The 56,118-nt window shown below is 67.4% G+C and carries 49 protein-coding genes and 1 pseudogene; 28 read left to right on the top strand and 22 right to left on the bottom strand.

From position 1 onward, the window contains the following. The first annotated feature begins 82 nt into the window (after window positions 1–82). Genes C5O79_RS29625 through C5O79_RS29615 form a run of 3 tightly spaced genes read left to right on the top strand, consistent with a single transcriptional unit; the run spans window position 83 to window position 1,281 of the window. Complete coding sequence (locus tag C5O79_RS29625) at window positions 83–433, top strand: metalloregulator ArsR/SmtB family transcription factor (RefSeq protein ID WP_046547588.1); 351 nt, start codon at window positions 83–85, stop codon at window positions 431–433. Next, window positions 423–857 (top strand): YeeE/YedE family protein, encoded by a 435-nt coding sequence (locus C5O79_RS29620; RefSeq protein WP_047850140.1) that lies wholly within the window; start codon window positions 423–425, stop codon window positions 855–857. The genes C5O79_RS29625 and C5O79_RS29620 overlap by 11 nt, the downstream gene beginning before the upstream one ends. Before the next feature lies 1 nt (window position 858). Then, window positions 859–1,281, top strand: coding sequence for a DUF6691 family protein (locus tag C5O79_RS29615; protein WP_046547590.1), 423 nt, complete (start codon window positions 859–861; stop codon window positions 1,279–1,281). A 152-nt stretch (window positions 1,282–1,433) separates the two neighbouring features. On the opposite strand, the gene C5O79_RS29610 is transcribed toward C5O79_RS29615, so the two are convergent. Next, window positions 1,434–1,787 carry a hypothetical protein gene (locus tag C5O79_RS29610; protein WP_047850138.1) on the bottom strand — a complete coding sequence of 118 codons (354 nt, stop codon included), beginning with the start codon at window positions 1,785–1,787 and terminating at the stop codon, window positions 1,434–1,436. A gap of 203 nt (window positions 1,788–1,990) precedes the next feature. Between C5O79_RS29610 and C5O79_RS29605 the strand changes: the two genes are divergently transcribed. Next, window positions 1,991–3,475 (top strand): PLP-dependent aminotransferase family protein, encoded by a 1,485-nt coding sequence (locus tag C5O79_RS29605; RefSeq protein WP_131931987.1) that lies wholly within the window; start codon window positions 1,991–1,993, stop codon window positions 3,473–3,475. Window positions 3,476–3,556: 81 nt separating this feature from the next. Here C5O79_RS29605 and C5O79_RS29600 read toward each other — a convergent pair whose 3' ends face one another. The 3 genes from C5O79_RS29600 to C5O79_RS29590 all read right to left on the bottom strand — a co-directional run bounded on the left by C5O79_RS29600 (window position 3,557) and on the right by C5O79_RS29590 (window position 6,785). Further along, entirely contained in the window at window positions 3,557–3,832 is a 276-nt protein-coding gene (locus C5O79_RS29600) for a hypothetical protein (RefSeq protein ID WP_011355479.1), read from the bottom strand. Between the two features lie 95 nt (window positions 3,833–3,927). Next, window positions 3,928–5,277 carry a cytochrome c peroxidase gene (locus tag C5O79_RS29595; protein WP_131931985.1) on the bottom strand — a complete coding sequence of 450 codons (1,350 nt, stop codon included), beginning with the start codon at window positions 5,275–5,277 and terminating at the stop codon, window positions 3,928–3,930. A 44-nt stretch (window positions 5,278–5,321) separates the two neighbouring features. Continuing rightward, window positions 5,322–6,785, bottom strand: a complete 1,464-nt coding sequence (locus tag C5O79_RS29590) for a metallophosphoesterase (RefSeq protein WP_124494546.1) — start codon at window positions 6,783–6,785, stop codon at window positions 5,322–5,324. Between the two features lie 191 nt (window positions 6,786–6,976). On the opposite strand from C5O79_RS29590, the gene C5O79_RS29585 reads away from it, so the two are divergent. Further along, window positions 6,977–7,825, top strand: coding sequence for a class I SAM-dependent methyltransferase (locus C5O79_RS29585; RefSeq protein WP_131931983.1), 849 nt, complete (start codon window positions 6,977–6,979; stop codon window positions 7,823–7,825). Between the two features lie 99 nt (window positions 7,826–7,924). Here the strand turns inward: C5O79_RS29585 and C5O79_RS29580 are convergent, their stop codons facing one another. The 5 genes from C5O79_RS29580 to C5O79_RS29560 all read right to left on the bottom strand — a co-directional run bounded on the left by C5O79_RS29580 (window position 7,925) and on the right by C5O79_RS29560 (window position 15,644). Beyond that, window positions 7,925–8,236 carry a hypothetical protein gene (locus C5O79_RS29580; RefSeq protein WP_122475593.1) on the bottom strand — a complete coding sequence of 104 codons (312 nt, stop codon included), beginning with the start codon at window positions 8,234–8,236 and terminating at the stop codon, window positions 7,925–7,927. Between the two features lie 52 nt (window positions 8,237–8,288). Beyond that, a complete protein-coding gene (locus tag C5O79_RS29575) occupies window positions 8,289–10,310 on the bottom strand; it encodes a BCCT family transporter (RefSeq protein ID WP_122475595.1) in 2,022 nt (673 codons plus the stop codon). Between the two features lie 317 nt (window positions 10,311–10,627). Beyond that, a complete protein-coding gene (locus C5O79_RS29570) occupies window positions 10,628–11,815 on the bottom strand; it encodes a porin (protein WP_122475597.1) in 1,188 nt (395 codons plus the stop codon). Window positions 11,816–11,924: 109 nt separating this feature from the next. Further along, entirely contained in the window at window positions 11,925–14,345 is a 2,421-nt protein-coding gene (locus C5O79_RS29565; RefSeq protein WP_122475599.1) for a glycoside hydrolase family 31 protein, read from the bottom strand. A gap of 27 nt (window positions 14,346–14,372) precedes the next feature. Continuing rightward, window positions 14,373–15,644, bottom strand: coding sequence for an MFS transporter (locus C5O79_RS29560; RefSeq protein WP_131931981.1), 1,272 nt, complete (start codon window positions 15,642–15,644; stop codon window positions 14,373–14,375). A 467-nt stretch (window positions 15,645–16,111) separates the two neighbouring features. Between C5O79_RS29560 and C5O79_RS29555 the strand changes: the two genes are divergently transcribed. The 8 genes from C5O79_RS29555 to C5O79_RS29520 all read left to right on the top strand — a co-directional run bounded on the left by C5O79_RS29555 (window position 16,112) and on the right by C5O79_RS29520 (window position 25,447). Continuing rightward, window positions 16,112–17,056, top strand: coding sequence for a MurR/RpiR family transcriptional regulator (locus C5O79_RS29555; RefSeq protein ID WP_039357021.1), 945 nt, complete (start codon window positions 16,112–16,114; stop codon window positions 17,054–17,056). Beyond that, window positions 17,053–18,051, top strand: coding sequence for an isoaspartyl peptidase/L-asparaginase (locus tag C5O79_RS29550; RefSeq protein ID WP_131931979.1), 999 nt, complete (start codon window positions 17,053–17,055; stop codon window positions 18,049–18,051). The genes C5O79_RS29555 and C5O79_RS29550 overlap by 4 nt, the downstream gene beginning before the upstream one ends. Window positions 18,052–18,080: 29 nt before the next feature. Next, window positions 18,081–19,982, top strand: a complete 1,902-nt coding sequence (locus C5O79_RS29545; protein WP_122475605.1) for a dipeptide ABC transporter ATP-binding protein — start codon at window positions 18,081–18,083, stop codon at window positions 19,980–19,982. A gap of 95 nt (window positions 19,983–20,077) precedes the next feature. Further along, window positions 20,078–21,640, top strand: coding sequence for a glutathione ABC transporter substrate-binding protein GsiB (gene gsiB / locus C5O79_RS29540; RefSeq protein WP_046547602.1), 1,563 nt, complete (start codon window positions 20,078–20,080; stop codon window positions 21,638–21,640). Between the two features lie 79 nt (window positions 21,641–21,719). Then, window positions 21,720–22,640, top strand: coding sequence for a glutathione ABC transporter permease GsiC (gsiC, locus tag C5O79_RS29535; protein WP_039357012.1), 921 nt, complete (start codon window positions 21,720–21,722; stop codon window positions 22,638–22,640). 7 nt (window positions 22,641–22,647) lie between these two features. Continuing rightward, window positions 22,648–23,541, top strand: a complete 894-nt coding sequence (gene gsiD, locus C5O79_RS29530; RefSeq protein WP_046547604.1) for a glutathione ABC transporter permease GsiD — start codon at window positions 22,648–22,650, stop codon at window positions 23,539–23,541. After that, window positions 23,541–24,623, top strand: coding sequence for a P1 family peptidase (locus tag C5O79_RS29525; protein ID WP_122475607.1), 1,083 nt, complete (start codon window positions 23,541–23,543; stop codon window positions 24,621–24,623). Before gsiD ends, C5O79_RS29525 begins: the two co-directional genes overlap by 1 nt. Continuing rightward, a complete protein-coding gene (locus C5O79_RS29520; protein ID WP_047850127.1) occupies window positions 24,620–25,447 on the top strand; it encodes a M55 family metallopeptidase in 828 nt (275 codons plus the stop codon). The genes C5O79_RS29525 and C5O79_RS29520 overlap by 4 nt, the downstream gene beginning before the upstream one ends. Window positions 25,448–25,485: 38 nt before the next feature. Here C5O79_RS29520 and C5O79_RS29515 read toward each other — a convergent pair whose 3' ends face one another. Then, window positions 25,486–26,265: an alpha/beta hydrolase gene (locus tag C5O79_RS29515; RefSeq protein ID WP_047850126.1), complete on the bottom strand. Its 780-nt coding sequence runs from the start codon at window positions 26,263–26,265 to the stop codon at window positions 25,486–25,488. 142 nt (window positions 26,266–26,407) lie between these two features. On the opposite strand from C5O79_RS29515, the gene C5O79_RS29510 reads away from it, so the two are divergent. Further along, the gene (locus C5O79_RS29510) at window positions 26,408–27,187 is read left to right on the top strand and encodes a helix-turn-helix transcriptional regulator (RefSeq protein WP_046547608.1); all 780 of its coding nucleotides are present in this window, start codon (window positions 26,408–26,410) and stop codon (window positions 27,185–27,187) included. Between the two features lie 459 nt (window positions 27,188–27,646). On the opposite strand, the gene pcaG is transcribed toward C5O79_RS29510, so the two are convergent. From pcaG to C5O79_RS29495, 3 genes are all read right to left on the bottom strand, one after another. Continuing rightward, a complete protein-coding gene (pcaG, locus tag C5O79_RS29505) occupies window positions 27,647–28,240 on the bottom strand; it encodes a protocatechuate 3,4-dioxygenase subunit alpha (protein ID WP_046547609.1) in 594 nt (197 codons plus the stop codon). A gap of 3 nt (window positions 28,241–28,243) precedes the next feature. Then, complete coding sequence (gene pcaH / locus C5O79_RS29500) at window positions 28,244–28,951, bottom strand: protocatechuate 3,4-dioxygenase subunit beta (RefSeq protein ID WP_006489685.1); 708 nt, start codon at window positions 28,949–28,951, stop codon at window positions 28,244–28,246. 274 nt (window positions 28,952–29,225) lie between these two features. After that, window positions 29,226–29,801 carry a YiiX/YebB-like N1pC/P60 family cysteine hydrolase gene (locus C5O79_RS29495; protein WP_122477400.1) on the bottom strand — a complete coding sequence of 192 codons (576 nt, stop codon included), beginning with the start codon at window positions 29,799–29,801 and terminating at the stop codon, window positions 29,226–29,228. A 120-nt stretch (window positions 29,802–29,921) separates the two neighbouring features. Between C5O79_RS29495 and C5O79_RS29490 the strand changes: the two genes are divergently transcribed. The 4 genes from C5O79_RS29490 to C5O79_RS29475 all read left to right on the top strand — a co-directional run bounded on the left by C5O79_RS29490 (window position 29,922) and on the right by C5O79_RS29475 (window position 32,562). Continuing rightward, window positions 29,922–30,659: a helix-turn-helix transcriptional regulator gene (locus tag C5O79_RS29490; RefSeq protein WP_046547611.1), complete on the top strand. Its 738-nt coding sequence runs from the start codon at window positions 29,922–29,924 to the stop codon at window positions 30,657–30,659. A 77-nt stretch (window positions 30,660–30,736) separates the two neighbouring features. Next, complete coding sequence (pcaQ, locus tag C5O79_RS29485; RefSeq protein WP_131931977.1) at window positions 30,737–31,723, top strand: pca operon transcription factor PcaQ; 987 nt, start codon at window positions 30,737–30,739, stop codon at window positions 31,721–31,723. Between the two features lie 110 nt (window positions 31,724–31,833). Then, entirely contained in the window at window positions 31,834–32,193 is a 360-nt protein-coding gene (locus tag C5O79_RS29480) for a type II toxin-antitoxin system RelE/ParE family toxin (protein WP_046547613.1), read from the top strand. 72 nt (window positions 32,194–32,265) lie between these two features. Next, window positions 32,266–32,562, top strand: a complete 297-nt coding sequence (locus C5O79_RS29475) for an XRE family transcriptional regulator (protein ID WP_011658604.1) — start codon at window positions 32,266–32,268, stop codon at window positions 32,560–32,562. A gap of 162 nt (window positions 32,563–32,724) precedes the next feature. On the opposite strand, the gene C5O79_RS29470 is transcribed toward C5O79_RS29475, so the two are convergent. The 3 genes from C5O79_RS29470 to C5O79_RS29460 form a co-directional block, all read right to left on the bottom strand. Beyond that, window positions 32,725–33,999, bottom strand: a complete 1,275-nt coding sequence (locus C5O79_RS29470; protein WP_131931975.1) for an amino acid permease — start codon at window positions 33,997–33,999, stop codon at window positions 32,725–32,727. Window positions 34,000–34,134: 135 nt separating this feature from the next. Further along, the gene (locus C5O79_RS29465) at window positions 34,135–38,655 is read right to left on the bottom strand and encodes a DEAD/DEAH box helicase (RefSeq protein WP_131931973.1); all 4,521 of its coding nucleotides are present in this window, start codon (window positions 38,653–38,655) and stop codon (window positions 34,135–34,137) included. A 199-nt stretch (window positions 38,656–38,854) separates the two neighbouring features. Continuing rightward, entirely contained in the window at window positions 38,855–39,379 is a 525-nt protein-coding gene (locus tag C5O79_RS29460) for a metal-dependent hydrolase (RefSeq protein ID WP_047850121.1), read from the bottom strand. A 399-nt stretch (window positions 39,380–39,778) separates the two neighbouring features. Here C5O79_RS29460 and ggt point away from each other — a divergent pair, with 399 nt between their 5' ends. Continuing rightward, a complete protein-coding gene (ggt, locus tag C5O79_RS29455) occupies window positions 39,779–41,500 on the top strand; it encodes a gamma-glutamyltransferase (protein WP_122475612.1) in 1,722 nt (573 codons plus the stop codon). 87 nt (window positions 41,501–41,587) lie between these two features. Here ggt and C5O79_RS29450 read toward each other — a convergent pair whose 3' ends face one another. After that, a complete protein-coding gene (locus C5O79_RS29450) occupies window positions 41,588–42,511 on the bottom strand; it encodes an alpha/beta fold hydrolase (RefSeq protein ID WP_131931971.1) in 924 nt (307 codons plus the stop codon). 354 nt (window positions 42,512–42,865) lie between these two features. Between C5O79_RS29450 and C5O79_RS29445 the strand changes: the two genes are divergently transcribed. Further along, a complete protein-coding gene (locus C5O79_RS29445) occupies window positions 42,866–43,315 on the top strand; it encodes a helix-turn-helix domain-containing protein (protein WP_131931969.1) in 450 nt (149 codons plus the stop codon). A 27-nt stretch (window positions 43,316–43,342) separates the two neighbouring features. On the opposite strand, the gene C5O79_RS29440 is transcribed toward C5O79_RS29445, so the two are convergent. Further along, window positions 43,343–44,758, bottom strand: coding sequence for a TolC family protein (locus C5O79_RS29440; protein WP_131931967.1), 1,416 nt, complete (start codon window positions 44,756–44,758; stop codon window positions 43,343–43,345). Between the two features lie 281 nt (window positions 44,759–45,039). On the opposite strand from C5O79_RS29440, the gene C5O79_RS38260 reads away from it, so the two are divergent. The 7 genes from C5O79_RS38260 (at window position 45,040) to ppk2 (ending at window position 52,636) form a co-directional block, all read left to right on the top strand. Continuing rightward, the gene (locus C5O79_RS38260) at window positions 45,040–45,213 is read left to right on the top strand and encodes a hypothetical protein (RefSeq protein ID WP_006495012.1); all 174 of its coding nucleotides are present in this window, start codon (window positions 45,040–45,042) and stop codon (window positions 45,211–45,213) included. A gap of 225 nt (window positions 45,214–45,438) precedes the next feature. Next, entirely contained in the window at window positions 45,439–45,624 is a 186-nt protein-coding gene (locus tag C5O79_RS29435) for a hypothetical protein (RefSeq protein ID WP_027791386.1), read from the top strand. A 146-nt stretch (window positions 45,625–45,770) separates the two neighbouring features. Continuing rightward, window positions 45,771–47,891 carry a peptidase domain-containing ABC transporter gene (locus C5O79_RS29430; RefSeq protein WP_122475618.1) on the top strand — a complete coding sequence of 707 codons (2,121 nt, stop codon included), beginning with the start codon at window positions 45,771–45,773 and terminating at the stop codon, window positions 47,889–47,891. Continuing rightward, a complete protein-coding gene (locus tag C5O79_RS29425; protein WP_174242139.1) occupies window positions 47,888–48,892 on the top strand; it encodes a hypothetical protein in 1,005 nt (334 codons plus the stop codon). Before C5O79_RS29430 ends, C5O79_RS29425 begins: the two co-directional genes overlap by 4 nt. Window positions 48,893–48,904: 12 nt before the next feature. Next, window positions 48,905–50,200, top strand: coding sequence for an HlyD family efflux transporter periplasmic adaptor subunit (locus tag C5O79_RS29420; protein ID WP_122475622.1), 1,296 nt, complete (start codon window positions 48,905–48,907; stop codon window positions 50,198–50,200). Window positions 50,201–50,204: 4 nt separating this feature from the next. Further along, window positions 50,205–51,596 (top strand): OmpW family outer membrane protein, encoded by a 1,392-nt coding sequence (locus tag C5O79_RS29415; protein WP_122475624.1) that lies wholly within the window; start codon window positions 50,205–50,207, stop codon window positions 51,594–51,596. Window positions 51,597–51,685: 89 nt separating this feature from the next. Further along, window positions 51,686–52,636, top strand: a complete 951-nt coding sequence (gene ppk2, locus C5O79_RS29410) for a polyphosphate kinase 2 (protein WP_046547623.1) — start codon at window positions 51,686–51,688, stop codon at window positions 52,634–52,636. 55 nt (window positions 52,637–52,691) lie between these two features. On the opposite strand, the gene C5O79_RS29405 is transcribed toward ppk2, so the two are convergent. The 3 genes from C5O79_RS29405 to C5O79_RS29395 form a co-directional block, all read right to left on the bottom strand. Next, window positions 52,692–52,982 carry an H-NS histone family protein gene (locus C5O79_RS29405; RefSeq protein WP_122475626.1) on the bottom strand — a complete coding sequence of 97 codons (291 nt, stop codon included), beginning with the start codon at window positions 52,980–52,982 and terminating at the stop codon, window positions 52,692–52,694. Between the two features lie 266 nt (window positions 52,983–53,248). After that, the gene (locus C5O79_RS29400) at window positions 53,249–53,836 is read right to left on the bottom strand and encodes a YigZ family protein (protein WP_039356960.1); all 588 of its coding nucleotides are present in this window, start codon (window positions 53,834–53,836) and stop codon (window positions 53,249–53,251) included. Window positions 53,837–54,090: 254 nt separating this feature from the next. Continuing rightward, on the bottom strand, window positions 54,091–54,948 hold the full coding sequence (locus C5O79_RS29395) for a LysR family transcriptional regulator (protein ID WP_122477401.1): 858 nt from the start codon (window positions 54,946–54,948) through the stop codon (window positions 54,091–54,093). 127 nt (window positions 54,949–55,075) lie between these two features. On the opposite strand from C5O79_RS29395, the gene C5O79_RS29390 reads away from it, so the two are divergent. Further along, window positions 55,076–55,654, top strand: coding sequence for a DUF4865 family protein (locus C5O79_RS29390; protein WP_046547626.1), 579 nt, complete (start codon window positions 55,076–55,078; stop codon window positions 55,652–55,654). Window positions 55,655–55,998: 344 nt separating this feature from the next. Here C5O79_RS29390 and C5O79_RS38955 read toward each other — a convergent pair. Next, a pseudogene (locus C5O79_RS38955) lies at window positions 55,999–56,118 on the bottom strand (LysR family transcriptional regulator); the annotation flags it as partial.

Genomic DNA, 56,118 nt, shown 5'->3' with positions numbered 1-56,118 from the left:
AAGGCCGCCTGTCGGCAAGCGGCATGGGATTTCATTACACTGAGTGATATAATATTGACTCTTTAATTGTCTTCCCGCGCCGATGAACGACGATCTTTCCACCGGGTTGCCGGAACCCGACCAGATGCGCGCGGCCGCCGAATCGGCCTGCGCGCTGCTCAAGGTGCTGTCGAATCCCGACCGGCTGCTGCTGCTTTGCGAACTGTCTCAGGGCGAGCGATGCGTCAGCGATCTCGAGACAGCGCTGGATATCCGCCAGCCGACCCTGTCGCAACAGCTCGGCGTGTTGCGGGACAACGCGCTCGTTCGCACGCGCCGCGACGGCAAGAACATCCACTATTCGCTCGACAGCCCGGCCGCGATCGCGGTGATGGGCGTGTTGTACGAACAATTCTGCGGCCCGGCCGCGAAGGGGCGGCGCGATGCAGCTTGATGCGCTTCATTTCACGCCGTGGCTGTCGCTGGCCGGCGGCGTGCTGATCGGGCTCGCGGCCGCGTGGCTCGTCGCATTCAACGGCCGGATTGCCGGCATCAGCGGCATCGTCGGCGGTCTGCTCACGGCACGCGCGGGCGAGCGCAACTGGCGCGCCGCATTCGTCGCCGGGCTGATCGCCGCACCGCTCGTGATGCAGGTCGCCGGGAGCCGCCTGACGCCGCAGGTCGACGCAGGGTGGTTCGAATTGATGGCGGCCGGGCTGCTGGTCGGCGTCGGCACGCGCTATGCAGGCGGCTGCACGAGCGGCCACGGCGTGTGCGGGATGTCGCGCGGGGCGCTGCGCTCGGTGGTCGCGACGGTGGTCTTCATGGTCGCAGGGTTCGTGACCGTCTTCGTGCGACGGCACGTGCTGGGAGGCTGACATGCAGGCAGGATTCGCGTTTCTGGCTGGGCTGCTGTTCGGCATCGGCCTCATCGTGTCGGGCATGGCCAATCCGCAGAAGGTGCTCGGCTTTCTCGACCTGGCGGGCCGCTGGGATCCGTCGCTCGCATTCGTGATGGCCGGCGCGATCGGCGTGGCCGTGTTCGCGTTCGCATGGGCGAAGCGCCGGACGCGGACGTGGCTCGGCTTGCCGATGCAGTTGCCGGCCGTGCGGGCGATCACGGTGCGCCTGGTTGCCGGAAGTGCCGTGTTCGGCATCGGCTGGGGGATCGCCGGGTTCTGCCCGGGGCCCGCGATCGTGTCGATCGGTTTCGGATCGGCGAAGGGGATCGTGTTCGTCGTCGCGATGCTGGCAGGGATGGCGGTGTTCGAGTGGCTCGAGCGTCGCGGGAGCGGGCGATGATGTCGTGATCGTCGCGTGGCAGGGGGAGAGACGGTTGAACCGGTCAAAGTCGGTTGATTCGTATGAGCGCGGTCGAACCGGATCGCGTCAGATCTTCGCCGAATGATGCGGTGGCAGCCTGACGCTCCTCGGTGACGTGGCATATCGCCGTTTCAGGAATGCTCGCGTACTTGATGGCCTCCGCGTATCCGTCCGGACAGCCGGCGCAGGATCGCGCGCCACCATGCCGCGAGCACGCCGGGCTGTTCGTCTGGTTCCACGACCGCCGTACTGACCGCGCCGGTGCCGCCGGCCGACAGCGCCACATGACCGGCCGTCTCGAGCGTCAGGCATTCGCCTTCGTCGAGCAGGCGGCGAATGTGCTGCGGCGCGTCGGGCAGCCAGTCGAGCCCGCCATGGCGCAGCGTGACCGCCAGCGCGCCGTCCAGCACGATGACCTGGCTGCCCTTGTCGAACCACGCAAAGTGGCTTTGCCCGGCGTCGAGGCGGATGTGATGCGTCTGCATGGCGATTCCCTTTCCCGGTTGCGCGGCCTCGCGACGGCGAGGCGACTGCGTGCAATCAGGTTAGGGAAACGGGCACCGGCACGACAGATTCAGGGGCCGGGAATCTGTTGCGGTGCAGGCGACGATTTTGTGTCGCTGTATCGGTGCGTTTCCCCGGAATCTGTATCTGGCGTGAGATCGGCCGTGCGGGCACGATCGCCTGCATGACGCTTTTCGCCGATTCATCCCGCCTGCCTTTGCCCATGGACGGCGAGCCGCTTTACGAACGGCTCGCCGAGCATTACCGCCGCATCATCGCGGCCGGCACGCTGTCGCCGGGCGACCGGATGCCGTCGGTGCGCGCGTTCATGGCACAGCACGGCGTGAGCCTGTCGACCGCGATCCAGGCGTTCCGGCGGCTCGAGGATACCGGCTGGTGCGAAGCGAAGCCGCGCTCCGGCTACTTCGTGCGGCGCCGCGCGTCGGCCGCGCTCGAAACGCTGCCGGAAAGCGACGGGCCGCCGCTGAGCGTCGAGCCGCCGTTCGCGGGGCTGCACGAACGCGTGTCGCGCGTGATCGACCGCGCGAACGCGGCACCCGATGCGCTGAACCTCGGCGGCGCGTCCGCGCTGGCCACGCTGTATCCGGCCGAGCGCCTGCAGGCGCTCGCCATCCGGTTGTTGCGGCGCAAGCCCACGTTGCTGACCGATGCCGGGCCCGTTGGCGGTTCGCCCGAATTCCGGCAGACGATGGCCAAGCGCGCGCTGTCGTACGGCGTGACGGTGACGCCGGACGACGTGATGTCGACGAGCGGCGGCGTCGATGCCATGAATCTTGCGTTGCGCGCGGTGTCGCGCCCGGGCGACACGATCGCGATCGAATCGCCGGCCTTCTTCGGCTTGATCCAGTTGCTCGAAAGCCTCGGCCTGCGTGCGCTCGAAATCCCGGCCAGCCCGACAGCCGGCCTGTCGATCGAGGCGCTCGAAGTGGCGCTGACCGCGTACCCGGACATCCGGGCGGTGGTCGTCGTGCCGAACCTGCAGAACCCGCTCGGCTGCGTGATGCCCGACGAGCGCAAGGCTGCGCTCGTCTCGCTTTGCTCGCGCCATGGCGTGGCCGTGATCGAGGACGAGCCTTATCGCGAGCTCGTCGAGGCGCCGCAGCCGGTCAAGCCGGTGAAGGCATGGGACCGCGACGGCACGGTGATTTACTGCCCGTCGTTCAACAAGGTGCTGGCCCCGGGGATGCGGTTGGGCTGGATAAGCGCGGGGCGCTGGCACGCGCGCGTGAAGATGCTGAAGTTCGCGCACAGCCGGCACAACGCCGCGTTGCTGCAGGCCGTTGCCGCCGAATTCGTGGGCTCGGGCGCGTTCGATCGCCATCTGCACCGGTTTCGCGAACAGTTGCGCGTGCAGCGCGACGTGACGATCGATGCGATTGCGCGGCATTTCCCGGCCGGAACCCGGATGAACCAGCCGCCGGGCGGGATGCTGCTGTGGATCGCGCTGCCGGACGGCGTGCGCTCCGAGGCGCTGTTCGACGCCGCGCTGGCGAACGGAGTCAGGATCGCGCCCGGTTCGATCTTCTCGAACTCCGACCGCTTCGACGGCTATATCCGGCTCGCATGCACGCGCGTGTTCGATGCGGCGCACGAAGCGGCATTCCAAACGCTCGGGCGCCTCGTACGGGAAGCCACCGCGGCCACGTAAGCGCGGTGTCGGACGGCCGGGCTGGCGAATTCGCGAGCCCCGCAGCTTTCCGGGCCATCGACACGGCCAGCCGCCGCCATTTCATCGGCTGGCCGAGTGCGTAGCGAGGTGCTGGCGGATCAGCGACAGGTAACGATCACCGACCGAGAAATCGCGTGCGGCGCGCGGCCGTTCGGCCTGGCGCAGCGTGGCCGGTGCGCTCATGCCCAGATACCGGCATACGGCGGACGGGAAGGGCTTGCGCGTATGCCCGAGCTGGCGAGCCGCGCGCTCGACGCGGGCATCACCGACTTGAGCGCGGAGCCACGCCAGCACTTGGCGATCGGCTTCGTTGACGATACGAACCAGATGTTCCATCGCGCACCTCACTGTTCATAAATACAGTACTGTAAATATAACCAGTGTTTGCGGTGACCGCAAGCGGGTACGTCCAGGCTGGCCGTTCGGCCAGGTCAGCGAGCCGGCACGGCAGTTCGGATGATCGGGACAGAAGCGGCAGCGGGCGCCACAGGGGCGGCAACCTTCGTATAGCGCGCGTCGGTCAGCGTGCCGAGGAACGCGACGATGTCGTCGATTTCCGCGTCGCTCAACGCGGGCGGCGTGCCGGGCCGGCGGTTCATCGGCGTCGAGTTGACGTTGATGTTGCCGCGATAGGCGGCCGGCACGTCGTCGAATGTTCTGGCCCCGTGATACCAGAAGCTCGGGTCGGTTGAGCGCGTGTTGTAGAACGCGACCGCGTCGCGCAGCGTCGTGAACACGCCGTTGTGCATGAACGTCTGCTTGACCGCGACATTGCGCAGCCCCGGCGTGCGCAGATAGCCACACCATTGCGTCGGCTCGGGCCAGCGCAGCCGCCGTGCGGTGTCGCACAGCCCGTTGTCGAAATGGCGCGGATCGCGGTTCGCCGGCAGCGCGCGGTTGCGCGGCACCGCGATCGCGTCGTAGCCGAAATCGGTGAAGAGCGAACGCTCCGGGCGGCTCGATGTTTCCGACAGCGTGTGGCAGCTCATGCAGTTGCCCTTGTCGGGATTCCGGAACAGTGCGAGGCCGCGCATCTCGGCCGGCGCCAGCGGCTTGCGCGTACGCAGGAACGCATCGAAACGCGACGCGAACGGCGCCATCTCGTCGCTCTGCAGATAGGCTTCGACGGCCAGGCCCATCGCGCGCACCAGTTGCTCGGGATCGCGCCGCACCGGCGCGCCGAAGCGCGCGGCGAGATCGGCCGCGAGTTCGGTCGCGTCGACCTTGCGCAGCAGCGCGGCCGGCGACCGGTTGTTCATCTCGTTCGGATCGAAGAGCGGCCCGCGGATCTGCTCGGCGAGCGTATCCGCGCGGCCGTCGCTGAACAGGCCGCCGAACGGCGACGGCGCGGGTGCGTCGTCATCCTGGTAGAAGTGGCGGCGCGGCACGTAGCGCACATAAAGCAGCGACGGTGCGTTGCGCTGGCTGAAGCGCCCGGGCCGGCTGCCTTCCGGCACGCCGGGCCCCGCGAGCGAGGCGGCCGACAGCGTCGGCGCGAACGCGCGGCCCGGATCGTGGCAGCCTGCGCACGACATGCCGCGCGGCTCGGACAACCGCGGATCGAAGAAGATCCGGCGGCCGAGCGCGACGAGCGTCGGGTCGGGCGCGAAGCGCGCGGTCGCCGCATCGATCTTGCCGGCCACCTGCGGCGTGCCGTTGCCGATCGTGTCGACGATGCGCGAAGGCGGCGCACCAGGAAGCAGGACCGTTTCGGCCGGCGCGGCATGAGCGGCGAGCGTCAGGCCGGCAAGCACGGCCGCCGTGGCCAGCGCGCGCAGCATTTGCAGGCCGCCTGCAGCGCGGCCGTCACATCGAGCGCCTTCGCTCACGGCGCAATGAATCCCGTCTTGTCGCAGGCGAGCGTCGTGCCCGACTGGTTGCACGACGCGAGCAGCTTGCCGGCCGCCGAATACGCGTGGAACACCCAGCCGGTCGCCGGCGCGGCGCGGCGTTCCATGATCAGGAAACCGAAGCTGTTGTGGTGCGACAGCCGCTCGATCACGGCGCCCGGTGCGGGCGTCAGGCCGGCCGGGAACGGGTCGGGCAGCGCGACGTCGAGATTGTCGCCGCCGTTGCCGGACACGATCGTCGCCGGATGCCCGGACGAGAAGTTGATCGCCTGGAAGTCGTGCACGTGCCCGTGCAGCGCGACGTGCACGCCGGGCGGGTAGTACGCCTGCGCGTTGAGGCTCGACATCACCGACTGCAGCGCGAGGTTGCCCGGTGCGGGCGTGCTGCCGGCGATCGGTGCGAACGCGAGGATCGGATGGTGGTTCGTGAAGATCGTCGTCGTCATGCCGGCCTTCGACGCGAGCGCGGCGACCGTCTGGAACTGCTTCTGGTAGATGCCGAATTGCGCGTCGGTCGTCTTGAGCGGCGTGCGGCCGACCTTCGCCGTGTCGAACACGATCACCTGCGAGCCGCCGCCGAGCGCCACAGCATAGGGTTCCGAATAGTTCGCGTTGTTGTCGTTGGCCGGATCGTCGCACGAGCGCGCGGCCGAATACGGGCGCGGATCGAGGAAGCGGAACCAGCCCTGGCCCGCCCGCGCGCATTCCTCGTGGTTGCCGCGCACGACGACCCACGGCGCCTTCGCAAGCAGCGGGGCGGCCGGACGGAACAGGTCGGCCTGCCACGTATCCCAGCCGTAGCCCCACGGGCTGTCCTTGCAGCCGGCGATGTCCGGCGGGCACGCGTTCTCGCGATAGTGGTAGTCGCCGATGTGCATCACGAGATCGGGCGACAGCTTCGCGACGCTGGCCGCGATCGTGTCGAGCGGCCAGACCGATGCGTCGTTGCACGCCTGCCACGCGTTGTCGGCTTTCTTCATGCGGCAGCCGGTGTCGGCGATGATCGCGATGCGTTGCGGCTGCGCTTTCGGCAGCGGCAGCGTGCGGCCGGCGACGCTCGCCGCCTGCGCGCCGGCCGGCAGCGTCATCTCGCAGACGGACACCGGGAAGCTCGACGGCTTCGAATCGGACGGATCGCTGGCGGTGGGCCGCTGGGCGAGGGTCGCGGCGCCTGCGCGCAGGGACATGCGCGACAGCTTGCCGTCGACGGTCAGTTGCGGGCACAGCGGATCGCCGGCCGACGCGGGCGCATAGTTCGTGATGACGCGTGCGATCGCCTGGTTCGCATCGCCGATCTCGACCCATGCGGCCTGGACGTTGACCGACGCACTCGCCGGATCGGCCGGCGAATCGATGTGGTTCGAGCACGCGGACAGCGCGGCGAGCGCAACAAGAGGGGCGCAGCGCACGAGCAGCGCGCGCGTGAGGAATCGTCGCATGGGAGGCACCGTAGGAAAGTCGTCAACGATACGCAGCGCGAATGTAAGAAATGTGAAAAGGAGGACGGCGGGTCGTACACGGGTTGGGCGCCGACATTGCGACGGCAGGTCGCGGCCGGGGCCTTGACCTCAAGCCGGCTTGAAGCAGCAAAGTGCGAGGCACGATCAACGAACCAGAAGGGGAATCGACGATGGAAACCAGCCGGCCCAATGATGAACAATCCGCGCTATGGAACGGCCCGTCGGGGCGCGCCTGGGTCGACACGCAGGCGCCGATCGACCGGATGTTCGAACCGCTGGAGAAGTTGCTTGCGGATGCGGCGGCCAAGTCATCCGCGTGCAGCGTGCTCGACGTCGGCTGCGGCACGGGCGCGGTCACGCTCGCGATCGCGCGGCGGCTCGGGGCGGATGTGCAATGCACGGGCATCGATATCTCGGCCCGGATGATCGACGCCGCACGGGCGCGCGCCGAACGCAGCGGCGTTCATGCCCGCTTCGTGCGCGCCGATGTGCAGACCCACGCGTTCGAGCCCGCGAGCGTCGACCTGATCGTGTCGCGCCTCGGCGTGATGTTCTTCGACGATCCGGAGCGTGCTTTTGCGAATCTGCGGCATGCGGCGCGGCCGAATGCGCAGATGCGGTTCATCGCATGGCGCAGCGCGGCCGACAATCCATTCATGACGATCGCCGAGCAAGCCGCCGCGCCGTTGCTGCCGAACCTGCCCGCCCGGCGGCCCGGCGCGCCGGGGCAATTCGCGTTCGGCGAACGGCAGCGGATCGCGTCGGTGCTGTCGGACAGTGGCTGGGCGGACATCGTGATCGAGCCGGTCGATTTGCCATGCGTGCTGCCCGAGCCCGCGCTGGACGACTACATCTCGCGGCTGGGCCCGGTCGGGCTGGCGTTGCTGGAGGTGGACGAGGCGACTCGGCGGCGCGTGGTCGACACGATGCGTGCGGCGTTCTCGCCTTACGTGAATGGTGCCGATGTGCGCTTCGACGCGGCAATCTGGCTCGTGACGGCGCGCGCACCGTCCGCGTAACGCGTTGCGGTAAACAGGTAGGCCCAGGAAGGGCCGGCCGGTTCGCCCCGCGCGTGGCCGTTCGCACGAGGCGAAGCCGGGCCGCGTGACAGTCGCGCGTCAGCGTCGCCGCGCGCGCAGCATCAACCACGCGCAACCGCCGGCGACCAGGGCGAGACCGAGCAGGACCGCTTCGACGCCGAGTGCAAACCCGGGCGGCATGTCCCCGGTGTCCGGCATCGGCGACAGGTTGATGCCCATCGCGATGGCGCCGCCGGCGAGCAGCGCCGCGCAGACGATCCAGTAGATCTTGCCCCGCGGCGCCGCGGCCCGGATTCGCCACAGTGCGATGCCGACACCGCCGAGGTAGAGCGCGGCGAGCGTGCCGAGCGCGATGACGTCGGAGGCGCGGCTTTGCAGGAGTCCGGTCATCGTGCCGCTCCATCGTGGGTGGCAGACCGCCACGGCACGGCAAGGGCGAAGTTCATTCGGCCTCCGTCGCATGCCCCGGCGCGCGGCTCAGCAGATGCGTGCGCTTGTCGGCCGCGAGCGACACGTAGCGTTCGTACTGGCGCAACACGTCGGCAATCACTTCGTCGCCGCGCAGGTATTCGACGTCGTAGCCGAGCCGCCCGTCCTCGAAGAACGTGACGATCCCGTACACGTGCGCCCGTTCCGCTTCCGGCTCGGCCGCCTCGCGCACCAGGAACGCGGCCGCGGATTTCACCGTCACGCGCACGCCGTACACGAAATCGCGGTGGTCGGCGGTCGGCACGGTGAGCCGCACGGCATCGTCGCTGTCGCGCTGCACGTTCGCATCGACACCGCTCGCGCGCAGCTCGTCGGCGACTTTGCGCAACGCGGGCTCGACCGTCTCGGCGACGAACTGGCGCGCTTCGGCTTCGGTCGTCTGCCGCAGGATGTGGGTCAGGCGGTGGCGCCAGTGCTGGCCGGTCCAGAAACTCGTCGCGGGTGCGACGTCCTGCGAATAGTGCACGCGGTCGGCCGCGAGCCCGCGCCACAGCCCGTAGCAGAGCGCGATCATGATGATCGCGACCGGGAGCGCGGCGATCAGCGTCATCGCCTGCAATGCGCCGAGCCCGCCTGCGACGAGCAGTACCGCGGCCGTCACGCCGAGCAGTGCGGCCCAGAACAGCCGTTGCCACACCGGTGAATGAGCGTTGCCGCGCGTGGCGATCTGGTCGATCACGAACGCGCCCGAATCGGCGGAGGTGATGAAGAACACCGCGATCAGCACGATCGCGGCGATCGACAGCAGTTGCGGCATCGGCAGGAAATCGAAGAAGCGGAACAGCAGCGCGTCGACGTTGGTTGCCGTTTGCGCGAGCGCGCCGGCCGCGCCGTGCGTATCGAGCCAGATCGCGCTGTTGCCGAACACGGTCATCCATACGAGGTTGAACGCGGTCGGCACGAGCAGCACGCCGATCACGAACTGGCGGATCGTGCGGCCGCGCGAGATGCGCGCGATGAACATGCCGACGAACGGCGACCACGACACCCACCACGCCCAGTAGAGGATCGTCCAGCCGCCGAACCAGCCTTCTTCTCGCGGCGGCGCATACGCATAGGTGCGGAACGACAGGTCGACGAGGCTCGACAGGTACTGGCCGATGTTGTCGCCGAGCGCGCGCAGCAGGAATGCGGTCGGGCCCGCGACGACCACGAACGCGAGCAGCAGGAACGCAAGCAGCAGGTTCAGCTCCGACAGCCGCCGCACACCCTTGTCGAGGCCGGTCGCGGCCGATACGCCCGCGAGGATCACGACGACCGCAACGAGCCCGATGCGAAACACGTTGCTGCCGGTGTCCCAGCCGGCGACGGTATGCAGGCCCGCGCTCAGCTGCATCACGCCGTAGCCGAGCGTCGTCGCGATGCCGGCGACCGTGCCGACCAGCGCGAACGCGTCGACCGTGTGGCCGATCCAGCCGTTGATGCGCTCGCGCAGCACCGGATACAGCCCCGAGCGCAACGTCAGCGGCAGGTTGTAGCGGAAGCCGAAGTACGCGAGCACGAGCCCCATCAGCCCGTAGATCGCCCACGCGTGGAAGCCCCAATGGAAGAAGGTCATCAGCATCGCCTCGCGCGCGGCGGTGGGCGTGCCGGGGTCGACGGTCGGCGGCTTCAGGAAATGCTGCATCGGCTCGCCGACGCCGAAATACATGAGGCCGATGCCCATGCCGGCCGCGAACAGCATCGCTGTCCACGACACGAAGCTGAATTCGGGTTCGGCATCGTCGGGGCCGAGCCGGATGTTGCCGAAGTCGCTGGCTGCGATCAGCACGAGGAACACGAGGAAGCCGGTGACGGCGAGCACGTAGAACCAGTCGAAGCGCGCGATGACCCATTGCTGGCCGGCGGAGAACAGCGCGCCGGCTTCGCTCGGGCGCAGTGCGCACACGACGAGCAGCGCGCCGATGACCGCGAGCGCGGGCAGCACGACCTGGGGCTTGAATGTCGTGCGGGGCGAGGGACGGGAATCTGGCATGGCTGGCATCCAGTTGTGGGCGCAACGAGGCGCGACGCCGCCCGGCGCGTACGTCACGCGTCGGACCCTGATACGGCGTGCGTCGAGTGTACCGCGGTGTCAGGACTGCAAGAAGGGGGCATGCAGAAGGGGAAACCTGACGAATTGTAAGGTATTGAGGAGATCGAGAAAACCCGCACGGTTCGCACGGCGGGCGGACAGTCCGCCGAAAACGCTGCGGCAGCCATGTATCGGGCGCCCGGGCAGCACGCGTGGAATCTGCGCAATGCGTGTCTCCCGGGGCAGGGGCAGCGCGCCGAAGGCGCTGCCGCGGGGGTTCAGAACGTGACGGCGATCCCGGCCATCCCGACGAACTGGCCGTGCGTCGTCGATGGCGTGAGCTGCTGCGAATCGCCGACGATCGGCGCCGCGTCGATCACGTGGCCGGCGCCTTGCGCACCGAGCGTTTGCCCGCTCGAATGCGTGTACGCCTGCAGCGCATAGAGCGTCGTGCGCTTCGACAGGCTGTACGACTCCTTCAGCGAATACTGCTGGTAGCGGGCCGCACTGTTGACGCCGTTTGCCTTCGACGCAAGGGTGTACGCGAACGCGCCGGCTACCGAGAATGTCGGCGTGAAGCGGTACGCGGCGAGCGCGCCGTAGGTGTTGAACACGGCCGTGTCCGTGAACGCGGAGCCGTTACCGGGCAGGTATTTCACGTTCGAGTAGTTGAGACCCATCGTCAGGTCGCCGAGCGTGTAGTTGCCGGCTGCCGCGACCTGCTCGACGGCCTTTGCGGTCAGGTAGCCCTGGTTCAGCACGGACACCGCGAAGCTGCCCGACGCGGCGGTCGCCGGATTCAGGAAACCGGCCGACGAGCCCGAGCTGTTGATGCGCAGGTAGCCGGCCGCGACGCCGATCGGCCCGTTCGCATAACGCAGCGCGGCGCTGAACGTGTTGCCCTTGCCGGTCGCGCCGGCAATGCCGCCGAATGCATACATCGCGCTCGCGGTCAGCCCGCCGAAGGTCGGCGACGTATAGGTGGCCGAGTTGTTCACGCGGATCGTCGTGTCGAGGCCGTCGATGTCGCCCGGATGCGCGCCAGTCGCGCCGGTCAGCCAGCTGCTCGACGCGTACGGGCCGACGAACAGGAAGTAGGGGGTGTACTGGCGGCCGGCCGTCATCGTGCCGTAGTGATCGTTGCGCAGGCCGACGAACGCCTGGCGATTGAAGATCAGGCCGGCGGCGGATTGCGCGCCGCTGTTCAGGTTGAAGCCGGACTGCAGGTCGAAGATCGCATGCGTGCCGCCGCCGAGATCCTCGTCGCCGCGCAGCCCGAATTTCGACGCATACAGGTTGCCGTCGCGCATGTAGACGTTCGAATGGCCCTGCTGATTGTTCACGTACGCGAGCGAATCGTCGACGACACCGTACAGCGTCACGCTGCTCTGTGCGTGGGCGGCGGTCGTGCCGAGCGATGCGGCCGATAAAATCAGGATTGCATAGCGGTTGACGGGTGCGTTCATTGACGATCTCCAGATCTCTTCATCTTTTCAAGGTGGGCGAGGCTCGGTCGCCTCCTCTGTGGCGGGCGGCGGGCCGCGTGAACGGCCCGTCTTGCGTGGGTGACGCGGTTCAGTTGTCGAATGCGACGACGAGGCGGCGCCATGCGCCATCCTGCGCATCCTGCTCGACGCGCGCGCCGCGCACGGCGAGCGGGCCTTGCAGCGAAGCGGGCAGCAGGATCTCGACGCGGTCGGCCGGGCGGGCCGGGCGGCCGTCCCAGCGCACCGATACGCCGAGCGCGCCCGACGCTTCGCGGCCGGTCTCGATGCGCCACAGCCCGTATTCGCCGTCGCGCCATGCTTCCGTTTCGCCGTCGTCCTCGACGCATTCGCCGTAGGCGATGCCGTCCTCGATGCGCGGCGCAACGAGGAAGCCGCGCGTGTCGGCACGCGCGCCGAAATGCTGTTCCGCCACGTTCAGCGGCAGCACGCGGCCCTCGCGCAGCAGCATCACCGGCGTGTCGAGCGGCGCGGGCAGCGTCACGCTCGCGCCACCGTCGAATGCCTGCGCGCTCGCGCAGCACATCCAGCGCGCGCCCGACGGCAGGTACACGGTGCGCGCCGTCAGGCCGGGATCGACGACCGGCGCGACGAGCAGCGCGTCGCCGAGCATCATGTCGTCGCATTCGTCGTAGCAGCGTGCATCGCCGGGGAAATCGGCGAAGGTCGGCCGCAGCACGGGCTCGTAGCGCGTCGTCGACAGCCACAGCAGGTGATAGAGGTAGGGCAGCAGCCGGTAACGCTGCTTGATCAGCGATGCAATCTGCGCGGTGATCTCCGGGTACATCCACGGTTCGTTGACGGTGCCGTCGTCGTTCCACGAATGGATGCTGAAACGCGGCATGAAGATGCCGAACTGCACCCAGCGCAGCAGCAGTTCGGGCGACGGCGCGGGCCCGGAGAAGCCGCCAATGTCGTGGCCGATGTTCGACACGCCCGACAGCGCGAGCCCGAGGCCCATCTTCAGGTTGTAGCGCAAGGTTTCCCACGACGTATAGTTGTCGCCCGACCACGTCTGCACGTAGCGCTGCATGCCGGCGCCGCCGGAGCGCGATACGAGGAATGGCCGCTGCGCCGGCGCATGCGCGCGCTGCGCGTCGCACGACGCGCGCATCATCAGCATCGTCTGCAGCACCTTCGCCTCGCGCGCGGGGAACGGCTGGCCGAAGCCGTGCGCGATCGCGTCGGGCGACCAGATCTCGTACTCGTTGTTGTCGTTCCAGGTCGACTCGATCCCGTAGTCGAGCAGCGCCGACGTGACCTGCTCGCGCCACCAGTGGTACGCGTCAGGCTGCGTGAAGTCGAGATACGCGCCGACCTCGTCCCAGAACTGCACCCATGCGGGCTCGCCGGACGCCGAGCGGATCAGCAGCCCGCGCCTGGCCGCGTCTTCGAATGCCGGATGGTCGCGCAGCAGGCACGGCTTGATGTTCGCGCACAGGCGGATGCCGTGGTCGCGGTAATGCTTCACGAAGCCCTTCGCGTCGGGAAACTTGTCGCGGTTCCAGTTGAACACGTAGCGCTTCGCGCCGATCGACGTATAGCCCGACGACAGGTGGAACGAATCGCACAGGATGTCGTGCGTGCCGCATTGTTCGACGAACTGGTTCATCTGCTGCTGCGCGTCCGGCGCGTCGGTGTAGCTCATCGTCGAGCCCGAATAGCCGAGTCCCCATTTGGGCGTGCGCGCGGGGCGCCCGGTGAGCCACGTGAAGCGCCGCGCGGCCGCGAGCGGCGTGCCGGGCGAGGCGATGAAGTAGTAGTCGAGATCGCCATGCTCGGCGACGAAATAGCGGTACGGGCCGTGATAGTTGTCGAGTTCGCGGCCCATGTCGAACGCGCAGTCCGACAGCGTGTCGTAGAACAGCCCGAACCCCTGGCAGGCAGCGGGCGACCACGTGATGTAGAACGGGATGTGCTTGTACAGCGGGTCGGTATGCTTCGCGCTGTAGCCCATCGCGTCGATGTTGCGCATCTCGAAGCGCGCGCCGGTGCGGTCGAGGTCGCCCGCGCGTTCGCCGAGGCCGAATACCTTGTCGCCGCGCTCGCGGGCGACGTAGTGATACGCGCGATCGTCCCACCAGCCGAAGTTGTACGCCTGCGTCGCACGGTCGGCGAGTGCGACGCGCCACGTGCCGTCCGCGCCGCGCATCGACCACGTGCAATGGCCGCCTTGCCGGCGCACCGCGACGCGGATCTGCGCGGTCTCGATGCACACGGCATCGTCGTCTTCGACGAGCGTATAGGCGGGCAGCGTGAAGCCGTCGAGATCGAGGCGGTCGCGCCCGTCGAGCGGTACGTCGTCCAGGCCCGGCGCGATCGACCACGTGCGCGGGTTGCGTGCCGTCGCGTCGGGCAGCACGCGCACCCGCACGATGTCGTCCTCGAGCACGAAGATCTCGACGGTCGCGCCCACCTCGGACGCGAGCAGCACACGGTTCGCGTGCTGGCCGGCGACGCGGAACACGGGCGGATGAAGAAGCGAAGTCATGAATGCGATTCCTGGTGAGAGCGAAGGTCAGGCGTGCCGGGCGAGCAGGCGTTCCTGCTTCGACTGCCCGCGGATCAGCATCGCGAGCAGCGTGACGCCGATGATGTCGAACAGGCCGAGGCACGCGAACAGCGGCGCATAGCCGATCTTGTCGGCGAGCGCGCCGACCAGCAGCGAGAAACCGAGCCCGCCGATCCACGCGGCCATTCCGGCGAAGCCGCTCGCGGTGCCGACTTCCTCGGGATCGAATACGTCGGCGGACAGCGTGTTGACGAGTGCGGAGATCATCTGGTGCGCGAAGCCGCCGACGCAGAACAGCGCGATGGCGGTGTACGGCGACGCGACGAGCCCGATCATCGCGGGCCCGAGCATCAGCACCGCGCCGAGCGCGACGCCGGCCACGCGCGACCACACGAGCGGCAGCTTGAACCGCTTCATGAGGTACGGCGACAGGTAGCCGCCCGCGATGCCGCCGAGGTCGGCCGCGAGAAACGGCATCCACGCGAAGATCGCGATCTGCTTGAGTTCCATGTGGCGCTCGGTCGCGAGATACAGCGGTATCCAGAAGCTGAAGGTCTGCCACGCGGGCTCGGCGAAGAAGCGCGGCAGCGCGATGGCCCAGAAGCGCCGCGCGGTGACGACATCGCGGATGCGGCGCTTCGACACGGGCGGCATCGTCGCCTGGCCGTCGCGGATCAGCGCGCGTTCCTGCGGCGTGATGCGCGGATGGTCCGCGGGCGACCGGTACTGCGCGTACCAGAGCGAGGCCCACACGAAGCCGAGCGCGCCGGTGGCCATGAACGCGGCCTGCCAGCCGAATTGCATCGACAGGAACACGACGAGCGGCGGCGCGATCGCGGCGCCGAGCGACGTGCCCGCGTTGAAATAGCCGACCGCGACGGACTTCTCGCGATCGGGGAACCATTCGGCGACCGCCTTCATCCCGGACGGAATCGCGGCGGCCTCGAACAGCCCGAGAAAGCCGCGCAGGATGCCGAGCGACAGCCAGCCCGACGCGAAGCCGTGCGCGACGCCGACCACCGACCACAGCATCGCGAACAGCGCGAACCCGAGCCGCAGCCCGATCAGGTCGACGATGAAGCCGCACACGGGCTGCATGATCGTGTAGCCGATCTGGAACGCGCCGACGATGTACGAATACTGCTGAGTCGAGATCGAAAAGACCTGCTTCAGCTCGGGGGCGAGCACCGCGAGGGAGTTCCGTGCGAGGTAGTTGAGGATCGTGCCGAGACATACGAGCACGATGATCCACCAGCGCAACGCCTTGACTGTTTTCACTGCTGTCTCCTGTCAGAGGGGCGGGCGCACGGCGCCAGCCGATCCGTAAGGGCCATCCGCTCGGGATGGCTTGTTCGTTTTATTCGTACGATGTCCGATCTTGATGGGCGCAGGTCATACCGGCTTATATCGAAAATACGGCATTCGAACGAACATTTTGTCGTCATCGGGCTGCGATGTTATCTGACGACTGATCATTTTCGAGCATCCTATGTTCGAATTCGAATGCGGTCAACGTGAAAATGCATTCGAACGAACTTGATTGGGGTTTTCCCGATGAGCGCGGCCACGCGGCGTGCGTGGCAACGCACGGCGATCACGCGCCCAGGGCCGTGCGGCGGGGCTGTGCGAGCGTCGGGTGAGCGAACGGGGCGGGGCGGGGTGTGACAACCGTGATGAAAATTTATTTCTTTTCGAGACGGGAGTTGTGTAAATTCATTTTCATCATCCTTGCAACAACCCTTCGCATGACGCCTCTCGTTCCGCCCGACGCCAGTCACGACGAACCCGCGATCGCCGAGCGGATCGCGTCGGCGATGCCGTTGATGACGCCGATCCACCGCCGCATGGGCGAGTTCGTGCTCGCGAATCCGTTTCGCGCGGCGACGATGCGCATCGACGAACTTGCGCAGGCCGTGAATGCGTCGATCGCGACCGCAAACCGCTTCGCGAAGGCGCTCGGTTTCGACGGCTATCCGGCGATGCGCGCGGCGCTCGTGCGCGGCTTCGAGGCGACGCTCGGGCCGGTCGAGCGGCTGCGTTCCGCGCAGGAGCAGGAGCCCGGCGTACGCGGAGCCGCGTGGATCGACGCGGTATTCGACCAGGCCGTCGCGAACATCGAGAACACGCGTGCGCAACTGGACGCAGCCGATGTCGAAGCCGCGGTCGAGGCGATCGTCGGCGCGCGGCGCGTGCTGATCCTCGGCGCGGGGTCGAGCGCGTTTCTCACCGGACTGATGGAGCACGGGCTGTCCGTCTGCCATGACAACGTGCAGTCGCTCGCGTTGCTCGGCGGCCCGTCGCACGCCGCGCGGCGGCTGTATACGGCCGACTCGCGCGATCTCGTGATCGCGCTCGCGTTTCCGCGCTACGTGAAGGACACCATCGAACTGGCGCGCCGCGCGGCGGCGCGCGGTGCGCGCGTGCTGGGTATCTCCGACGGCCCGCAATCGCCGCTCGCACCGATCGCGTCGCTGAACCTGTACGTCAGGGCCGAGCGGCGCTTCGCGGCGACGTCGGAAGCGGCCGTGCTCGCGATGATCGAGGCACTGATCGACGCGGTCGCGCTGCGCACGCACCGATCCGCGAAATCCGCGGCCGAGATGACCGAATTCCTGCTGCCGTGGCTCGTCCAGCCGCAAGCGACGCTGCCGGCCGCCAACCCTTCCACTCACCGTCCGAAAAAAACATGACTTCACCCGCGATCGTTGCGATTCACGGCGGCGCAGGCACGATCCTGCGCGAGGCGATGGATTCAGACACCGAACGCCAGTACCGTGCCGAACTGACCGCCATCCTGACGGCCGCGCAGCAGGTGCTGGCCGATGGCGGCAGCGCGCTCGACGCCGTCACCGTCGCGGTGCGGATGCTCGAGGATTGTCCGCTGTTCAACGCCGGACGCGGCGCCGTCTATACGGCCGAGGGCAAGCACGAACTCGACGCGGCGGTGATGGATGGCGCGACGCTCGGCGCCGGCGCGATCTGCTGCGCGACGCGCGTGCGCAATCCGGTGCTGGCCGCGCGGCGCGTGATGGAAGCCAGCGAGCACGTGCTGTTCGCCGGTGAGGGCGCCGATGCGTTCGCAGCCGCGCAGGGGCTCGAACTCGCGGAACCGGGCTACTTCGACACCGAGGCGCGTCACGCGCAGTGGGTCAAGGCGCGCGCAGCGGCCGGCGTGATGCTCGACCACGATGCGGCGACGTTCTCGTTCGGCAAATCACGGCAGCAGCAACCGGCCGAACCGCTCGACCCGGATCGCAAGCACGGCACGGTCGGCGCGGTCGCGTGCGACCGGCACGGCCACATCGCGGCGGCGACGTCGACGGGCGGCATCACGAACAAGCTGCCGGGGCGTGTCGGCGATTCGCCGATCATCGGCGCGGGCTGCTATGCGGACGACGCAACCTGCGCGGTATCCGCGACGGGCACCGGCGAGATGTTCATCCGGCTCGCGACCGCCCATGACGTGGCTGCGCAGATTGCGTATCGCGGCGCGTCGCTCGCCGATGCCGCGCACGACGTCGTGATGAACAAGCTGCCGCGCCTCGCAGGCCGCGGCGGGATCATCGCGGTCGACGCGCAGGGCAACGTCGCGATGCCGTTCAACACCGAAGGGATGTACCGCGGTTACGCGCGCGTCGGTGAAGCGCCGGTGGTCGGCATCTATCGCGACGACGACACGGCCTGAAACCGCACCGCACGAGGAGGAGATCCACGATGACTTCGAGCCGTAACCCGTCCGGCCTGGTGCTGCCCGAGCAGCGCGTGGTGGCCGTCGACGACCTGTCGGTCACGTTCCGCCGCGAAGGCGCGACGTTCGACGCGGTGCGCAACGTGTCGTTTCACGTCGACCGCGGCGAGACGCTCGCGATCGTCGGCGAATCGGGCTCGGGCAAGTCGGTCACGTCGCTCGCGCTGATGCGGCTCGTCGAGCACGGCGGCGGCGCGATCACGAGCGGCCGGATCGCGTTCCGCCGGCGCGGCGGTGCAATTGTCGATCTCGCGCAGGCCAGCGGCGCGACGATGCGCGGCATTCGCGGCGCGGATATCGCGATGATCTTCCAGGAGCCGATGACGTCGCTGAACCCGGTGTTCACGGTCGGCGACCAGATCAGCGAGGCGATCGCGCTGCACCAGTCGAAAAGCCCGTCGGAAGCGCGCGCGGAAACGCTGCGGCTGCTCGAACTCGTGCGCATTCCGGAGGCGCGCCGCGTGTTCGCGCGCTATCCGCACCAGTTGTCGGGCGGGATGCGGCAGCGCGTGATGATCGCGATGGCGCTGTCGTGCCGGCCGTCGCTGCTGATCGCCGACGAGCCGACCACCGCGCTCGACGTGACGATCCAGGCGCAGATCCTGCAACTGGTGCGCGGGCTGCAGGACGAAATGAACATGGGCGTGATCTTCATCACGCACGACATGGGCGTAGTGGCCGAAGTGGCCGACCGCGTGCTCGTGATGTATCGCGGCGAGAAGGTCGAGGAGGGCGAATCGGATCGCATCTTCGCGGCGCCGGAGCATCGCTACACGCGCGCGCTGCTCGCGGCCGTGCCGAAACTCGGCTCGATGCAGGGCACCGATGCGCCCGAGAAATTCCCGCTGCTGAAGGTGGAGGGCGCGAGCGCGACGCCCGCAACCACGGCGTGCGCCGCGAACGACGCGGCGCAGCCGCCCGTCGATCACGCTGCACCGCCGATCCTGCGCGTGCGCGATCTCGTCACGCGCTTCCCGGTGAAGAGCGGCGTGTTCGGCCGCGTGTCGCAATACGTGCATGCGGTCGAGCGCGTGAGCTTCGAGCTGCGCGCGGGCGAGACGCTCGCGCTCGTCGGCGAATCGGGCTGCGGCAAGTCGACCACCGGCCGCTCGCTGCTGCGCCTCGTCGAATCGCAGAGCGGCTCGATCGAATTCGACGGCCGCGACATCAGCGCGATGAAGGGCCATGACTTGCAGGCGCTGCGCCGGAACATCCAGTTCATCTTCCAGGATCCGTTCGCGTCGCTGAACCCGCGCCTGACCGTCGGCTTTTCGATCATGGAGCCGCTGCTCGTGCACGGCGTCGCGAGCGGCCGCGAAGCGCAGGCGCGCGTCGACTGGCTGCTCGACAAGGTCGGCCTGCCGCCCGAGGCCGCGCGCCGCTATCCGCACGAATTCTCGGGCGGCCAGCGTCAGCGGATCGCGATCGCGCGCGCGCTCGCGCTGAACCCGAAGGTCGTGATCGCCGACGAATCGGTGTCGGCGCTCGACGTGTCGGTGCAGGCGCAGATCGTCAACCTGATGCTCGACCTGCAGCGCGAGCTCGGCGTCGCGTACCTGTTCATCTCGCACGACATGGCGGTGGTCGAGCGCATCAGCCATCGCGTCGCGGTGATGTATCTCGGCCAGATCGTCGAGATCGGCCCGCGCCGCGCGGTGTTCGAGGCGCCGCAGCATCCGTACACGAAGAAGTTGATGAGCGCGGTGCCGGTGGCCGATCCGGCACGCCGGCATGCGCCGCGCCAGCTGGCGGCGGACGAGATTCCGAGCCCGATCCGCGCGGTCGGCGACGAGCCCGCCGTCGCGCCGCTCGTGGCGGTCGGCCCCGATCATTACGTCGCGACGCACCGCGTCGGCGGCGCGTACTGAAGAAATGCATCGCCACGGCGATGCGCGAGCGTGCAGGAAGTCGAAACCGAAACGCCCGTGAGGCGTCACCGATTCACCGATAGGAGCCCAGCAAAATGACCAAGCAGCATCCGTTCCCGATGTTTCGTCCGCGCGCGTGTTTCGTCGCGCTTGCCGGCGCGTTCGCGCTGTCGGCCGCGGTGCCCGCGTTCGCGCAGCAGACCGCGGTGATGGCGGTGGATTCGACGTTCACGACGATGGACCCGTACGACGCGAACGACACGGTGTCGCAGGCCGTCGTCAAGTCGTTCTACCAGGGGCTGTTCGGCTTCGACAAGGACATGAAGCTCGTCAACGTGCTGGCGACCAGCTACGACGCGAGTCCCGATGCGAAGACTTACACGATCAAGCTGCGCCAGGGCGTGAAGTTCCACGACGGCACCGATTTCAACGCGGCGGCCGTGAAGGCGAACTTCGACCGCGTGACCGATCCCGCGAACCACCTGAAGCGCTACAACATGTTCCGCGTGATCGAGAAGACCGAAGTGGTCGATCCGTACACGGTGAAGATCACGCTGCGTGAGCCGTTCTCGGCGCTGATCAACACGCTCGCGCACCCGTCGGCCGTGATGATCTCGCCGGCCGCGCTGAAGAAGTGGGGCCGCGACATCGCGCTGCATCCGGTTGGCACGGGCCCGTTCGAGTTCGTCGAATGGAAGCAGACCGACGACCTGAAGGTGAAGAAGTTCGCCGGCTACTGGAAGAAGGGCTATCCGAAGATCGACGCGATCGACTGGAAGCCGGTGGTCGACAACAACACGCGTGCGGCGCTGATCAAGACCGGCGAGGCCGATTTCGCGTTCCGCATCCCGTTCGAGCAGGCGACCGACCTGAAGGGCAACCCGAAGGTCGACATCGTGGAGCGGCCGTCGATCGTGCAGCGCTACGTGTCGCTGAACATGCTGCAGAAGCCGTTCGACAACCCCAAGGTGCGCCAGGCGCTGAACTACGCGGTGAACAAGGAAGCGCTCGCGAAGGTCGCGTTCTCCGGCTTCGCGACGCCGTCCACCGGCGTGGTGCCGCAGGGTGTCGACTACGCGACGAAGCTGGGCCCGTGGCCGTACGACCCGGCGAAGGCGCGCGCGCTGCTGAAGGAAGCCGGCTATCCGAACGGCTTCGAGACGACGCTGTGGTCCGCGTATAACAACTCGACGTCGCAGAAGGCGATCCAGTTCGTGCAGCAGCAGCTCGCGCAGGTCGGCGTGAAGGTGCAGGTGCAGGCGCTGGAAGCCGGCGAGCGCGTCGCGAAGGTCGAGAGCGCGCCGGATCCGGCGAAGGCGCCGGTGCGGATGTACTACATCGGCTGGTCGTCGTCGACGGGTGAAGCGAACTGGGCGATCACGCCGCTGCTCGCCGGCGCGTCGGCGCCGCCGAAGCTCGTCAACACCGCGTACTACAAGAACGACACGGTCGACGGCGATCTGACGAAGGCGCTCGAGACGGTCGATCGCGCGAAGAAGGCCGACCTCTACGCCGATGCGCAGAAGCAGATCTGGACCGATGCCCCGTGGATCTTCCTCGTGCAGGAGAAGATCGTGTATGCGCGCAGCAAGCGGTTGCAGGGTGCGTACGTGATGCCGGACGGCTCGTTCAACTTCGACGAAATCTCGCTGAAATGACAGTGGTGATGACGGCGGCTCGCCCGCCACGCGGTGCCGGCGGCGCAAGCCGCCGGTACGCTGATTCGATCGGTGCCCCATGCTGAATTTTCTCGTCAAACGCCTGTTCGGCCTGCTGCCCACGCTCGCGATCGTCGCGGTGCTGGTGTTCCTGTTCGTGCACCTGCTGCCCGGCGACCCGGCGCGGCTCGCGGCCGGCCCCGAAGCCGACGATGCGACGGTCGCGCTCGTGCGTGCCGATCTCGGGCTCGACAAGCCGATGCCGACCCAGTTCGCGAACTTCTTCGTGAAGATCGCGCACGGCGATTTCGGTGTGTCGACGCGCAGCAAGCGGCCGGTGTCGACCGAGATCGGCGAGCGCTTCATGCCGACGCTGCTGCTGACGCTCGTCAGCATGGTGTGGGCGACGGCGTTCGGGATGGCAATCGGGATCGCGTCTGCCGTGTGGCGCAACCGCTGGCCCGACCGCCTAGGGATGACGCTCGCGGTGTCGGGCATTTCGTTTCCCGCGTTCGCGCTCGGCATGCTGCTGATGGAAGTCTTCTCGGTGAAGCTCGGCTGGCTGCCGGTCGTGCCGGACGGTTCGTGGAAGAGCTACGTGCTGCCGTCGCTGACGCTCGGCGCCGCGGTCGCGGCCGTGATGGCACGCTTCACGCGCGCGTCGTTCGTCGAGGTGCTGAACGAGGATTTCGTGCGCACCGCGCGCGCGAAGGGCGTGCACGAGCCGATGGTGGTGCTCAAGCACTGCCTGCGCAACGCGATGATCCCGGTCGTCACGATGATGGGGCTGCAGTTCGGCTTCCTGCTCGGCGGCTCGATCGTCGTCGAGGTCGTGTTCAACTGGCCGGGGCTCGGGCGCCTGCTCGTCGATGCGGTGACGATGCGCGACTACCCCGTGATCCAGGCGATCGTGCTGCTGTTTTCGCTCGAGTTCATCCTGATCAACCTGACCGTCGACGTGCTGTACGCGGTCATCAACCCGACCATCCGGTTCAAGTGAGGCGCGCATGAACGCGACAGTCCAGACCGCGGCGCCGGCCGCACCCGCCGCGATCCGCACGCCGTGGCGCGAATTCTGGCGCAAGTTCCGCAAGCAGACCGTCGCGCTCGTCGCGGGCGGCTTCGTGCTGGCGCTCGTCGTGCTGGCGTTCGTCGGGCCGCACATCGTGCCGTTCGATCCCGAGAACTATTTCGACTACGACGCGTTGAACGCGGGGCCGTCGGTCGTGCACTGGTTCGGCGTCGATTCGCTCGGCCGCGACATCTTCAGCCGGATCGTCGCTGGCACGCGCATCTCGCTCGCGGCCGGCTTCTTCTCGGTCGCGCTCGGCGCGGTGATCGGCACGTTCTTCGGGCTGCTCGCCGGCTACTACGAAGGCTGGTGGGACCGCATCACGATGCGCGTGGCCGACGTGCTGTTCGCGTTCCCGGGCATCCTGCTCGCGATCGGCGTGGTCGCGATCCTCGGCAACGGGATGGTCAACGTGATCTGCGCGGTCGCGATCTTCAGCATCCCGGCCTTTGCGCGGCTCGTGCGCGGCAACACGCTGATGCTCAAGCACATGACCTACGTCGAGGCCGCGCGCAGCATCGGCGCGTCGGACTGGACGATCATCATGCGGCACATCCTGCCGGGCACCGTGTCGTCGGTCGTCGTCTACTTCACGATGCGGATCGGCACGTCGATCATCACGGCCGCGAGCCTGTCGTTCCTCGGGCTCGGCGCGCAGCCGCCGACGCCGGAGTGGGGCGCGATGCTCAACGAGGCGCGCGCGGACATGGTGACGGCGCCGCACATCGCGATCTTCCCGAGCCTGGCGATCTTCCTGACCGTGCTCGCGTTCAACCTGCTCGGCGACGGGCTGCGCGACGCGCTCGATCCGAAGCTGGAGCGCCGCTGATGCGCGATGCACCGATGTGGACGGCGACGCTGCCGGCCGGGCCGCGCGGCACGATCGCCGACGTGCCGGGCGTGACGGTCGGCCATTGCACGCTCGATGCCGGCAACGTGCAGACGGGTGTGACCGTCGTGAAGCCGCATCCGGGCGACGTGTACCGCAGCAAGGTGCCGGCGGGGGCTGCGGTGATCAACGGGTTCGGCAAGAGTGTCGGGCTCGTGCAGGTCGACGAGCTCGGCACCCTCGAGACGCCGATCGCGCTCACCAATACGTTCGGCGTCGGTGCGGTCGCGCAGGCGCAGATCCGCGCGGCGATCGCGGCGAATCCGCAGATCGGCCGCGACTGGTCGACCGTCAACCCGCTCGTGTTCGAGTGCAACGACGGCTATCTGAACGATATCCAGGCGTTCGCGGTTACGGCCGCGCATTACGACGACGCGTGCCGCGCGGCGTCGCGTGATGTCGCACGCGGCGCGGTGGGTGCCGGGCGCGGGATGTCGAGCTTCGACCTGAAGGGCGGGATCGGTTCGGCGTCGCGCGTCGCCGTCGCGGCCGGCCGGCCCTATACGGTCGGCGCGCTCGTGCTCGCGAATTTCGGCCGGCTGCCGATGCTGACGCTCGGCGGCGTGCCGGTCGGGCGCATCGTCGCGCAACGGCGTGCGGCCGAGGCCGCGCATGTGGCGCTGCCGGAGCAAGGGTCGATCATCCTGCTGCTGGCTACCGACGCGCCGCTCGATGCGCGGCAATTGTCGCGGCTCGCGCGCCGTGCAGGTGCGGGGCTGGCTCGCACGGGCTCGGTCTACGGGCACGGCAGCGGCGACATCGCGCTCGCTTTCTCCACCGCCTGCACGATCGCGCACGACGCATCGACCATCGCGCTGCCCGCCCTCGTCGCCGATGCGGCGCTCGATCCGCTGTTCATGGCCGCGGCCGAAAGCGTCGAGCATGCGATCGCCGACGCGCTGCTGCAGGCCGTGACGGTGGCCGGGCGCGACGGCCACGTGCGGCAATCGCTGCGCGATGCGGTGCCCGATCTCGATCGCCTGTTCAACGAAGGCCACGAAGGACGTCTTATCCAGTCATGAAGATCCTGATTTCAACCGACATCGAAGGCGTTGCCGGCGTATTCGCCACCGAGCAGACGCGCGCCGGCAATCCGGAATACGAGCGCGCGCGCCGCTGGATGACCGCCGAGGCGAACGCAGCGATCGAAGGCGCGTTCATGGGCGGCGCGCAGGCGGTGTGGGTCAACGATTCGCACGGCGGTTTTCGCAACCTGCTGCCCGACGGGCTCGATGCGCGTGCGCGTGTCGTGCTCGGCAAGCCGCGCACGCTCGGGATGATGACGGGCCTCGAACAGCAGCCCGACCTCGTGTTCATGATCGGCTATCACGCGAAATCGCAGACGCGCGGCGTGCTCGCGCACACGATCAACGGCTTCGCGTTCACGCAGGTATGGCTGAACGGCGTCGAACTCGGCGAAGCCGGGCTGTACGGTGCGCTGGCGCGGGAATACGGCGCGCACGTCGCGCTGGCCACGGGCGACGACGTGTTCGCGGCGGAAACGCAGCCGTTGTTTCCGGATGCGCATTTCGAGACGGTCAAGACGGCCGGCGGTGCGTCGAGCGGCGATACGCTCACGCCCGCCGCGTCGTGTGCGCGGATCGCAACGGCTGCGCGCGAAGCGGTTGCGCACGCACTGTCGGCAGGCGTGCGCGCCGGCGCCCATCGGCCCGCGCCGGCCGCGTGCACGCTGCGCGTGCAGACGGCGGCGCTGGCCGACCTGTTCTGCGTGCTGCCGCAACTGGAGCGCGTCGATGCGGTGACGTTGCGCTTCGACGGGCCTTCGGTCGAGCATGTGGTGCGCACGCTGAACAGCTTGTCGGCGATGTCGTTCATGCTGCGGTGATGCGCATTGCCGCCATCCTGCTTGCGCGCCGCGCGTCGTCAGGCGTTGCCGCCGGGGTTCGCCGTCACGGCGAGCAGGAACGCTTCCATCGCCGCGACCAGCGCGAGCGGCGTCTCGTTCATCGGGTAGTGGCCCGCATTGCGCAGCACGTCGACGGTGGCGAGCGGGTAACGCCGCAGGTAGGTGCGGGCCATCAGTGCCGCGTCGAACGCCGGATCGTGCTCGCCGATCAGCACCTTTACCGGATGGATGCCGGCGATCTCGTCGCCGAAATCCGTATCGGCCCACGCGCGGAAGTACGCGCCGAACGCCGGCGACGAAGAACGGGCTGCCGAATACGCGGCTTTCCACTCGACCCAGGAGGCGGGCAGCCGGCCGCCGGTGCTGCGATCGATGATGGTCCGGCGATCGGCGACGTGGTCGGCGGCACGTTCGAATAGCGCACGTTTCTCCGCGTCGAACGGCAGGCCGCCGCACGGCACGGGCGTGATCGGCACCAGCGCGCGCACGCGCTCGGGCGCGATGACGGCGACTCGCTCGGCCGCCATCGCACCCATCGAATGGCCGACGATGCTGAAGGTCGCGAAATCGAGCGTGTCGGCCAGCGCGAGCGCGTCGCCGGCGATCTCGTCGATCGTGAAGTGGCCCGCTGCGTCGCGCATGCGGCCGTAGCCACGGTAGTCCATGAATACATAGCTGAAGTGCTCGCGCGACAGCCACGCTTCGACCGGTTCGAACGCGTGGGCGTCGCCGAACCAGCCGGGCAGTACAAGAACAGGGTGGGGGCCGTCCCCCACGCGATGAAACGTATTCGGCATGTCCGCTCCGATGCAGTGGTAATCCGGCCTGTCAGGCCGACGGGTCTTGCGGCCGTCAGGTCGCGCAAGCGTGGAGCGGATCGTAGATCGCGCGAAGGAGACCCGCCTTCGATATCGGGTCATTGATGATGGAATTCGGGCCGTGAGAAATACGCTGTTAGATCCCTACGAAAACATTCCGCGAAGCGTGGTCGTGACTGCAAACGACTATGCGGCGGGCACGACGTTTCCGGAGCACGCGCACGGACGCGGGCAATTCGCGTTCGCGTCGCGCGGCACGATCAGCGTGTCGACGCCGCACGGCCGCTGGCTGGTGCCGCCGCAGCGCGCGTGCTGGGTGCCGGCCGGCGTGCGGCACGAAATGACGATGACCGGGCCGGTCACGATGCTCAACACGTTCGTGTCCGGCGACGCCGCGCAGGAGGCGGGCCTGCCCGAGCAGTGCGGTGTGTATGGCGTATCGGCGCTGCTGCGGCAACTGATCGACGATGCGATCGACCTGCCGGCCCTGTACGACGTCGACGGGCGCGCGGGCAAGCTGATGGCGCTGCTGGTCGCGGAAATCGCGACGATGCCGCGCCTGTCGCTGCATGCGCCGCTGCCGGCCGACGCACGGCTGGCGAAGGTGTGCCGGCACCTGCTCGCGTCGCCGTCGATCGCGGCCGATCTCGACCAGGTGGCCGCGGACGCGGGCTTGAGCCGCCGCACGTTCACGCGGCAGTTCCGCGCGCAGACTGGCGTGAGTTTTGCCGTATGGCGCCAGCAGGTGTGCATGCTCGCGGCGATCGCACGCCTGAGCGACGGGCAGCCGGTGACGCGGGTCGCCCTCGATCTCGGGTATGCGAGCGCCAGCGCGTTCACGTCGGCCTTTCGCCGCATTCTGGGCGATACGCCGAGCCGCTATCTGGAGATTCGGCGCTAACCGGAAGGAAGCGGCGCACGGCACGCCGGTCTGCCGGTTGCCGCCAAAAAAATACGCGCCTGCCAACTTCGGTCAGACGCGTTTAAAGGCACTCGGTCAGAAAAAATGCGCGCCCAGCCTGCCGGACGATGTCGCGCATGACATGCGTAATTGTTGCCTATTCCGATTCAATCTCATCGAAGCGTTGCGGATAGCGAAGAATACGCCGCATAACGCGCAAACGATATCGTGTCGGACGAACGACTTGTGTGCTATCGCAGCATGCGTTTCAATCGCGCGTTCGATACGGGGGCGGAAGGCCCGTGGCAAGGCCGTCGGCACCCGCGACGCGGCTGGATGCGCTGCAGCATCGAATGATGACGGCGGACCATGAAAAACGCCGCGTGGCGCGATGCCTGTCGGTATCGCGCCACGCGGCGGTGCGGTAGCGAGCGAAGCCGGCGTGCGCCGGCACGCGCGTCACACGTCGAAGAACACGGTTTCGTCCGGCCCCTGCATGCGGATGTCGAAGCGGTAGACCACCGGGCGGCCCGGCTGCGCGTCGCGTTTCGCGACGAGCGTCGCGCGGCGCTCGGCCGGCACGGCGTTCAGCACCGGGTCGGCTGCGTTCGCGGCGGCTTCGTCGTCGAAGTACACGCGCGTGAACGCGTGGGTGAGGATCCCGCGCATCATCACGGTCACGTTGATGTGCGGCGCTTCGCCGGCGGCGATGCGGCCCGGCTTCACCGTCTCGATGACGAAGCGCTGCTGCGCATCGGTGCCGGTGCCGACCCGCGCGAAGCCCGTGAAGCCGGATTTCGCGATGTCGTCGCGCGACGCGGGGTAGCGGCCTGCGCTGTCCACCTGCGTGAATTCGAGCACCGCGTCGCCGACGACGTTGCCGTCACCGTCGAACACCTGGCCGACCAGCAGCACGTGCTCGCCTTCGGCGTGTGCCGCGGCGATCGTCGGCGTGAACAGGCTCTTCAGGTCGTAGTCGTATTGCTGCGGGCACAGGCCATACGCGAAATACGGGCCGACCGTCTGCGAAGGGGTTTGCTTCAGCGTCGTCATGGTTCAGCGCTCCATCGGGGTAGCGTCGCGGCCGCGCAGCACGATGTCGAATTCGTAGCCGAGCGCATAGCCTTCTTCGGTGATGTCCATCGAGAAGCGCGAGATCAGGCGATCGCGCGCGGCCTCGGGCGTGCCCTGGAAGATCGGGTCGTACGCGAGCAGCGGGTCGCCGGGAAAGTACATCTGCGTGACGAGACGCGAGCCGAAGTAATCGCCGAACAGCGAGAAGTGGATGTGATTCGGGCGCCACGCGTTCGGATGGTTGCCCCACGGGTATGCGCCGGGCTTGATCGTCAGGAAGCGGTAGCGGCCTTCGTCGTCGGTCAGGCAACGGCCGGCGCCGAGGAAGTTGGGGTCGAGCGGTGCGTCGTGCTGGTCGACCTTGTGCACGTAGCGGCCGGCTGCGTTCGCCTGCCACACCTCGACGAGCGTGTTGCGCACGGGCTTGCCGCCTTCGTCGAGCACGCGGCCCGTGACGACCATGCGCTCGCCGAGCGGCTCGCCGTTCTTCACGGCGTTTTTCGTCAGGTCATGGTCGAGTGCGCCGAGATCTTCGGCGCCGTAGACGGGTGCGTACTGGTCGCGGAGCTTCTCCTTCAGCGGGATCAGCGGGCGCGTCGGGCCGCGCTTCACGGACGAACGGTACTCGGGGTGGACATAGGCCGGATGCGACGGCCAGTCGCGCGGCGTGAGGATCGTGGGGGAATCCATCGGGCGTCTCCTGTCAGGTATTTCGCGAAGTGGATGGCACGACTTTAGCCAATCCGGAAAGTTATGCAAAATGACCTTTTTTCGCGAATCGCATAACCGTTGGTTATGTTCGACGCACCAATGAAAAATTCCGCCGGACAGGGTGCCTGTCCGGCGGAAAAAACGATCGGGCTTCGCGTCGTCGGTGACGACCCCGTGCACGGCCCTCCAGCCAGCCCGTCGCTGCTTTTTTGTGTTGTCGTTCTTGTTGTTATCCGGTCTCCCTGGGCGCCTGTTATGACTGGCGGCCGGGATCGAACACGATCCCGTCGAATTCGAGTGACAGCGTGCCGCTGCGCAGCAGTGCGGCCGGCGTCGCATTCCGGTCGGCACCGAGCACATCGCTCACGTAGCCCGCGCAGAACCCGCGCCGCGTCCGCAGGTTGAAACGATTGCCGAGCAGTGCGTCGATCCGTTGTTCGGTGGTTGCGTGCACCTGACGCTGCGCATCGACGGTCGGCGCCGCGACGCGACGGGCCAGCGCGATGCGACCGCCGTCGGTCCTGGCGACGAAGCGCGACAGCGGCGTGAGCTTCGTCCACGCAAACGCGGATTCGGCGATCACGGGCTCGTCGCCCGACGTGTCGACGACGATGCCGAAGCGATTGGCCCACGCACCCGTCGCGCCCGTCGCACCTGACGCGTCGCGCGGCGCATTCGACGGCACGCGGATGAACACGAGATCCCCGACGTGCGCGCCGGCGGCCAGCGTGCGGACCGTGGCGAGCGGCATCGTGCGATCCGTGTCGCGGGCATCGCGCGGGGCGGTGTGATGCGATTCGTAGGCAGCGGTTTCGGTTCGGGTGGTCATGTCGGCTCCGTCGTTCAGTGACAGCACGGAGCGGATTATGCAGACAAGTATCCGAAAGTGTGCTTCTGCGTGTGCAGGTAGCCTAATATCTGACCTTAAGCATCACTTTTTGATACCAAAATGACCGAAACCGCCCAACTCATCGACATGCTGAAGCGCCAGCTGAAGGCGCAGGGCATGACCTACCGCGACGTCGCGCGTGCGCTCGACGTTTCCGAGACCAGCGTGAAGCGGCTGTTCGCCAGCGGCCGTTTCACGCTGGAGCGCGTCGTGGAGATCTCTCAGCTGCTCGGCTATACGCTGGCCGAACTCGTGCAGGAGGCGTCCGCGTCGGCGCCGAGGCTGCGCGTGCTGACCGAGCAGCAGGAGGCGCTGCTCGTGTCCGACGACAAGCTGCTGCTCGTCGCCGTCTGCGCGATCAACTACTGGACCGTGGAGGACATCGTGTCGGTCTATCAGGTGACGAAGGCCGAGTGCGTGAAATATCTGCTGATGCTTGACCGGATGAACGTCGTCGCGCTGTTGCCGGGCGACCGGATTCGCGTGCGCGTCGCGCGCGATTTCGACTGGCTGCCCGGCGGCCCGATCCGCCGTTACTTCCACGCGCACGCGCTCGGCGATTTCCTCGACAGCCGCTTCGACGGGGAAGGCGAGACGATGACGTTCTCGCAAGGGATGCTCACGGAGGCCGCCTCCGCGGAGCTCGAACTGGAGTTGCGGCGGCTGCGCAGCAAGGCGGCCGCGCTGCATGCGGAATCGTCGTCCGCGCCCCTCGCGCAGAAGCGCGGCACCAGCTTGCTGATCGCGAAGCGGATGTGGGAGCCGGCCGGTTTCCAGGCACTGCGGCGCAACGCGTGAGGCATCGTCGAGTGCTTGGGGCTATCCGGAAAGTTATGCAAAATGGCATTTCATCGTCAATCGCATAACCACCCGTTATGAATAACCGTATCGCCGACGGCCGCGTCAAGTTCCGGCACCTGCAGTGCTTTCTCGCGGTCGCCCAACTGGGCGGCGTGCAGAAGGCAGCCGAAAGCCTGTCGATCACGCAGCCAGCCGTTTCGAAAACGATCGCCGAACTGGAGGCGATCCTCGGCGTGAAGCTGTTCGAGCGCGGCCGGCAGGGCGCGCAGCCGACCCGCGAGGCGCAACTGTTCATGCCGCACGCGAACGCGTGCGTGCTGGCGTTGCGGCAAGGTGTCGGGCTGCTTGCACGCGAAGGCGGCGCTGCCGCGGCGACGCTGGAAATCGGCATGTTGCCGACCGTCGCGGCATCGCTCGCGCCCGCGTTGATGAAGGCCCTTGCCGAGCGCTGGCCGCGCGTCGTGGTGCGGATCGCGACGGCCGCGAATGCCGATCTGCTCGAGCGCCTGAAGTCCGGCGCGATCGAGTGCGCGATCGGCCGGCTGTCGGAGCCGGAGCGGATGATCGGGCTCGCGTTCGAGCAGTTGTACAACGAGCCGCTCGTCGCCGTCGTGCGCGCCGGGCATCCGTTGCTCTCGAATGCGGCGCCGGCGGCCGAGCTTGCGCGCTATCCGGTCGTGTTGCCGCCGTTCGGCACGCTGATCCGCCAGTCGGCCGAGCAGCTGCTCGGCGCTTGCGGCGTGCCGCCGCTGGATTCGTTCATCGAGGTGTTGTCGATATCGGTCGCGCGTGCGCTGGCGCTCGAAAACGACGCGGTCTGGTTCGTGCCGCTCTATGCGGCCGAATATGACCTGTCGGCCGGGGTGCTGGCACGCCTGCCGCTGCCGTCGGCAGGCACCGACGAGCCGGTCGGGCTGGTGCTGCGCACCGATGCGCAGCCGTCGCTGGTCGCGCGGACGCTGATCGATGCCGTGCGCGACATCGCGCGGTCGCGGTTCGGCGAGACGGGTGAACGCGGGACGTCACGCGCGGCGCGCAAGCCGGCTCGTCGCGACGATTGAGCCGGCGGACCGCCCCGCGTTCCCGGCTGCCGGATTGGCCATCCGGTCAGTAGCGGGCCGCAGGGTGCTTGGCATATCGTACCTATTTTGGTACGATTGGTGTCAGGACGATGACGAGACAGCAGATCCAGGTCACGCTCGGCGTGCGGTTCTTCCAGACGGCTCGTGGCAACGAGCCGGTGCGCGAATGGCTGAAGGCGCTCGGGCAAGCGGAGCGAAGGGCGATCGGCGAAGAGATCAAGACCGTTCAACTCGGCTGGCCGCTCGGCATGCCGCTGGTCCGGAAGATGGCGCAGGATCTGTGGGAGATCCGCGTGATGCTGCCGGGGCGGAGCGCCCGCGTGCTGTTTACGGTCGCCGGCGACACGATGGTCCTGCTGCACGGCTTCTTCAAGCAGTCGCGGGCCACGCCGTCGGACGATCTCGATGTCACCGTCGCGCGCCTGAAAGCGCTGATGCGCGCCATCTGAATTCCCCGGTTGCGCCGGAACGCACCGTCTTCGACGGTCAGGCCACCGGCAACGCCATGCACTGGAGTACCCATGACGACCACGAACAATCCGCATATCGGCAGCGATTTCGATACCTTCCTCGAGGAGGACGGCAATCTCGAAGCGGCCACCGCCACCGCGATCAAGCGCGTGATCGCCTGGCAGATCGGGCAGGAAATGAAGGCGCAGCACATCACGAAAACCGCGATGGCCGCGCGGATGAAAACCAGCCGCGCCGCGCTCAACCGTCTGCTCGACGAAACCGACACGAGCCTCACGCTTGCGACGCTCGCGAGCGCGGCCACCGCGCTCGGCAAACGGCTCAGCTTCGAGCTGGTGCCCGCCTGACGGGCGCGAAGCATCGGCACATGACCGAGGCTGCGCCCTCACGGGTGATGCGCACTGCGAAGTGGCTGGCGGAGTGGCCGGCAATCCGGCCAGCGGTTCGGTGACGATCAGCCCGCGCGTCGCCGCAAGCAGGCGAGTGTCGGCCCGCGCGCAGTTGCCGGGTCACTGACGCGGGGCGGCCACCTGCAGATAGAGCAGCGCACCGCCCGCGAGCATCAGCGGGCACAGGATGTACCAGCCGGTCGTCAGGAACAGCCCGGCCACCGCGACCAGCGAAATCCATGCACAACGGTGTGCGATGCCGCCGCGCGGCAGCAGTTTCAGCGCGGCGGCCGCGCCGAGCCCGTACACCATCACGAAGCACCCGGAGGTGACGAGCACGAGCGGCTTCGGCCCGACGTCCGACAGCGTCGTCGCAGCCAGTGCGACCACTGCGAGCAGGGCGATCACGCCAAGGCTGCGGCGCGGCACGCCGCCGACCTGGCTGCCTTGCGCGAGCCATGCGGGCAATGCGCCGTCGCGCCCGAGCGCCGCGCCGAGTTTCGCCGCGCCCGCGAAATACGCGTTCATCGTACCGAGCGTGAGCAACAGTGCGGCCGCGGCGGCCAGCACCTGCGCATGGCCGCCGATGCCGCCCGCGATCAGTTCGGCGAGCGGCGCACCCGATCCGCCCGCGGAAGGCCCGAGCACCGTCACGCTCGCGGCCGCTACCGACAGATACAGCAACCCGACCACCACGACCGCGATTCCCGCCGAGCGCGGCATGTCGTGCGCGGGGCGACGGAATTCGGCCGCGAGATGCGTGATCGCTTCCCAGCCGGCGAAACTCCACACGAGCAGCGCGGCAGCCTGGCCGACCGCGAGCCAGCCATGCGGTGCGAACGGATGCAGGTTCGCGGTGTGCGCATGCGGCGCGGAAGCGAGCACCGCGGCGAGCAGCAGCGTGACGAGCAGCGCCGACAACACGAGCTGCATGCGGCCCGAAACGGTGACGCCGAATGCATTCGCGGCCGACACCGTTGCGATCAGTGTGGCAGCCGTGACGATGACCGTCGTGTGCCCGCCGCCCGTGACGGCCGCGACGTATGCGCCGCCGAACATGGCGGCAGCCGGTGCGCCGGCCGGTACCGCGAAGTAGAAGCACCAGCCGACGATTGCCGCGGCCTTCGGTCCGAATGCGCGGCGCGCGTAGGTCGATACGCCGCCTGCATCGGGATAGCGCGCGCCGAGTGCGGCGAAGGTGGCCGCGAGCGGTCCGGACAGCACGACCAGCGCGGCCCATGCGAGCAGCGAGGCCGGGCCCGCGACCTCGGCGGCCAGTGCGGGCAGCGCGATCACGCCGGTGCCGAGCACGGCGCCGATATAGAGCGCGGCGCCCTGGAAAATGGTCAGCGAGCCCGCGTGATGAGCGGCGGGTGATTCGACATGCGAGGGCATGGACAGCAGTCTCCGGAAGTCTTGTCGTGTTCGAGCGCGGGCGCCCGCGCGGAAAATCGTTCGATGCTACCCGAACGACGGCGGCCGCGCGGCCCGGCGATCAGTAGTCCGTGCGGTGTCGCGTGTCAGCCGATGTCACCAGTGGCGTGCGAGTCGCAGGCGGGCATCCTCGCGCGCGGTGGGCGACAGCTCGAGTGCGTAGTGGAATGTTCCCGAAACCAGCGAGGCGACGGGCACGCCGTCGCGGAACAGCACGCGATTGCCGGCGAGCGCCGGCACCTTGTCGCCGGGCAGCAGCGTGCCGGCGAGGTTCAGCGGATCGGCGCCGGTCACGCACACGTACTGACCGTCGCCCGGTTGGCGACGCAGTTCGCGCAGGATCGGGATCGCTTCCGGCAGCGCGAACTGCTCGCCCGCGAGCCCGGCGACGAAGCGTCCGCCGCGAATCTCGCCGCGCGCTTCGAGGCGCTGCAGTACCCGCACGAGTTCGCGCCAGCTCGGCAGCCAGTCGGCTTCGCGTTCGAGCAGCCGCCAGAACACGACACCGTAGCGGCGCAGCAGCGTCCACGCGATGTGTTCGAGCGCGTCGGGGTCGGTCGCGGCCTGGCCGCGTTTCGGCATGGGCGCATCGTCCGATGGCGCGTGACGTTGCACGAGTGCCCAGCGGCCCGCGTCGTCCATCCCGCCGATCAGCGCGCCGCCGCGCCGGGTGCGTGGCGCATAGGTCGCGCTGCGCTTGACGGCGGGCTTCAACAGCGCACGCAGGCCCGCGTAGCTGTCCGCATTCACGAGGCCGGCCGACACGAGTTCGCCGAGCGCCTGCTCGAGTTCGACGGGCAGCATGTGCAGGTCGTCGAGCAGCGCATCGAAGAACATCGCGCCATGCGCGGCGAGGGTGTCGCGTACCTGCGTGGCCCGCGCGGACAGCGCCGGTTGCGCATCGGGATCGCGCAGCGCCTGCCATGCGGACAGGTGGCGGCGCGGCAGCAGCACGATCGGCGTCGTCTTCACGGGTGTGCCGGCCGCGCGGGCCGGTGCGCCGATGCGTGTCCACACGAGCTTGCCCGAGCGGCACAGCTCGTCGAGGCCGCCCGCCATGTAGTCGGTGAGGCGCGCGGGCAGCAGCGCGTCTTCCCAGGCGCTCGCCGCGGCCTCGTAGCCCTCGAGCTGTTCGACCACGGCCGCGAGTGCGTCACGGCCCGTGCCGCGGGTGTCCGGTGTCAGGTGTTGCCAGTGGAGCAGGAAGCGCATGAAATCGGCGCGCTCGACCGGCTCGATCTCGCGGCGCAGCCGCTTCACCGTATAGCGATGAATGCGCGCAAGCAGATGGCGTTCGCACCATTCGTCCACCGTCGTGCCCGGTGTGAACCGGCCGCGCATTACATAGCCTTCGCGCTCCAGCGCCGCGAGTGCCGTCGCGATCGACGCAGGCGGCAGGCCGAGCGGTGTCGCGATCGCGTCGAGCGCAAGCGGCCCGAAGCCGGTGAGCCGCGCGCGGATCACGTCGACGAGCGCCGCATCGGCTTCCCACGGCTGCGCACAGGCGGCCGGCACCTTGAGCGCCGGTGCGATGCGCGCGTCGGGATGTAGTGCACGCACGCACACGAGCCGTTCGACTGGCACCCACAGCACGGCGTCGTCAGGTGTCACGAGTTTCGTCGCACGGCGGCGTTCGGCGAGTTCCGCGAGCCGGTCGAGCCAGCCTTCGTGTTCGCGTGCTTCGCGATCGGAGATGCACGCGAGCGTGAGCAGCGCGTCGTGCATTTCGTCTGCGTCGCGCACGAGTGGCCACGCTTCGTCGCGCACCGCATCGATCGCGTCGGCGTCGAGTGCGCCGAGATCGTCGGCCGATTCGGGATCGCTCCAGCGGCGCGACTGCACGGCCTGCGTGCGGCGCTCCTCGAGCGGTGCATCGTCGAGGAACGCGTAGGGTTTCGCGTTCAGGATCTCGGCCGCGAGCGGCGACGGCGCGGGCAGGTCGCGCGCGACGAGTTCGATCGCGCCGCTCTCGATCCGGCGCAGCAGCGCAAGCCAGCCATCGGTGTCCATCGCGTCGTGCAGGCAGTCGTCGAGCGTCTGGTCGACGAGCGGGTGATGCGGAATCTCGCGCTCGCCGACGATGTTCTCGAGGCACGCGACCTGATCGGGGAACACGGTTGCGAGCAGATCCTCGCTCTTCATCCGCTGCAGTTGCGGCGCGGTGCGCTTGCCGCCGGTGAAGCGCGGCAATGCAAGCGCGGTCGTCGCGTTCCAGCGCCAGCGCACGCCGAACATCGGCGCGTCGAGCAGGGCCTGGACCAGCACGTGCTCGGCGCTGGCCGAACGCAGGTAGCGCCACACTTCGTCGAGCGCGAAGCTGTGCGCGAGCGACAGCGACAGGATGATCGCGTCGTCGGTCGCGGCCGCCTGCAGCTCGAAGTTGAAACTGCGGCAGAAGCGTTTGCGCAGCGCGAGCCCCCAGGCGCGGTTGATGCGGCTGCCGAACGGCGAATGGATCACGAGCTGCGTGCCGCCCGATTCGTCGAAGAAGCGCTCCATCACGAGCGTGTCCTGCGTCGGCAGCGCGCCGAGCGCGGCGCGCGTGCGCGCGAGATAGTCGGCGATCTGGTGCGCGGCGTCGGGCGACAGGTGAAGATCGTCGACGAGCCAGCGCAACGCCGGCGCGAGGCGGCTTTCAGCGGTGCCGGGGGCAACGGTGTCGTGCGGCAGGTCGAGCGAGGCTTCGGCCTTGGTCCCGGCCGTTGACTTCGCATTCGCGCCGGCTTTGGCGTCGGTTCGAGGTGGGGACCTCCCGCCGGCCCCGTCACCGGTGCCGTCGCGGCGCTTGCCACGTGCCGTCAGCCGGTCGCCGTCGGCGAACAGTCCGTCGAGCCGCGCACGCAGCCGGCCGACCGCCGCCGACAGCTCGTCGCTGCGCCCCGGCGCCTCGCCGAGCCAGAACGGAATGTTCGGCGACTGGCCCTGCGCGTCCTCGACACGCACGCGGCCCGTTTCCACGCGAATGATTCGGTACGACTGGTTGCCCAACTGGAACACATCGCCGGCGAGGCTCTCGATCGCGAAATCCTCGTTGACCGTGCCGACCTGGATGCCCTGCGGTTCGAGGAGCACCGCGTAGTCGGCCATGTCGGGGATCGTGCCGCCCGACGTAGTGGCGGTCATCATCGCGTTGCGGCGCCCGCGCACGGTGCCGCCGACCACGTCGCGATGCAGGTATGCGCCGCGCACGCCGCGCCGGCTCGTGAAGCCTTCGGCGAGCATCTTCATCACTTCGTCGAAGCGCTCGCGCGTCAGCCGCGCGTACGGCGCTGCTCGCGTGAAACTCGCGTACAGCGCGTCTTCCTGCCATTCCGCGCACGCCACTTCGGCGACGATCTGCTGTGCGAGCACGTCGAGCGGCGCTTCGGGAATGCGCAGCGCGTCAAGTTCGCCGCGCTGCACGCAATCGAGCAGCGCGGCGCACTCGACAAGTTCGTCGCGCGACAGCGGGAACAGCCGGCCTTTCGGTACGCCGCCGACATGGTGCCCCGAACGGCCGACGCGCTGCAGGAACGGTGCGATCCCGCGCGGCGAACCGACCTGGCAGACGAGATCGACGTCGCCGATGTCGATGCCGAGTTCAAGCGATGCGGTGGCGACGAGCAGTTTCAATTCGCCGCGCTTCAGGCGCTGCTCGGCGTCGAAGCGGTGCTCCTTCGCGAGACTGCCGTGATGCGCGGCGATCGCTTCCTTGCCGAGCCGGTCGGCGAGATGGCGCGCCATGCGCTCGGCGGTGCGCCGCGTGTTGACGAACACCAGCGTCGTGCGATGCGCAGCCGCGAGGCCGGCGATGCGGTCGTACACCTGCTCCCACACGTCGGTTGCCATCACGGGCTCGAGCGGCACGTTCGGCAATTCGAGCGCGAGGTCGCGCTCGCGCGTGTGGCCCGTGTCGACGATCGTGCAGTCGCGCGGCGCGTCAGCCGGGCCGCCGACCAGGAAGCGCGCGACCGCGTCGATCGGCTTTTGCGTGGCCGACAGACCGATACGCGGCAGCGCATGGCCGGCCAGCGCGTCGAGACGTTCGAGCGACAGCGCAAGATGGCTGCCGCGCTTCGATGATGCGAGCGCATGGATTTCGTCGACGATGACCGAGCGCACGTTCGACAGCATCTGTCGCCCCGACGTGGACGACAACAGCACGTACAACGACTCGGGCGTCGTGACGAGGATGTGCGGCGCGCGCTTGCGCAGTGCGGCACGTTCGGCCTGCGTCGTGTCGCCGGTGCGCACGGCGGTGCGGATCGCCGGCACCGGCAGGCCGAGTTGCGCGAGCGATTCGGCGATGCCGGCGAGCGGCGCATCGAGGTTCACGTGGATGTCGTTCGACAGCGCTTTCAGCGGCGATACGTACACGACGAGCGTCGCGTCGGGCAGCGTGCCGTCGTGCGCCAGCGCATCGCGCACCAGATCGTCGAGCGCGCACAGGAAGGCGGTGAGCGTCTTGCCGGAGCCGGTCGGCGCCGCAACGAGCGTCGAGCGGCCGGCCTTGATGTGCGGCCAAGCGAGCGCCTGCGCGCCGGTGGGCGCGGCGAACGTGCGCCGGAACCACGCGGCGACGGCCGGGTGGAACACGTCGAGCGCACTGGCGGCAGGGCGGGTAGCTGTGACGTCCATCGGAGCGTTGAAATGGGGTGCAAGCGCGCGGAGCGCGCTTGCGAATCGAATCGCCAGTGTGCCAGACGTCGCGCGCGCGTGCCGGGCAGGTGTGTCGGCGATCCAGATTCAGATGGGGGCGTGCATCGCACTTTCAACGAACGAAAAGTTGCATGCGCGTCGGCATGCCGATCGCGCGTCGAATGGTGACGAATTGCAACTAGACGCGATGCAGCCAGCCGAGCCACTGTTCGAGCAGCGGCGCGCGCGACCACAACGACTGCGCGAGCCACAGCGTGCCGCCCCATGCGGCGGCCACGACGATCAGGTCGCAATGCCCGCTGTTCCACAGGTTCAGTGAGTGGCGCCGCCAGATCCACGGCACGCCGAGCGGATTCGGCCAGTCGGCGAGCAGATGCATGATGCCGCCGCATGCGAAGCCGAACAACGGCGCGGCCCATAGCGGATGCGGATGATGGATGAGCCCGTGCCATCCGAGCGCCAGCAGCGCGATCCAGCCGATGCCCCAGTGCGTGACGGTGCGATGCGTGATCCACAAGCGGCGCTTGCGGCTCCACCATGCGACTTCGAGCCAGTCGGGCGCAGTGCCGCCCGCGACGCCCGCCGCGAATGCGGCGAGCATGCCTGTGTGCCACGGGCCCGTGGCGCCGGTTTGTGCGACGAGGACAGCGGCGGCGACACCGGCGGCGAAGCCGGACGCATGATGCGCATTGTGTGATGCCATAGGAAGCGAGACGAAGAAAGGTGAAGCGGTGCGTGCACGAAAAAATTGATGCAGCGCGAAAGCGGGGCGCTATCTTCGCAGATCGGTCCGTGCAGCGGGAGGGACGTTTGCAGATTTTTTTGTACGTAGCACGTGGTCTTCCGCGCAGTTCGCAACTTTCAGTTTTTTGTGCGTTGCGTGATGATCTACACCGCGTGCCGTTTCGACCGATCCGCATACCTGTTCGGAAGCCTTTACGTGACCTTGCGCCGATGACGAATACGCTTTCATTGCACGCCCGTGTTCGACCCTTTTTGTCCCCCTATACTACGAAACCGGATATGTCCGTCGGCGCGCCGGCGGCCATGAGCGGAACAGGTGCTTTTCCTGGCTGAAGGAGATCCACATGGGGGACATGCAATGACTACGCTGAATCGCTTCAAATCATCCGCGGTCGCGCTCGCGACGGTGGCCGGCATCGGTTTCCTGCCGAACACGCCGGTCTATGCGAAGGGGCCGCAGCCGGCCGTCCTGACGAGCTCGGCAGTCGCGGTGGCCGACAAGTACAGCGCGGATGCCGCGGAGCGGATCTTCAAGGAAGGCGGCAACGCGATCGACGCGGCCGTCGCGATCGCGTTCACGCTCGCCGTCACGTATCCGGAAGCCGGCAACATCGGCGGTGGCGGCTTCATGACGATCTACAAGGACGGCAAGCCGTACTTCATCGACTATCGCGAGCGCGCGCCGCTCGCCGCGACGAAGGACATGTACCTCGACAAGGACGGCAACGTCGTCAAGGGCATGAGCCTGTACGGCCCGCGCGCGGCCGGCGTGCCGGGCACGGTCGCCGGCATGTGGGAAGCGCAGAAGCGCTTCGGCAAGCTGAAGTGGAAGCAGGTGCTCGCGCCGGCGATCCACTATGCGCGCGACGGCTTCGTCGTCGACGAACAGCTCGCGCAACGCGGCGTCGATGCATCGAAGGAGTTCGGCGGCAAGACCAACTTCGACAAGTATTTCTCCGGGCTGAAGGCCGGCGTGAACTTCAAGCAGCCGGATCTTGCCGACGTGCTCACGCGCATCGCGAACGGTGGCGCGGAAGGTTTCTACAAGGGCAAGACGGCGGAGCTGATCGCCGCGTCGATGAAGACCGGCGACGGCAACGGGCTGATCACCACCGAGGATCTTGCGCAGTACCGCGCGGTGTGGCGCCAGCCGGTGCAGGCGAAGTGGAACGGTTATGACGTGATCACCGCGCCGCCTCCGAGCTCGGGCGGTATCGGCCTCGTGCAGCTGCTGAAGATGAAGGCGGACCTCAAGCAGGACTTCGAGGGCGTGAAGCTCAACTCGCCGCAGTACATCCACCTCGTCGCGGAAATCGAGAAGCGCGTGTTCGCCGATCGTGCGCAGTATCTCGGCGATCCGGATTTCTACAAGGTGCCGATCGCGCAGCTGACCGACGACGCGTACATCGCGAAGCGGGCGGGCGAAGTCAACCCGAAGGAGCCGTCGGATACGAAGAGCGTGCAGCCGGGCCTCGGCACGACGATGCCGGAGAAGGCTGAAACGACGCACTTCTCGGTCGTCGACAAGTGGGGCAATGCCGTGTCGAACACATACACGATCAACGGCTATTTCGGCTCGGGCGTGATCGCCGACGGCACCGGCATCGTGCTGAACGACGAAATGGACGACTTCTCCGCGAAGCCGGGCGTCGCGAACATGTTCGGCGTGGTCGGCAGCGACGCGAACGCGATCGAACCGAAGAAGCGCCCGCTGTCGTCGATGTCGCCGACGATCATGACGAAGGACGGCAAGGTGTCGCTCGTGATCGGCACGCCGGGCGGCTCGCGCATCTTCACGTCGATCTTCCAGGTGATCAACAACATCTACGACTTCAAGATGCCGTTGAAGGAGGCCGTTGGCGCGATGCGGTTCCATCATCAGCTGCTGCCGCCGAACACGATCTTCTGGGAGCCGTACCACCCGATCGAAGGTGAACTCGCGAAGCAGATCGAGGCGCGCGGCTATACGCTGAAGGGGCAGGACTTCAGCGGCGACATCCAGGTGATCAAGATCGACGGCAACACGCCGGAGGCGATGGCCGACCCGCGCGGGCGCGGCGTGACGCGGATCATTCACTGACGCGAAGTGGCACGTGCGCGGTGGCGAAGGCGGCCGCGCACGCCGTGTTCCACAGCCGGGCGCCGCGCCGCCGGCTGCGGACCGCACTCAACCGGTGGCCCGGATGAATTCGGCGATGCGTGACGCGATGGCGTCGGGCGCATCCTCGAAGCAGTAGTGCCCGACGCCCGCCAGCCGTTCGACGGGCGCGGACGGAAACAGTGCCGTGAAGAGCGGCAGGAAGTGTTCGGCGCCGAGCGTTCGATCGGCGTTTCCCCAGATCGCGAGCGCGGGCTTGTCGCGTATCGCGCGCAGCGCTGCCGCATCGGGCGTCTCGAACCGGTGCGCGCCGGCGGCAAACCCGCGGGCCCATCCGATCGCGCCGAGACAGTCGGCCGGTTGCGCGAACGGCGCACCGTATGCGGCGATCCACGTGTCGCTGATAACCGCGTGATTTTCGAACCCGTTCAGCTTCAGCGTGCTCAGAATGTTGAAGCCGAGCTGACCGAGCACCGTCTCCAGCGTATCGTCCGCCGCCGCGCGCATGATCCACTGGAACCACGGCGCATCGCGACCATTCGCGCTCAGTCGGTCGATGAGATAGGGTTGGCCGAACGGCGTCGGCCCGTTCGCGGACACGATGCGCCGGATCCGATCCGGATGTCGCGCGGCAAGCCCCATGCCGACCGGGCCGCCGAAATCGTGCATCACGAGCGTGATGCGATCGAGGCCGAGCGCGAGCACGAAACGCTCCAGATTGTCGATGTGGTCCTGCAGCCAGTAGCTGCGGTCCTGCGGCGTCGCACTTTTGCCGAAGCCCATGTGATCGGGCACGACGACGCGGTGCGTCGGACCCAGCGCTGCGATCAGATGGCGGAACAGATAGCCCCACGTGGGTTCGCCATGCAGGCACAGGATGGTTTCGCCGTCGTGCGGGCCTTCGTCCACGTAGTGCATCCGGAAGCCGGACGCGTCGTCGAAATGCGGGGCGAATGGAAAGGTGCCATCGAACGTGGCATCGGGCCGGATCATCGAACGCTCCTTCGGATAGTCGGGTAGTTTGGTTTCAAATTGAAACCGAATTGAAGCGTAGGATATTGGGTTTCAAGTTGCAACCAAAAAGATGGCTGGGTCAACCGCAGATTGACTGGGCTACGGCTGCGTGATGACGTGCCGGAAGGAAGCAGTGCCGGAATTTATCGGCTGTAAATAGGAGTCGACGTGCCAATCGGGCCCAAATCGGTGGTTCCATTAGGCGGTCATGAACAGTCAGGCTCCGTACGATTGATCTTTTGTGTCGTGGGTTTTATATTGCAACCATTCATTTCACCGGAAACGACCGCCGTTCCGCCCGCATTCCGGGCGCGGCATCGCCCCCATGCATCGATGAACAGACGAACCACGCACGAGGATTCCCTTTGCGGTGTTGCCCGCCCGCTGGACGCGATCGGCGACTGGTGGTCGCTGCTGATCGTCCGCGATGCGTTTGACGGGTTGCGGCGCTTCGGTGAATTCCAGAAGAATCTCGGACTGGCCAAGAACATCCTGGCCGCGCGCCTGCGCAACCTGGTCGCGCACGGGATCATGGACATCGTGCCGGCCGCGGACGGCGGCGCGCATCACGAGTACGTGCTGACCGAGAAAGGGCGCGGCCTGTTTCCACTGCTCGTCGCGCTGCGGCAGTGGGGCGAGGATTTCTTCTTCGAACCGGACGAGGCGCACGTGCTGCTCGTCGACCGGAAGACCGGGCTGCCGGTCAGGAAGCTGGAGCTGCGTTCGCAAGATGGGCGCGTGCTCGGGCCGGAGGATACGCTCGTGCTGCCGCCACCGGACTGACGAGCGGCGATCGGGCCCGTGCCGCATTCAACTGCGGTCACTCGCCGCGTTGCTTTCGAGGAAGCTGTCCACCGCGATCAGCGACTGCTCGTCGAGCGTGCCCAGCACGCTTTTCAGCTTCAGCTGCAGCTTCAGCGCGTCGAGATAGCTGTCGAACAGCTTCTGCCGGATGCCCGAGATGTCGCGCCGCAGGTTCAGCGTTTCGTATGTCGTGCTGTAGCCGACCTGATGCGCCTTCATCGACGAATCGTACGCGAGCCGCGCGGCCTGCAGCGACTGCTGCAGCGCGCGGATGCGCTTGCCGACCGATTCGAGCGCGGACAACGCCTCGCGATGATCGGTGCCCAGTTGCTCCTCGACCTCACGCAGCCGGTTGCGGTATTGCTCGGTCACGTGCTCGGCCTCCACCTGCCGGTAGTACACGCTGCCGCCCGAGAAGATCGGAATCGTCACCTGCACGCCGACCGCGCTCTGATGGAAGTCCGAGCGGTCGGTGAGCCCGCGCAGGTTCGGATTGAGCCCGCGCGAATACGACGCGAACAGGTCGACGGTCGGCAAGTGCTCGGCGCCGACGCGCTTCGCGGCGAGCCGCGCGACCTGGACGTCGCGATATGCCTGCCGGTACGCGGGGTTGTCCTGCGGCGCGTATTCGCCCGACGGAATCCGCGGCGACGACCCGCGCATCGCGAGCCGCGGCCAGCGCGAGAAATCGATCGTCGAACCGAGCAGCGTCTCGTAGCGCGCACGGCGTGCGTCGACGTCGGTTTGCGCGAGGGCTTCGTCGGATTGCGCGAGGCTGCGGCGCGCCTCGATTTCGGCCGTATCGCCGATCGTCTTCATCCCGAGTTGCGCCATGCGGCGAGTATCGCTTTCGAGCCGGGTGAGCGCGTTCACTTCATCGTCGGCCGACTGCAGTTTCTCGCGCGCGCTCAGCAGCTCGAAGCATGCGTTCGCGACGCGCAGGATCAGGTCCTGCCGCGCTACCTCGAGCTTCTGTTTCGCTGATTCCTCGTACTCGGTTGCGCGCCGCATGTCGTACAGGTAGGGCACGTTGAACAGCGCCTGCGTGACCTGCGCGGAACCGTATGCGGCATTGCTCGACCCGCTGACGTCGATGCCGAACAGGTTCGCGTGCGTACCGTAGCGTCCCCATTCGAGTTGCGCGGCGGCCTGCGGCAGCATCTGCGCGCGCGCTTCGGGGAATTTCTGGCGGGCCGCGTCGTATTCGCTGCGCGCCTGCAGGTAGCGCGGGTCGTGCACGACCGCGTACTGGAACGCGGTGTCGAGGCAGAACGCATGCGCGTTTGCGGACAGGGAGGTCATCGTTACAGCGAACAATGTCACGGTTGCAAGTCGGGGATTCCACCTAGTCGAAAAACTTGATAGGGAATTACCCGCATTTCGCGTCGCCGATCCGCGATTCGTGCGCGTCGTTTCAAACATGGTTGTCTCCGTCTCCTGCCCGTGCCGCAATGCATTCCGGCGGGATTTAAACGTATTGAAATTGAAATTCAAACAGCGTGAATGCCTGCCAACCGTGATGCATCGGAAAACGCTACTGTAAGAGTGTGTCCTCCATTGAATTCCGATGCGCTCGCATGATAGCCTGATTTCGGCTCGTAATCGCAGTGATTATTAGATTAACAAGTCGCTAGGGATTAAAAGCCGTTTGTCTTTCAATGAAGGTTCTTTGCATCATCTTTATTTTTTACGAGGAGAGAATGATGAAGGTCATGACGACGGAACAGGTCAGGAATGTGCATGGCGGCGGTGCGATCAGCTCGCTGGGTAGCCTCGCCGTTGACGCCGCGCCGGTGGTGACCGCGCTCGGCCAGTTCCTGCCGAGCCTCGGCAATTACCTGCAGAACCCGAAGACGTTCAATAACACCGGCAAGTAACCGCCGTGCGCGGGGAGGCGCCCCCCGCGCGAAATGCTGCGAAACAGAAGGAAAATAATCGATCGCCGCAGTGGAAATAAAGCGAATCCGGAATGCATTATTTTCGGTTCGGGCGATTATCAGGAGACAGGAGTGCCGGATTATCCCCGTAATAAAGTGAACGGCCATTGAGATTGCAATTGGCTGACGGCGGCGGGCATTCCGACAATATAAAGGCCACAACGAATGCGAGACATCACGGAAGAACAGGCCCGCCAGATTCGCGGCGGCGCGTCGCTTTACTCCAATTCGGCCGCCTATACGGTCGATCTCGTCAACCAGTCGATCGGGACCACGCTCCAGGGCCTGATGACCCAGTACCAGACCCGCGCCGTCGAACAGTTCCGGATGTCGCTCGGTTCGTCGCGCTGAGCGGCTCGCCAAGCAGCCGGTAACACCGATCTTCCGTCGCAGCCGGCAGCGTGCCGGCTGCGCCCATGCGTATCGCGCACGACCCCGCCACGGGCCCGCCAGCGGCAGGCCCGGGCGGCGCGTCGTCGCGCCCCGGGTGTCCGACCATGCTCTTCAATACGCGTAAAGTCCGTCCGGTCCTGCAGGACGAGGTGACGGAGTGCGGCCTGGCCTGCCTCGCGATGATCGCGTCGTGGCACGGGCGCGAAACCACGTTGCGCACGCTGCGCAACCGCTATCCGGTCCGGATCGATTCCGGGCTGTCGTTCTTCGACCTGATGGAGATCTCGAACGATCTCGGCCTGCGTGCGCGCGGGCTGCAGTTCGACGCAGGCGAACTCGACGCGCTCAAGACGCCGTGCATTCTCCACTGGGGGATGAACCACTATGTCGTGCTGACGAAGGTCGGCTACGGCAGCGTGCACATCGTCGATCCCGCGCTCGGCGAGACGAAGCTGCCGCTCGCGCAGGCGCTGACGCACATCACCGGCTACGCGCTCGAATTGAATCCGGACATCGGCTTCACGCGGGCGGGGCATGCCGACCGGATCCGGCTGCGCGACTACCTCGAAGGGCTGACCGGCATCCGCAAGAGCCTCGCGATCGGCATTGCGGGCGGCGTCGCCGCGCAGCTCCTGCTGCTGCTCGGCCCGTCGTACGTGCAGTTGACGATCGACGAGGCGCTGAAGAAGACCGACGTCGACATCCTGTACCTGCTGACGATCCTGTTCGCGATCGTGTTCCTGTTCGACACGCTGTACGCGAACCTCGTCGGCAACATCAAGAGCTACCTGCGCAACATCGTGTCGCAGCAGCTGTCGGCGAACATGGTCGGGCATCTCGCGCGGCTGCCGATCGGCTATTTCCTGTTCCACAACACCGGTGATTCGATCTCGCGCGTGTCGTCGGTGTCGGAGGTCGGGCGTTTTCTCGTCGACGGGCTGGTCGGCGGGCTGCTCAATATCGTCACCTGCACGCTGACGCTCGTGCTGATGCTGTACTACAGCCCGGTGCTGGCCGGCATCAGCCTGGCCGGGATGGTGCTGTTCGCGCTGAGCCGGCTCGCGATCCAGCCGCAGTTGCAGGACGCGATGTCGCAGATCCTCACGCGCGGCGCCGAAGCCGACGCGCTGCTGATCGAGAACATTCGCTCCGCGCACTCGATCAAGTTGCTGTCTGCCGAAACCGCGCGCAGCAGCCTGTGGGTGAACGCGTTCACGCAGAAGCTGCAGGCGATGCGCCAGCAGGAGCGGCTGCAGTTGCTGTTCGACGCGATCTCGAAAGGGATCGTGCACGTCGAGCAGCTCGTGATCGTCACGTATGGCGCGTGGCTCGTGATGCATGGGCAGAGCACGATCGGCGTGATCTACGCGTTCATCCAGTACAAGAACCTGTTCGCCGACAAGTTCATCGACTCGATCCAGCTCTACGTGCGGCGCAAGGTGCTGCAGGTGCACATGGACCGCGTCGCGGACGTGTTGCAGACCGAGACGGAGGAGCCCGCGCCGGACGCGGTCGTGCGGCCGGTCGACGGTTTCGACGGCGCGCTGGCGATCCGCGCGCTGTCGTACACGCCGAAGGGCGGCAACCGCCCGATCCTGCGCGACATCTCACTCGACGTGCCGGCGGGCGGCAAGATCGCGATCGTCGGCCGCACCGGCAGCGGCAAGACGACGCTGCTGAACCTGATCTGCGGGCTCGCGCGGCCCGAGCCCGGCACGCTGTTCGTCGGTGGCGTGGATCTCGCGGAGGTGAACCTGCGGCAGTACCGCAAGCATCTCGCGGCCGTCACGCAGTCCGACCAGCTGTTTCGCGGCACGATCCGCGACAACATCACGAACTTCGCGCCCGCGCCGCGGATCGGCGCGATGTTCGATGCGGCGAAGCTCGCATGCATCCACGACGAGATCGAGCGGCTCGACCATCGCTACGACACGCCGCTCGGCGATACGCAGAAATTCCTGTCGGCCGGCCAGATGCAGCGGCTCCTGATCGCGCGGGCGCTGTATTGCGAGCCGCGCCTGCTGATCCTCGACGAATTTTCGTCGAACCTCGACCAGGCGACGACCCACGAGATCTGCCGCAACGTGCTGACGCTGCCGTGCACGATCGTGCTCGTCACGCACGACGCGTCGATCCTGTCGAGGGTCGACCGGATCTACGAGATGCAGGACGGTATATTGACCGATGTGACCGACGCCTGGCGTTCGGCCGAGGAGACGCGGTGATGCTCGGACGACTCTTTCTGCTCAATCCGTTCTCGTATGCGTTCCTGGCGCGGCGCGCGGTGCGCGCCGTCGCGCTGCGCACGTCGCCCGCGCGCGGGCTGCGGCTGATGCGGTGGTGCTCGGGCGCATGCCTGCGGTGTTTTCCGTGCATTCGCGAGTCGATCGAGCGTGCAGTTTCATACATGCTGAGCGCGCACCTGAACGACGATCCGCGACGCGTGCGGGAAGTGTCGGCGGCGATCGTGCGCGAGCTGTTCGAAGCCGAGTTCGCGGGGCTCAAGCTGCGGTCGCACAGCCTCGAATCGATGAAGTCGATGATCGATGAAATGACGTGCGAAGGCGACGAGCAATTGCGAGCGGCGCTCGTGCGCGGCGGCCCGCTGATGCTCGCGGGGCTGCACTTCGGCAACCTGATGCTGTTCGTCACGAAGCTGCGCTTCATGATTCCCGACGATCGCAAGCTGATGGTGATCCTGCATCGCGATGCGCCGGGCGCGTTCTTCGACGATGCGCTGCGGCTCGTCGCCGAACACGGCGCCGGTGAAGTCGAGTTCATCGACATCGAGGAGCGCGTGCACCTGCGCCGGCTGATCACGAGCCTGCGGCGCGAGGCGCCCGTGTTCCTGCTGTTCTCCGACCTGCACGGCAAGTTCGGCAAGACCAACCGCTGCCGGCTCGGCGGCCGCTGGGTGCGGATGGCCGGCGGCGGCGTGAAGCTCGCGGTCGAGCAGGGGATTCCGCTGCTCGTTGCGTATGCGACAGGCGTGCCGTTCCGCGATCGCTGCGCGGTGCATTTCACCGAGCTCGCGGCCAGCCCGCTCGCGCCGATGCTCGGCGCTGACGACGACGCGTCGCCCGTGCGCGCGACGCACCAGCGCATCGTCGACCGGCTCGAGCAGGCGCTCGTGCGCCAGCCCGAACAGTGGCATTTCTGGGAACACTTCACTCCTTACCTGATGCCGGCGCCGCTGCTCGATGCGGCCGCGCGGCGTCGCTCCTGACGAGTTCGCCCCATGCCGACCTGGAACTCTGCCCTCCGAGAACAGAAGCCGTCGCGCAAGCTCGCGCGCGGCACGACCTTCGGCACCGTGATTCACGGTGTCGTCGACGTGCCGGTGTCGATGCGGTTCTTCTGCTACCTGTCGCTTGCGATGTTCGCGATGTTCGTGACCGCGCTGGTCGAGCTCAGCTACGCGAATACCGAGAGCGTGTCGGGGATGCTGACGCCGCGCTCGGGGCTGATCGGCGTCAGCGCGCCGCCGGGCTGGGCCGTGCGCGACGTCTACGTCGGCAAGGACCAGCACGTGAAGGCCGGCCAGCGGTTGCTGGCGGTGACGCGCGACACGAGCTTCGTGAGCCAGGCCAACAACGTGCAGGGGATGCGCGCGGCGCTCGACCGGCAGCGCGTCGAGGTCACGCAGCAGATCGACGCGGCGCGGCTCGAATACAAGTCGTCGGTGCAGCAGATCAACCAGCAGATTGCCGCGCAGGGCGAGAGCCGCGGGCTGATCGATCGGCAGATCCAGGACCAGAGGCGCATCGTCGACGAGTACGGTGAACGGCGCGCACGCGTGAAGCAGTTGCTCGACGAACAGGTCGTGACGCTCGAACAGTACAACCAGGTCAACACGCAGTACCTGCAGGCCGGGCAGGCGTACCAGGACCTGCTGCTGCGCCGCGCCGAGCTCGCGAAGAATGCGATGAAGCTGCGCGGCGACCTCGACACGATGCAGAGCAAGTATGACGGTGCGAACGCGGAACTGAAGATCAAGCAGGAGGAACTGAACGCGAAGGAATACAACATCGACGAGAACGTGAACCAGGTGCTGTACGCGCCGGCCGACGGGCAGATCGTGCGGCTCGACGTCGTGCAGGGTGGCGTGATCGACCCGCCGGGCACGCGCGTCGTCGAGATCCTGCCCGCGAAGGCAGACGGGCTGATCGCCGAGGTCTACATTCCGTCGTCGAAGGCCGGCTTCGTGAAGAAGGGGCAGGAAGTGAAGGTCGCGTACGCCAGCTATCCGGTCGAGAAGTTCGGCACGTATCGCGGCAAGGTGCTGTCGATCTCGCCGGTCGCGTTTTCCGCGAAGGAGCTGAACTTGCCGGGCGATGCCGCCACGCCGCAGACCTACTTCAAGACCTGGGTCGAGCTGGCCGACCGCACGCCGGCATTCGAAGGGCGGCCGCTGTCGCTGCGGGCCGGCATGATGCTGAAGGCCGACATCGTGCTGGAGCGGCGCAGCCTGCTCGAATGGCTGTTCGAGCCGCTGTACCGCATCCGTCAACGCCTGTTCGGCGTGCCGGCCTGAGCCGATGGCGAGCCGGAACCACGACCGCCGCCGCGCGCGGCCGGGCGCCGTGCGTCCGCTGTCGCGCTGGCTCGGCGCGACGCTGTTCGCGTGCGCGGCCGCCGCGCATGGCGCGCCGCAGCCGGACGGCGACGCCGAGCCACGCTGGCAGGCCGGCGCCGACGGGATCGGCTTCTGGCCGGGCGGCGACGCGGACGGGTTCGATGCGAGCGCGTGGGCGATCGACGCGGGGCCGGCCCGCCACGGTCGCGGCGATTCGGCCGATGTGCCGCCAGCCGATGCCGTACCGTTCACGGCGCGCGAGATCACACTCGGCCAGCGGACCCGCGGCGCGGGGCGCGCATGCGCGGCAGCGCGCGACGACGGCGCGGACGGCATCGGCTTCGACGACAACGGCGCAGCCGGCGGCTGCGATCCGGCCGCGACACGCGATGCAACGGCGGATGACGCACCGGCGGTCGGCGTCGTCCACGCCGACCGGATGCCGTACGAACTGCATCCGATCGACCCGTCGCGGCTGCCCGATCTGCCGGCCGCCGAGGCGCCGCCGCTGCTGACGCAACTGATGGGCGACGACCGCAACATGGTCGGCCTCGGCTGGCACTTCGTCGGCACGACCGGCCGATCGACACCCGTGACGACGAAGACGGACGCCCTCGGGCTGAACAGCTTCCAGAACCAGGGTTCGAGCCTGTCGCTCGGCAATACGAACACGCTGGCGTTCACGTTGACCCACTTTTTCTCGGAAAACTGGGCGGCCGAACTGGGCGGCGGCATTCCGCCGGTGCTGACGCTGCGCGGGCACGGCAGTATCGCGCTGCCGCTCGACCGGATTTTTTCCGGCGTCCAGGGGCGCTTTCCGCTGATCGATCTCGCGAACACGCAAAGCAACCCGCTCGCAACCACGCGCGCGTGGCTCGGCTCCGTCGTGTTCAAGTACTACCTCGGCGAGCGCGAGGATCGATTCCGCCCGTTCGCGGGCATCGGCATCAGCTATACGCGCTTCACGAATACGAACCTGAATCCCGTGTTCCAGCGCAAGCTTGCATCGCTCGGCGGGCTGCTCGCGGCGGGCGCGGACATCGGCAGCCTGCAGTCGCTGCTGCTCGACCCGTCGCTGTTCCAGCGTATCTGGGATGCCGGTGGCGACCTGCTGCTGTCGGGCAAGACCAACGTATCCGCCAAGGTGAAGAGCGTGTGGGAGCCGGTGTTCACCGTCGGCGCGAGCTACCAGATCACGCGCCAGTTCTGGATCACCGGCATGGTGACTTATATTCCGTTACGTACGAAGATTACGCTGGACATCGACCAGCCGAACCGGCAGCTCGCGTCGAACACGTTCGATATTTCCGCGAACCCCGTACTGGCCAGCGTGCTGCTCGCGTTCCGCTTCTGACCGGCGCGCCGGCCCTTTTTTCATGAATTTGACGCGCGACACTGGGATAATGGCGGAGTTTGGCTGCGTCAATGATGGAAGGAGGCCCCATGGGCGACAACGATACCCGCACCGAGACCGACGACCGCACCGATATGGAATCGATGGAAGCGCGCCAGCGCCGCTTCGAGGAGGATCTGGTCGACGCCTACGACGAAGAGCTCGAGATGGAGCTCGACGATCGCCGCTTCGACGACAGCGACGACCTGCTGTTTTCGCAGGAGCGCCGCGAGGCGCGCAAGCAATATTTCCGCGAACTGTTCCGCCTGCAGGGCGAACTCGTGAAGCTGCAGGACTGGGTCGTGAGCACGGGGCATCGGCTCGTCGTCATTTTCGAGGGGCGCGACGCGGCCGGCAAGGGCGGGGCGATCAAGCGCATCACGCAGCGGCTGAACCCGCGCGTCTGCCGCGTGGCTGCGCTGCCGGCGCCGAACAACCGCGAACGCACGCAATGGTATTTCCAGCGCTATGTCGCGCATCTGCCGGCCGGCGGCGAGATCGTGCTGTTCGACCGCAGCTGGTACAACCGCGCGGGCGTCGAGCGCGTGATGAACTTCTGTACCGACGAGGAATACGAGGAGTTTTTCCGTTCGGTGCCCGAGTTCGAGAAGATGCTGGTGCGCAGCGGGATCCAGATCGTCAAGTACTGGTTTTCGATCACCGATCACGAGCAGGAAGTGCGTTTCCAGAGCCGGATCGAGGATCCGCTCAAGCAGTGGAAGCTGAGCCCGATGGATCTCGAGAGCCGCCGCCGCTGGGAAGCCTACACGGCCGCGAAGGAAGAGATGCTGCTGCGTACGCACATTCCGGAAGCGCCGTGGTGGGTCGTTCAGGCCGTCGACAAGAAGCGCGCACGGCTGAACTGCATTCACCACCTGCTGCAGCAGGTGCCGTATCACGAGGTGCCGCACGCACCGATCGACCTGCCGCCGCGCGAGCATCACGAGGATTACATCCGTCGGCCGACGCCGGACAACATGATCGTGCCGGATACCTACTGAGCGGTCGTGGCGGGTTCGATGCGATGAAGGGGCGCGCCGCGTAACGCGGCGCGCGTTACTCCCGGATCAGGAACGCGGTGCGGTCGCGCCCGACGATCCATGCGGGTGCGCGGCCGCGGCCGCTCCAGATCGCGCCGGTTGCCGGGTCGCGATACTTCGCACCGACCGTAAACAGCTTCGCGCGATCGCTGTAACCCTGCCCGAAGATTTCCCGCGCGGTCAGCGCGTAGCCGGTGACGAGCTCGCGTACCTGCGCCAGCACCGCGCGGCGTTCGCGGCTGCGTGCCGCCTTGATGCGCCGATCGAGTTCCGCAAGCTGGGCTTGCAGTGTCTGCAGTTGATACATGCGTCCGTTATCCCGTAGTCGAGTTTTGATTATTGGCGACGCGTGACGAACCGCGCGTCGGCACGGCCGGCCTAGGCGTGCCGCCTCGGCCGGTGGCGGTTGCGTGTTGCCTGCGCCGGCCTGCGGATAGAACGTACACGGCACGAATCGCCGGGAACTCGGTGAGATTAAGTGGCGGCGCGCGGTTTTTCTATCGGACGTATCTGAAATTTCGGCGGAATTTTGGGGCAGCGGGGTGGCGCGGAGGGGACGATAGCGGCCGCTCGTTACAGATCGGGAAAGCCCGATCGCCCTTGAGTCAGGTCGAACAACTCGGTTCGCGCATGCGCGTCGGCTGTCTCGGGCAGCTTGATCACGAGCTTGACCGTCATCCCGTACGCGCTGTCCACCAGTTCGTAGCCCGCCTGTTCGATCCAGCGGCGCACGCGCGCTTCCTCGGGATAGCCGATCTCGATCGCGAGCCGCGTGTAGCGGATGCGCTCGACGCGCTCGGCATCGAGCAGCGCCGACGCGATTGCATCGGTGTACGCGCGCACCAGCCCGCCCGCGCCGAGCTTCACGCCGCCGTAGTAACGCACGACCGCGCCGAGCACGCCGTCGAGATCGTGATGGCGCAGCACTTCCAGGATCGGGCGGCCTGCGGTGCCCGATGGCTCGCCGTCGTCCGACATCCCCGATTGACCGCCCGCAAGCAAGGCCCAGCACACATGCGTGGCCGCTGGATGTTCGTCGCGCAGGCGTTGCAGGGCCTGCATTGCGGCGTCGCGGTCGTCGACGGGAATCGCGTACGCGATGAAGCGGCTCTTGCGGATCTCGAGTTCGCGGGTGTAGGTGGTGGCGAGCGAGTACATCATGCGATGCGACGGGGAAACGGTAACGAAATCAAGGTGATGATGGCGTGTCGGTTCTTTGGGGGCTGGCCCGGGCGGGCAGCGGCCGGCCGCATGGCCGGGATGAAGACTGAATTTTACCGTGGCGCGCCTCGATGCCTTTCGATGCCGTCAGCGCCCGGCCGGGGTAAGGTGCCGGATACGGAATGGCGAAGGGTCAATGTGAATGGTGCGGCAGCGGGCGTTCCAATTTATTCTCCGACGATTCGCGCGCGACATCACCGAACACCGACCGACGACCGCAACGCCGCGCCCAGCGTGCGCAGCGCCTGCCGGGCCCGCGCATCGGTCAGGTTCGAATAGAGCACCACGTCGCGCGTCGGCAAGGGCGGCAGCCCGTATCGCATGCCCACGTCGACGGTCCCGACGGGCGCCACGCGATGCCCGAGCGCGGCGACGGCCAGCCCGGCGGACACTGCCGCGCCGATCGTCGCCACGCCGCCGCCGACGAATACTTCCGTCCATGCGACACCGGCTTCGTCCAGCGCGCCGACGGCCATGCGGCGCACGCTGCACGGCTCGGCCTGCGTCGCGAGCCGCAGTGGTTGCGGCGGATGGTACTCGAAATCGGTCGCAGCCATCCAGCCGAACGACTCCGACAGGAGGGTTTCGCCGTCGAGCCGCCGGCTGTCGTGCTGCAGCGCGACGGCGGCGTCGAGCTGGCCGCGGTCGAACGCATCGAGCACATCGCGCGAGGCGGCCACCCGGATCTCCAGCACGAGGCCCGGTTCCGCTTCGCTCATGCGCCGAAGCAGCATCGGAAGATCGGCGCCGACGACATGATGGCTCACGCCGATCACCAGCCGCCGCTGGCCGGCGCCGAATGCACTGACCGCGCCCTGGTGAGCGGCCACGAGCTCGCGCGCGGGTTCGAGGAACACGGTGCCGTCGGCTGACAAGCGAACCTGCCGCGGCGTACGTTCCAGCAGGCGTCGTCCGAGGCTGTCTTCCAGCTTTTTGATCTTCAGGCTCACCGCGGACTGCGTGGTGTCCATCGCCTCGGCGGCCCGTGTGAAGCTCTTGAGGTCGGCAGTCAGCACGAACGCCAGCACGGCTTCGATGTCGAGCGTTTTCATCGCGCACTCATCCATTTATGAATCGAATCATTGAAATATTCTGCCATCGTATTTCAAAATGATTCAAGGTCTTCTACGCTGTTCTCAAGCCGTTCGTTTTCTCCCTTTTCTTTTCCAGGAGTCGATCATGCTGACCGCGTACTACGCGCACCGCCTGCCGGCGGACTACGACCTCGACATCATCCGCAATCGCGTGCGCGAGCGCGGCAGGCTGTGGGACGACACGCCGGATCTGGTGTTCAAGGGGTTCCTGCTGCGCGAGGCGGGCCGCTACGGTGCGACGGAAAACGGCTACGCGTCGCTTTATCTGTGGCGCAATGAACAGGCGTTCGCCCGGTTCGTCACGGACGGCCGCTACCGGGTCGTGACGGACAGCTTCGGGCGTGCGCCGATCGACGTGCAGGTCGCGCTGGATGCGCGCAAGGGCAGCGCATCGGCGGGGCGCTTCGTGCGGCTGGAAGCCGTGGATATTCCGGCGGATGCCGACCTCGATGCGACGCTGTCACGGGAGGTCGAGCGCAATCGCGACGTGGCGGCGAGGCAGGGTACGGTCGCGGCCGTCGTCAGCCTTGATTCGCTGCGCTGGCGGCTGACGCGCTCGCTCGTATCGGAACACGAGCTGGACGACGGCGGCGCGGGTACGGTGTATCAGGTGTTGCATCTGGCGCGGCCGTTGCTCGATACGCTTGAAGGGAGTGGGGGGTGATGGCCGGCGGCGCGTTCCGATCGCGGGCCGGGCCGGCGGGTGGGGCCTGCGGCCCGGCATCCGCGCGATTGCCGGCTGGCCTGGTGGTCGCCGCGCATCTGGCCGGGATGGCGGCGGGGATCGCCGCGATTGCCGCGCTCGCGACGTTGCTGGCGCTGTTGTTCCGGTAAGGGGCGCGTTTGCGGATGAGTGAATACGGAAGCGGGGGGCGGGGGGGCGGGGGGCGGGGGGCGGCCGCGAGAAACCCAAACAGCCACGGCAACACCAAAAACAACCCCCAAGCAACCCCCACCCAACAAACCACACCCCCCCCCCCCCCCGGGCCCCCCGGGCCCGCGCCCCTTTCAGGCCACCTCTGCTTTTTGCCCTCCGCCGACCTGCGGTGCCGCACAGGCGCGCAGGCACTCGATCGTCGCGGCCACGGCCGCGCGATTCGCACTGTCGGGGTGCCAGTACATCGACAC

It is taken from the genome of Burkholderia sp. SRS-25 (assembly GCF_004343765.1).
Taxonomy (GTDB): Bacteria; Pseudomonadota; Gammaproteobacteria; order Burkholderiales; family Burkholderiaceae; genus Burkholderia; species Burkholderia contaminans.
This window is presented reverse-complemented; position numbering and strand designations above follow the sequence as displayed.

What these genes read in the sequence shown, in the direction of transcription:
- pcaQ (WP_131931977.1), top strand. Translation starts at nt 30,737, where the DNA reads ATGAATAACCGTATCGCCGACGGCCGCGTCAAGTTCCGGCACCTGCAG.
- ggt (WP_122475612.1), top strand. Translation starts at nt 39,779, where the DNA reads ATGACTACGCTGAATCGCTTCAAATCATCCGCGGTCGCGCTCGCGACG.
- C5O79_RS29445 (WP_131931969.1), top strand. Translation starts at nt 42,866, where the DNA reads ATGAACAGACGAACCACGCACGAGGATTCCCTTTGCGGTGTTGCCCGC.
- C5O79_RS29460 (WP_047850121.1), bottom strand. Translation starts at nt 39,379, where the DNA reads ATGGCATCACACAATGCGCATCATGCGTCCGGCTTCGCCGCCGGTGTC.
- C5O79_RS29575 (WP_122475595.1), bottom strand. Translation starts at nt 10,310, where the DNA reads ATGCCAGATTCCCGTCCCTCGCCCCGCACGACATTCAAGCCCCAGGTC.
- pcaH (WP_006489685.1), bottom strand. Translation starts at nt 28,951, where the DNA reads ATGGATTCCCCCACGATCCTCACGCCGCGCGACTGGCCGTCGCATCCG.
- C5O79_RS29450 (WP_131931971.1), bottom strand. Translation starts at nt 42,511, where the DNA reads ATGATCCGGCCCGATGCCACGTTCGATGGCACCTTTCCATTCGCCCCG.
- C5O79_RS29515 (WP_047850126.1), bottom strand. Translation starts at nt 26,265, where the DNA reads ATGCCGAATACGTTTCATCGCGTGGGGGACGGCCCCCACCCTGTTCTT.
- C5O79_RS29520 (WP_047850127.1), top strand. Translation starts at nt 24,620, where the DNA reads ATGAAGATCCTGATTTCAACCGACATCGAAGGCGTTGCCGGCGTATTC.
- gsiD (WP_046547604.1), top strand. Translation starts at nt 22,648, where the DNA reads ATGAACGCGACAGTCCAGACCGCGGCGCCGGCCGCACCCGCCGCGATC.
- C5O79_RS29610 (WP_047850138.1), bottom strand. Translation starts at nt 1,787, where the DNA reads ATGCAGACGCATCACATCCGCCTCGACGCCGGGCAAAGCCACTTTGCG.
- C5O79_RS29625 (WP_046547588.1), top strand. Translation starts at nt 83, where the DNA reads ATGAACGACGATCTTTCCACCGGGTTGCCGGAACCCGACCAGATGCGC.
- C5O79_RS29590 (WP_124494546.1), bottom strand. Translation starts at nt 6,785, where the DNA reads ATGCGACGATTCCTCACGCGCGCGCTGCTCGTGCGCTGCGCCCCTCTT.
- C5O79_RS29480 (WP_046547613.1), top strand. Translation starts at nt 31,834, where the DNA reads ATGACGAGACAGCAGATCCAGGTCACGCTCGGCGTGCGGTTCTTCCAG.
- gsiB (WP_046547602.1), top strand. Translation starts at nt 20,078, where the DNA reads ATGACCAAGCAGCATCCGTTCCCGATGTTTCGTCCGCGCGCGTGTTTC.
- C5O79_RS29595 (WP_131931985.1), bottom strand. Translation starts at nt 5,277, where the DNA reads ATGCTGCGCGCGCTGGCCACGGCGGCCGTGCTTGCCGGCCTGACGCTC.
- C5O79_RS29620 (WP_047850140.1), top strand. Translation starts at nt 423, where the DNA reads ATGCAGCTTGATGCGCTTCATTTCACGCCGTGGCTGTCGCTGGCCGGC.
- C5O79_RS29405 (WP_122475626.1), bottom strand. Translation starts at nt 52,982, where the DNA reads ATGTATCAACTGCAGACACTGCAAGCCCAGCTTGCGGAACTCGATCGG.
- C5O79_RS29525 (WP_122475607.1), top strand. Translation starts at nt 23,541, where the DNA reads ATGCGCGATGCACCGATGTGGACGGCGACGCTGCCGGCCGGGCCGCGC.
- C5O79_RS29495 (WP_122477400.1), bottom strand. Translation starts at nt 29,801, where the DNA reads ATGACCACCCGAACCGAAACCGCTGCCTACGAATCGCATCACACCGCC.
- C5O79_RS29555 (WP_039357021.1), top strand. Translation starts at nt 16,112, where the DNA reads ATGACGCCTCTCGTTCCGCCCGACGCCAGTCACGACGAACCCGCGATC.
- C5O79_RS29395 (WP_122477401.1), bottom strand. Translation starts at nt 54,948, where the DNA reads ATGAAAACGCTCGACATCGAAGCCGTGCTGGCGTTCGTGCTGACTGCC.
- C5O79_RS29435 (WP_027791386.1), top strand. Translation starts at nt 45,439, where the DNA reads ATGCGAGACATCACGGAAGAACAGGCCCGCCAGATTCGCGGCGGCGCG.
- C5O79_RS29550 (WP_131931979.1), top strand. Translation starts at nt 17,053, where the DNA reads ATGACTTCACCCGCGATCGTTGCGATTCACGGCGGCGCAGGCACGATC.
- C5O79_RS29415 (WP_122475624.1), top strand. Translation starts at nt 50,205, where the DNA reads ATGGCGAGCCGGAACCACGACCGCCGCCGCGCGCGGCCGGGCGCCGTG.
- C5O79_RS29570 (WP_122475597.1), bottom strand. Translation starts at nt 11,815, where the DNA reads ATGAACGCACCCGTCAACCGCTATGCAATCCTGATTTTATCGGCCGCA.
- C5O79_RS29465 (WP_131931973.1), bottom strand. Translation starts at nt 38,655, where the DNA reads ATGGACGTCACAGCTACCCGCCCTGCCGCCAGTGCGCTCGACGTGTTC.
- C5O79_RS29580 (WP_122475593.1), bottom strand. Translation starts at nt 8,236, where the DNA reads ATGACCGGACTCCTGCAAAGCCGCGCCTCCGACGTCATCGCGCTCGGC.
- C5O79_RS29440 (WP_131931967.1), bottom strand. Translation starts at nt 44,758, where the DNA reads ATGTTTGAAACGACGCGCACGAATCGCGGATCGGCGACGCGAAATGCG.
- C5O79_RS29600 (WP_011355479.1), bottom strand. Translation starts at nt 3,832, where the DNA reads ATGGAACATCTGGTTCGTATCGTCAACGAAGCCGATCGCCAAGTGCTG.
- pcaG (WP_046547609.1), bottom strand. Translation starts at nt 28,240, where the DNA reads ATGACGACGCTGAAGCAAACCCCTTCGCAGACGGTCGGCCCGTATTTC.
- C5O79_RS29475 (WP_011658604.1), top strand. Translation starts at nt 32,266, where the DNA reads ATGACGACCACGAACAATCCGCATATCGGCAGCGATTTCGATACCTTC.
- C5O79_RS29390 (WP_046547626.1), top strand. Translation starts at nt 55,076, where the DNA reads ATGCTGACCGCGTACTACGCGCACCGCCTGCCGGCGGACTACGACCTC.
- C5O79_RS29585 (WP_131931983.1), top strand. Translation starts at nt 6,977, where the DNA reads ATGGAAACCAGCCGGCCCAATGATGAACAATCCGCGCTATGGAACGGC.
- C5O79_RS29605 (WP_131931987.1), top strand. Translation starts at nt 1,991, where the DNA reads ATGACGCTTTTCGCCGATTCATCCCGCCTGCCTTTGCCCATGGACGGC.
- C5O79_RS29565 (WP_122475599.1), bottom strand. Translation starts at nt 14,345, where the DNA reads ATGACTTCGCTTCTTCATCCGCCCGTGTTCCGCGTCGCCGGCCAGCAC.
- C5O79_RS29420 (WP_122475622.1), top strand. Translation starts at nt 48,905, where the DNA reads ATGCCGACCTGGAACTCTGCCCTCCGAGAACAGAAGCCGTCGCGCAAG.
- C5O79_RS38260 (WP_006495012.1), top strand. Translation starts at nt 45,040, where the DNA reads ATGAAGGTCATGACGACGGAACAGGTCAGGAATGTGCATGGCGGCGGT.
- C5O79_RS29430 (WP_122475618.1), top strand. Translation starts at nt 45,771, where the DNA reads ATGCTCTTCAATACGCGTAAAGTCCGTCCGGTCCTGCAGGACGAGGTG.
- C5O79_RS29470 (WP_131931975.1), bottom strand. Translation starts at nt 33,999, where the DNA reads ATGCCCTCGCATGTCGAATCACCCGCCGCTCATCACGCGGGCTCGCTG.
- C5O79_RS29490 (WP_046547611.1), top strand. Translation starts at nt 29,922, where the DNA reads ATGACCGAAACCGCCCAACTCATCGACATGCTGAAGCGCCAGCTGAAG.
- ppk2 (WP_046547623.1), top strand. Translation starts at nt 51,686, where the DNA reads ATGGGCGACAACGATACCCGCACCGAGACCGACGACCGCACCGATATG.
- C5O79_RS29545 (WP_122475605.1), top strand. Translation starts at nt 18,081, where the DNA reads ATGACTTCGAGCCGTAACCCGTCCGGCCTGGTGCTGCCCGAGCAGCGC.
- gsiC (WP_039357012.1), top strand. Translation starts at nt 21,720, where the DNA reads ATGCTGAATTTTCTCGTCAAACGCCTGTTCGGCCTGCTGCCCACGCTC.
- C5O79_RS29615 (WP_046547590.1), top strand. Translation starts at nt 859, where the DNA reads ATGCAGGCAGGATTCGCGTTTCTGGCTGGGCTGCTGTTCGGCATCGGC.
- C5O79_RS29400 (WP_039356960.1), bottom strand. Translation starts at nt 53,836, where the DNA reads ATGATGTACTCGCTCGCCACCACCTACACCCGCGAACTCGAGATCCGC.